General features: G+C 38.7%; 33 protein-coding genes. 20 read left to right on the top strand and 13 right to left on the bottom strand.

Translation table 11 applies throughout. The annotated features are described in order from the left end of the window. Positions 1-241: 241 nt before the first annotated feature. Together ACSHXM_RS08275 and ACSHXM_RS08270 are read right to left on the bottom strand one after the other, a co-directional pair. Positions 242-1,834: an alpha-L-fucosidase gene (locus ACSHXM_RS08275; RefSeq protein ID WP_435688280.1), complete on the bottom strand. Its 1,593-nt coding sequence runs from the start codon at positions 1,832-1,834 to the stop codon at positions 242-244. Positions 1,835-2,086: 252 nt separating this feature from the next. Next, positions 2,087-2,572, bottom strand: coding sequence for a GAF domain-containing protein (locus ACSHXM_RS08270; RefSeq protein ID WP_435688279.1), 486 nt, complete (start codon positions 2,570-2,572; stop codon positions 2,087-2,089). Positions 2,573-2,808: 236 nt separating this feature from the next. Between ACSHXM_RS08270 and ACSHXM_RS08265 the strand changes: the two genes are divergently transcribed. Both ACSHXM_RS08265 and ACSHXM_RS08260 read left to right on the top strand, forming a co-directional pair. Further along, positions 2,809-4,785: an MHYT domain-containing protein gene (locus ACSHXM_RS08265; protein ID WP_435688278.1), complete on the top strand. Its 1,977-nt coding sequence runs from the start codon at positions 2,809-2,811 to the stop codon at positions 4,783-4,785. Then, positions 4,775-6,340: a DUF3369 domain-containing protein gene (locus tag ACSHXM_RS08260; protein WP_435688277.1), complete on the top strand. Its 1,566-nt coding sequence runs from the start codon at positions 4,775-4,777 to the stop codon at positions 6,338-6,340. Before ACSHXM_RS08265 ends, ACSHXM_RS08260 begins: the two co-directional genes overlap by 11 nt. A gap of 249 nt (positions 6,341-6,589) precedes the next feature. On the opposite strand, the gene ACSHXM_RS08255 is transcribed toward ACSHXM_RS08260, so the two are convergent. The 3 genes from ACSHXM_RS08255 to ACSHXM_RS08245 all read right to left on the bottom strand — a co-directional run bounded on the left by ACSHXM_RS08255 (position 6,590) and on the right by ACSHXM_RS08245 (position 9,214). Next, a complete protein-coding gene (locus tag ACSHXM_RS08255) occupies positions 6,590-6,913 on the bottom strand; it encodes an EF-hand domain-containing protein (RefSeq protein WP_435688276.1) in 324 nt (107 codons plus the stop codon). Positions 6,914-7,026: 113 nt separating this feature from the next. After that, positions 7,027-7,695 (bottom strand): response regulator, encoded by a 669-nt coding sequence (locus ACSHXM_RS08250; RefSeq protein ID WP_435688275.1) that lies wholly within the window; start codon positions 7,693-7,695, stop codon positions 7,027-7,029. 10 nt (positions 7,696-7,705) lie between these two features. Further along, entirely contained in the window at positions 7,706-9,214 is a 1,509-nt protein-coding gene (locus ACSHXM_RS08245) for an ATP-binding protein (protein ID WP_435688274.1), read from the bottom strand. Positions 9,215-9,420: 206 nt separating this feature from the next. Here ACSHXM_RS08245 and ACSHXM_RS08240 point away from each other — a divergent pair, with 206 nt between their 5' ends. The 10 genes from ACSHXM_RS08240 to ACSHXM_RS08195 all read left to right on the top strand — a co-directional run bounded on the left by ACSHXM_RS08240 (position 9,421) and on the right by ACSHXM_RS08195 (position 20,900). Next, positions 9,421-11,091: a M10 family metallopeptidase C-terminal domain-containing protein gene (locus ACSHXM_RS08240; protein WP_435688273.1), complete on the top strand. Its 1,671-nt coding sequence runs from the start codon at positions 9,421-9,423 to the stop codon at positions 11,089-11,091. Between the two features lie 207 nt (positions 11,092-11,298). Further along, positions 11,299-12,726 carry a 30S ribosomal protein S12 methylthiotransferase RimO gene (gene rimO, locus ACSHXM_RS08235; RefSeq protein ID WP_435688272.1) on the top strand — a complete coding sequence of 476 codons (1,428 nt, stop codon included), beginning with the start codon at positions 11,299-11,301 and terminating at the stop codon, positions 12,724-12,726. 208 nt (positions 12,727-12,934) lie between these two features. Continuing rightward, positions 12,935-15,394 (top strand): alpha-L-rhamnosidase N-terminal domain-containing protein, encoded by a 2,460-nt coding sequence (locus tag ACSHXM_RS08230; protein ID WP_435688271.1) that lies wholly within the window; start codon positions 12,935-12,937, stop codon positions 15,392-15,394. 55 nt (positions 15,395-15,449) lie between these two features. Next, entirely contained in the window at positions 15,450-15,899 is a 450-nt protein-coding gene (locus tag ACSHXM_RS08225; RefSeq protein ID WP_435688270.1) for a DUF2721 domain-containing protein, read from the top strand. Between the two features lie 49 nt (positions 15,900-15,948). Continuing rightward, on the top strand, positions 15,949-16,836 hold the full coding sequence (locus ACSHXM_RS08220) for a helix-turn-helix transcriptional regulator (protein ID WP_435688269.1): 888 nt from the start codon (positions 15,949-15,951) through the stop codon (positions 16,834-16,836). Positions 16,837-16,988: 152 nt separating this feature from the next. Next, a complete protein-coding gene (locus ACSHXM_RS08215) occupies positions 16,989-17,858 on the top strand; it encodes a hypothetical protein (RefSeq protein ID WP_435688268.1) in 870 nt (289 codons plus the stop codon). Between the two features lie 264 nt (positions 17,859-18,122). Further along, positions 18,123-18,560, top strand: a complete 438-nt coding sequence (locus ACSHXM_RS08210; protein WP_435688267.1) for a hypothetical protein — start codon at positions 18,123-18,125, stop codon at positions 18,558-18,560. Positions 18,561-18,673: 113 nt separating this feature from the next. Next, positions 18,674-19,084 (top strand): GFA family protein, encoded by a 411-nt coding sequence (locus ACSHXM_RS08205; protein WP_435688266.1) that lies wholly within the window; start codon positions 18,674-18,676, stop codon positions 19,082-19,084. Between the two features lie 67 nt (positions 19,085-19,151). Next, on the top strand, positions 19,152-19,604 hold the full coding sequence (locus ACSHXM_RS08200; RefSeq protein ID WP_435688265.1) for a DUF3291 domain-containing protein: 453 nt from the start codon (positions 19,152-19,154) through the stop codon (positions 19,602-19,604). 201 nt (positions 19,605-19,805) lie between these two features. Next, positions 19,806-20,900, top strand: coding sequence for a polysaccharide lyase family 7 protein (locus tag ACSHXM_RS08195; RefSeq protein ID WP_435688264.1), 1,095 nt, complete (start codon positions 19,806-19,808; stop codon positions 20,898-20,900). A gap of 99 nt (positions 20,901-20,999) precedes the next feature. On the opposite strand, the gene ACSHXM_RS08190 is transcribed toward ACSHXM_RS08195, so the two are convergent. Genes ACSHXM_RS08190 through ACSHXM_RS08180 form a run of 3 tightly spaced genes read right to left on the bottom strand, consistent with a single transcriptional unit; the run spans position 21,000 to position 27,753 of the window. Continuing rightward, complete coding sequence (locus ACSHXM_RS08190) at positions 21,000-21,935, bottom strand: AEC family transporter (protein ID WP_435688263.1); 936 nt, start codon at positions 21,933-21,935, stop codon at positions 21,000-21,002. A gap of 17 nt (positions 21,936-21,952) precedes the next feature. Continuing rightward, positions 21,953-25,843, bottom strand: coding sequence for an autotransporter assembly complex protein TamB (gene tamB, locus ACSHXM_RS08185; RefSeq protein WP_435688262.1), 3,891 nt, complete (start codon positions 25,841-25,843; stop codon positions 21,953-21,955). Continuing rightward, positions 25,840-27,753 (bottom strand): autotransporter assembly complex protein TamA, encoded by a 1,914-nt coding sequence (locus tag ACSHXM_RS08180; protein ID WP_435688261.1) that lies wholly within the window; start codon positions 27,751-27,753, stop codon positions 25,840-25,842. Before ACSHXM_RS08180 ends, tamB begins: the two co-directional genes overlap by 4 nt. Before the next feature lie 67 nt (positions 27,754-27,820). Between ACSHXM_RS08180 and ACSHXM_RS08175 the strand changes: the two genes are divergently transcribed. Further along, complete coding sequence (locus tag ACSHXM_RS08175) at positions 27,821-28,576, top strand: SDR family NAD(P)-dependent oxidoreductase (RefSeq protein ID WP_435688282.1); 756 nt, start codon at positions 27,821-27,823, stop codon at positions 28,574-28,576. A gap of 8 nt (positions 28,577-28,584) precedes the next feature. Then, positions 28,585-29,469 (top strand): amidohydrolase family protein, encoded by an 885-nt coding sequence (locus ACSHXM_RS08170; protein ID WP_435688260.1) that lies wholly within the window; start codon positions 28,585-28,587, stop codon positions 29,467-29,469. Here ACSHXM_RS08170 and ACSHXM_RS08165 read toward each other — a convergent pair. Next, positions 29,452-30,066, bottom strand: coding sequence for an outer membrane beta-barrel protein (locus tag ACSHXM_RS08165; RefSeq protein WP_435688259.1), 615 nt, complete (start codon positions 30,064-30,066; stop codon positions 29,452-29,454). The two genes, ACSHXM_RS08170 and ACSHXM_RS08165, sit on opposite strands and share 18 nt — an antisense overlap. 229 nt (positions 30,067-30,295) lie before the next feature. Between ACSHXM_RS08165 and ACSHXM_RS08160 the strand changes: the two genes are divergently transcribed. The 3 genes from ACSHXM_RS08160 to fghA are packed head-to-tail and all read left to right on the top strand — an operon-like array spanning position 30,296 to position 32,761. After that, entirely contained in the window at positions 30,296-30,739 is a 444-nt protein-coding gene (locus ACSHXM_RS08160; protein WP_435688258.1) for a hypothetical protein, read from the top strand. Positions 30,740-30,785: 46 nt separating this feature from the next. Further along, on the top strand, positions 30,786-31,904 hold the full coding sequence (locus ACSHXM_RS08155) for an S-(hydroxymethyl)glutathione dehydrogenase/class III alcohol dehydrogenase (protein WP_435688257.1): 1,119 nt from the start codon (positions 30,786-30,788) through the stop codon (positions 31,902-31,904). Beyond that, on the top strand, positions 31,904-32,761 hold the full coding sequence (gene fghA / locus ACSHXM_RS08150; protein ID WP_435688256.1) for an S-formylglutathione hydrolase: 858 nt from the start codon (positions 31,904-31,906) through the stop codon (positions 32,759-32,761). Before ACSHXM_RS08155 ends, fghA begins: the two co-directional genes overlap by 1 nt. A gap of 108 nt (positions 32,762-32,869) precedes the next feature. Here fghA and ACSHXM_RS08145 read toward each other — a convergent pair whose 3' ends face one another. Genes ACSHXM_RS08145 through ACSHXM_RS08135 form a run of 3 tightly spaced genes read right to left on the bottom strand, consistent with a single transcriptional unit; the run spans position 32,870 to position 37,275 of the window. Next, on the bottom strand, positions 32,870-34,102 hold the full coding sequence (locus ACSHXM_RS08145) for a hypothetical protein (RefSeq protein WP_435688255.1): 1,233 nt from the start codon (positions 34,100-34,102) through the stop codon (positions 32,870-32,872). 52 nt (positions 34,103-34,154) lie between these two features. Beyond that, the gene (locus ACSHXM_RS08140; protein WP_435688281.1) at positions 34,155-34,937 is read right to left on the bottom strand and encodes an outer membrane lipoprotein-sorting protein; all 783 of its coding nucleotides are present in this window, start codon (positions 34,935-34,937) and stop codon (positions 34,155-34,157) included. A 52-nt stretch (positions 34,938-34,989) separates the two neighbouring features. Further along, positions 34,990-37,275 carry an efflux RND transporter permease subunit gene (locus tag ACSHXM_RS08135; RefSeq protein ID WP_435688254.1) on the bottom strand — a complete coding sequence of 762 codons (2,286 nt, stop codon included), beginning with the start codon at positions 37,273-37,275 and terminating at the stop codon, positions 34,990-34,992. Positions 37,276-37,610: 335 nt separating this feature from the next. Between ACSHXM_RS08135 and ACSHXM_RS08130 the strand changes: the two genes are divergently transcribed. Beyond that, a complete protein-coding gene (locus tag ACSHXM_RS08130; RefSeq protein ID WP_435688253.1) occupies positions 37,611-39,866 on the top strand; it encodes an acyl-CoA dehydrogenase in 2,256 nt (751 codons plus the stop codon). Positions 39,867-39,943: 77 nt separating this feature from the next. Here the strand turns inward: ACSHXM_RS08130 and pssA are convergent, their stop codons facing one another. Then, positions 39,944-40,738, bottom strand: coding sequence for a CDP-diacylglycerol--serine O-phosphatidyltransferase (pssA, locus tag ACSHXM_RS08125; protein ID WP_435688252.1), 795 nt, complete (start codon positions 40,736-40,738; stop codon positions 39,944-39,946). Between the two features lie 328 nt (positions 40,739-41,066). Between pssA and ACSHXM_RS08120 the strand changes: the two genes are divergently transcribed. Continuing rightward, positions 41,067-41,927 (top strand): hypothetical protein, encoded by an 861-nt coding sequence (locus ACSHXM_RS08120; RefSeq protein ID WP_435688251.1) that lies wholly within the window; start codon positions 41,067-41,069, stop codon positions 41,925-41,927. 118 nt (positions 41,928-42,045) lie between these two features. Then, positions 42,046-44,672, top strand: a 2,627-nt coding sequence (locus tag ACSHXM_RS08115) for a tetratricopeptide repeat protein (RefSeq protein WP_435688250.1), incomplete at its 3' end; no start/stop codon positions are given.

The following is a 44,672-nucleotide window of genomic DNA, read 5'->3' as shown; positions in this document are numbered from 1 at the left end:
ACATAGTATTAATCTAATAGCCTTATGTGTGTCCCTATAATTCACTTATAAAATGGTATCAACACCAGGAACATTGAATTGGTATTAAGTAGTAAAAACGATGAAAAATCACTTGTTTAAAAATAGGCAAATACTGAAGGTGAATTGGCAAGGTCATTTTATAGCGGCATGTATTCAAAACAAAAAAAGAGCGCTTGTAGCGCTCTTCTTTTATAAACAAATATCGTTTGATATTATTTAATTAGGTTGGGTCATCCTCCCCACCAATTCCCCACTCTGCTTCATTAACCAGTGATATCTTGTATGTCAAAGCAAAATCGCTAGGCACTAACGTAGGTTTTTTAATATGTAAACCATTATCATCCTGTGACCAAATGACCTTCTCATTACTTCCTAACAACGAAATACTCTTTATGTTTGCGTTAAGCACACTTAAATTCTTGCTTAAGGTTTTAACCAGAATATCCTCTTTAGGTGAGTCCATTACAATAGCAAACAATGTATCCTCGCCTTTTTTGGTAAAACGAATATCCTTGTCTGAATACACTATCTTTTGTTTTTCTATCTTATGCCCACCTCCTTTGATACGTGTGGGGCCTTCACCAAACACACGCCAAGGTCGCGTCTCATAGATACCTTCACCGTTTATCTCTAACCATTTACCTAAATCACCTAACATAGTTTTCATTTCTTGCGGTATAGAGCCATCTGGATTTGGTGGAACGTTAAGCAGCATTAATCCATTTTTAGAAACGATATCAATTAGGATATCTATGATTTCATTAGAGGACACAAATTTAGCGTTTTGGCGGAAAAACCAAGCACCGGGAGATGTGTCTGTCATCCAAAACTTATCTTTTATTTTATTTGGGCGACCACGTTCGTAATCATGAACGCCAACTTCTGCAGGGAAAGAAGTATTCTTGTAACTGATGACGACATCTTTGCCCCACTCCACGCCTTTATTGTAATAATAAGCAATAAACTTTTTACGGTATTCTTCGTCTAACTCTTCTACCCACCAATCAAACCAAACGACATCGGGCTCATAATTGTCTACCACTTCTTTAAGCTTGGCGTACCATTCATCATGAAATCGCTTAGTCGGTTTAAAGTCAGTGAGTTCGTGTTGGTCTGTATATAAGTCAGAAGTTTCTTCTGTCGCATCAAATTTATAGGCGTTAGCGTAATAAACCCATGTAAACGCATGATGAAAAGAAGTTAAAAACTTCATATCACGCTTATCTAGCGCCTTTTTAAGCTCACCTGTCACGTCAACCCCCATCATGTCTTTGACGTTCCAACGGGTCACCTCACTATCCCACATAGCAAAATTATCATGATGCATAGCAACTGGGCCCGCAAATTTAGCGCCCGATTTTGCAAATAATTCAGCCCACTCTTCAGGATCAAATCCAGTAGGCTTAAAATTAGGAATAATATCTTTGTAGCCAACTTTGTCTAGCGGACCATGTGCTTCTACATGATGCTTATATGTGCTATTTACGATTGGCTTACCGTTTTTTAAACGTTTTTCACCGGTTTTCCAATCGTAAACCTCATCCATATACACATTGAGACCATACCACCCTACCCCACGTTTCATATTTAAGTTAGCAGTAGAAACAGGCCCCCAATGTGCGTAAATACCTAACTTAGCGTCTTGAAACCAAGCAGGTTGCTCTTCTACTTTAGATAGAGATTCCCAATCCTCAGTATAAGTTTTGTTATTCGCCTGTGACGCAGAAGTCATTTTCGAAGATGTATGATTACTACAGCCAGTCATGCCCATTAATAATGAACAAATTCCTGCAGCCAGAATTGTCTTTTTCATAATTGATTGCCACTAAAGTTAAATACAGAATCTGAATTTTCTCGGTCTTTAAATATAAAAGTAGAGAGAAATAGTACGCTAGAACGGTATCAACCCACACAGACTATATCAATATATAAAACCGTAAATTTAAATACAAAAGAGTAAAGTTTGTGTAAGTTTTTTACTTTTCGTGCAAACACGCTCGCAAAAATGACTCATCAGGCCAATAACAATAAAAAGTAGAATGTGAAACGAGAGTGAAAACTTATTTTAATCGAAGAAATAGGAAGTCATGGTGGAAAGCATTCTAAGGGTTTCTACATCATCCGACTTCCAAGTCACTTTGGTATTTACGCTTTCACAACATAAAATTCCCGAAGGTTGAAAGTCTTTATGAATAACAAAATCTAACAAAGAGTGAATATTCAAAGGTTCAAAGTAACTTTCATTAAAACATTTAGTCGCAGAGTAACGGCGAGCATCAGAAGCCATGATCACTTGCTCCTCTAATATTTTTTCAAAATATTGCGGGAAATCAACTTGGGTTAAGACTTGTTGCGAAGAGTATTCATTGGAAGTTTTATCAAAACACATTAAACAGACTATTTCTGTTTTAGTGTTATTAAAATTCCAGAGACTGACACGATTAGCTCTAGGAATGGCGAGTTGTGTTTGATTACAGATTTGACGGAGTTTATTATCGGTTGAAACAGATTCATCTTGTAGAACATCAACTAGTTTTAATAATGGATCCATACACAACTCAATGACATAAAAATTTAAACGCTATGTGATATTTATATACATTAACGGTGTTTTTTACAAGCATCAAAACTATTTTGCATTAGCTCATTCCAAACTTATTGTCTTAATAATCATAAAACGCTGTCACCTCCCCCTAAAGGATAAATAAAGCTCGCTTATTGGCGCTTTTTGCCACGGTAAACTAGTCTTTATTTATAACGCAATTTGATGATTATTATAAAGAATTCATGAGTTACTCTTTCGATTGGTTGATAGTTTTTCTGTCGATTATTATTGCAATATACGTCTCGTATATTGTGGTGGGTATCTGTATACGTATTGCCGCATCCAAACACAGAACAGCTCTTTATTGGACCATAGGTGGAGCCTTGTCCATGGCTACTGGAATATGGGCAATGCATTTTGTGGGCATGCTGGCATTTACTCTCCCTGTGCCGGTTCATTACGACATAGCACTTACCGGATTATCAATACTACCAGCCATTTTTGCTTCTGCCATTGCGCTATACATGATTAGGTCTAAACGTAAAAAAACCAAATTTATTATTTCTGCAGCTTTAATGGGGCTGGGTATATCGGCCATGCATTATATTGGTATGGCGGCAATGGGCATGGGTTCTTGCATTGAATATTCTACAGGTCTAGTTTTTCTATCTATTCTCATTGCCATTGTTGCATCAAACGTGGCTCTATTCTTACTCTTTCATCAAATCGACAACAATCGACTAGACCATGGTTTTAAGTTACTCAGTGCTTTAATTATGGGTGTGGCCATTGCCGGTATGCATTATGTGGGCATGTTAGCGGCAAGTTTTCCTAAAAACTGTGTATCAACGCCAGTGTTTGGAATTAGTTTAGAAAGAGACATTTTGGTGATCATAGTCACTATGGCCAGTATATTTATATTAACAATCACTCAAATGTTAACGGTTATTGATAGAAAAATATCAGAAAAGTCATTTTTTGAAGCGGTATTTAAAGCTCAGTCGGCTGTTGGGAGAGGCATATTGGTCTTAGAAAATGAGAAAATAGTACTAATCAATGATGTATTAAGAACCTTATTTTCCATAGAAAAAAAAGATACCAAAACCATCTCGCAACTTGCTCAAACTTTCGCAAGTCATGAATTTGAACGATTTTCTCATTGGGTAAATAAATCTAAAAACCATAAATCGCCAAAGGGAAATGCTGAATTTCAACTTGGTGAGAATCAAGCTGGACGAATTTTATCTGCTACTCAGGTGAAATTTATTCATATTGATAGAGTCCGCTTATTAATTGTAATAGACGACATAACAGATAAAAAAAACGTCGAACAATCTCTTAATCAATTAAACGAATCACTAGAGCAACGTGTAGATGAAAGAACCAATGAATTAACACAAGCGAATAACCGTCTAAATGAAAGTTTCGAAGCGCTTCATGAAGCACAAAATGAGTTAGTACAAAGCCAAAAGATGGCCTCTTTAGGGAGTTTAGTGGCAGGCATTTCTCACGAAATTAATACCCCCATTGGTATTGGTGTCACATCAGCTTCAAGTATTGAAGAAGAAGTCCGTATCTTATTGCCTAAATATCATAACGGTGAAATGACCAGATCAGATTTAGAAAATTTTCTTAACCATACCAAGGAAGGCAGTGCAATTTTGACTCAAAATTTGCATCGAGCTTCAGAATTAATTTCAAGCTTTAAGCAAGTTGCAGTGGATCAAACCGGTGATATTTATAGAGAAATTAGACTTCACGATTATATTAATGAAGTAATAACAAGCATGCGGCCTAAGTTTAAGAAGACATCGATCTCCGTTAACAACGAAACTCAAGAAGATATAGTTATCAATACTAAACCTGGCGCCCTATTTCAAATAGTGAGTAACTTTATTGATAACTCACTCACTCATGGTTTTAACCAAGATAGTGTTGGCAGTATTTTAATTTCGAGTGAGTCAGATGACAACAACTTAACACTCGTAGTAGAAGACACGGGAAAAGGCATTGATGAGTCAATTAAGGCTCGAATTTTTGATCCTTTTTTCACAACCCGCAGGGGAACAGGGGGAAGTGGTTTAGGCTTAAATATTGTTTACAACTTAATCACTTCTACCTTAAGAGGCAAGGTGAAGGTGATCAGTAGCCCTGGCAATGGCGCTCGCTTCGAGGTAAAGCTTCCAATAAATGATGGAGAGTTGAACGATGACAAATAATGATGACAAACTTTTTTTTGCTCCTGAAGAAAAAATAACTCAGTCAGTAGAAAAATCTTATTGGAAAGTACTGATTGTAGATGATGAACCTAGCATTCATGATGTCACTAAGTTTGCCTTAAAAAATTTTGTGTTTGAAGGACGAGAGCTTGAATTTGTTCATGCTTACACGGGTGAAGAAGCTAAATCCATATTATTAAAATACGATGACTTTGCCCTAGCGTTCATTGACGTTGTGATGGAAACAGATCGGGCTGGATTAGATTTAATCCAATTTATTCGCTCAGACCTTAAAAACAGAATGATCCGTATAGTTCTCCGTACAGGGCAACCTGGAGAAGCTCCGGAACGAAAAGTCATGTTAGATTTTGATATTAATGATTACAAAGAAAAATCAGAGTTAACCACCCAAAAACTGTTTAGTACTATTTTAACTAGTTTACGCTCGTATCGAGATTTAGAAAGCTTAAATAATAACCGTAAAGGGCTACAAAGAGTCATAGAATCGACAGGGGAGATCTTTCGACCCACTATGCTACAAGGCTTTATTCAAGGTGTGCTAGAACAACTTTTAGCCCTATTAAATTTAGAAAAAAATAGCATTTATGCACATTGTGATGGTGTGGCTATAGAACAAAACCCTACCCAAAAACGCATGGAAGTTGTTGCAGCAACCGGATCTTTTCAACCAACAATTGGAAAATATGCCGACGAAAATCTACCTAAAGAAGTCGTAGCCATCATGCAAGAAGCGCTCATTACCAAATCTCTTATTGTACGAGACAATGAATACGTCGGATACTTTCAACCCACGCCTGAAAGAGAAGATGTTATCTATATCCGAGCCAACGATAACATGTCAGAAGATGATTCCGATTTAGTGAAGCTTTTTTTACAAAACGTATCTATTGCATACGAAAATGCCTTATTAAAAGACGAAATTGAGGGCACCCAACGAGATATGGTTTATATGTTAGGGGAAGCGATAGAAACTCGCTCAAAAGAAACAGGCAACCATGTACGAAGAGTTGCCGAATATAGTTATTTAATCGCCAAAGGTTTAGGGATGACAGAAAAAGAAGCTGAAATTCTCAAAGTGGCCTCTCCATTACACGATTTTGGAAAAATAGGCATTGCTGATTCAATTTTACATAAACCGGGGAAATTAAGTGATGAAGAATTTGATGTCATGAGATGCCATGCCAGCATGGGTCAACAATTATTAGAACGATCCAATAGAGAAATCCTCCGCGCAGCTGCTGTTGTAGCAGGTGAGCATCATGAAAAGTGGGATGGTAGTGGTTACCCCAAAAAGTTAGTGGGTGAAGAAATCCATATCTATGGCAGAATTGTTGCGGTAGCGGATGTGTTTGATGCACTAGGGAGTCGACGCTCATATAAAGAACCCTGGCCAATTGAAGATATTCTTGCGTTGCTGAAACGCGATAGTGGTTCTCATTTCGACCCAAGTATTATTGATTGGGTAATGAACAACATAGATAAAATGGCGGAAGTGACAGCCCGATATCCAGACGATTCAGTTGTTCACTCGTAATAATTAACCTGAGCTCGAGATAAGGCGCCTTGCTATCCACTAAAAATTTCGTCATTGAGAGGGCCTAAATGTAAGCGTCGAGCTAGAGTAGAAAAATATTAGGTTGATTGGGTGTCATTTTAAATGATTGTTTCATACCATCGGATTTTCTATTAACGGTCACGTCGAAACGTTTTTCACTTTTATTTGAGATAAATCTAAAACAAAAAACGCAGCCTATAGCTGCGTGTTTACATTCAAACATAGGGCTTAATTGTTCTGTTCAACACAATCTGGCTTTTTTCGGTGTGGGGGCTTATGACTTTCAAACTCTACTTGGCTAATTTCTGAATCACCATCGGTATCTATGTTTGCAAATACGGTTGTATGTTCACCATGTGGAATGGGATAAGATGAAAACTCATCAATCTCTATCGCACCATCTGAATTGGTATCAAGTGTTGAAAAACTAGGACGTTGTTTATGCTCTGGTTTTTCGCCCTTTTTATGATGTTGCCCTTCACCCCCTTGAGCAAGAACTGCAAAGGAAAATAGCAAACTGATACTAATTAATGTAAGTGTTTTAAATTTCATGAGGTATGTCCTGTTTTGTTAATTCGTGATAAAGATTAACAAGTAAACATGCAAACAATGTGCATCAATAAAGGAACAACACAAAAATAGATTTTATCGAAAATTAGCGGTAATTAATCCAACACTAAACGATACCCAGCGCCATACACAGACTGGATCCAATCCTTACCCTCACTAATATCAGCGAGTTTTTTTCTTAATTTTTTAATATGACTATCAATAGTACGGTTATTCACAATTCGATGATCTGAATAAATGTTTTCCATTAGATGTTCTCGACTAAAAATACGTTCTGGTTGATCAGCTAAACGTTTTAATAAGTGAAACTCTACCGCTGTCAAACTCACAGATTTATGTAAATAATTGGCGGCTAATCTATCTTCATCTAGTTCAAAAGCCATCACATTATTATTGGTGTTTTGTGTTCGTCTCAACACGGCTTTTACTCGAGCAACCACTTCACGAGGACTAAAAGGTTTACAAATATAATCATCTGCTCCTAACTCAAGTCCTAAAAGTCGGTCTATTTCGTCTACTTTAGCGGTCACCATTAAAATAGGTATATTAGAAAACTGACGGATTTGTTTGCATAAATCGATACCATTTTTACCTGGTAACATAATGTCTAATAAAATCGCTTTTGGTTGATTTAACTTGACCCAATCGATGACCTCATCGCCATGATGGATCATATGAGGAGTGTACTCGCTTAACTTAAAATAATCCGACAGCAAGTTTGCTAACTTCACTTCATCTTCAACAATCAATACTGTATCAGGCATTTTTCACATCCTATTGGGTAACAGGTAAAGAGATAATAATAGCTAAACCGCCTAAAGACGATTTCGAAGCGGTAAGTTCACCTTGATGGGCCGTCACAATATGGCGGCATATTGACAAGCCTAAACCAGACCCTCCGGTTTGACGATTACGAGAATCATCAACTCGATATAAATGTTCAAACAAGTGCGGTAAGTGTTGTTCCTCTACACCCACACCATCATCAGCAAAAGTTATTTGGATTAAATCTTTTTCACAAGCTTGTGTACTTCTATCTGCGCTGATCAAAGCCAAATTCACTTGTAATCTGGAACCTGACGAATACTTTACACAGTTGTTAATAATATTTTCAAATAACTGACACAATCGCGTTTTATCACAATACAGGTCTAAATTTTCAACACTCGAAGAAAAATGCATGGTGATACCAGCATCAGATAAATACCCACTGTTTTTGTCCAATTCATTTCTGATGAGTGTCACTAAATTCTGATTGCTTTTACGGTATTGCATACCGCCTATGTCTGCGCTTGTTAATAAATTAAGATCGTCGATGAGTCGTTGTAAATGTTTAGTTTCGTCATAGGCTGAACCAACATTGTCGCTATTCATTGGCCTCACTTGATCAAGCATGGCCTCTAACTCCCCTCGTAAAATAGCTAAAGGCGTGCGTAATTCATGTGAAATATTTGCTAACCAACGTTTTCGTGTCGATTCATTTTCAACCAGAGTCAGTGCAAGTTCGTTAAAGTCTCGACTGAGTTCGCCTAATTCATCCTCACGCTTTAATTGAATAGACTGCTGATAATCGCCTTGGGTCAACTTGTGCATACCCGAGGTAATTAATTTGATAGGTCGCACAATATGACTCGCAAGAGGGAAAGTGACACATACCACCAGCAACATACAAACTAGACCAATCAACCACAAATAATGTTCTTGTTGCTGGATAAAATCGACTTCGTATCCTTCTGCGAGGTCATGACGCTTAGACACCGCCAAATACCCCACTGTCTTCTCACCAACCAGTATTGGGGTGGTGGTGTATTCCAATTCCGACAGATATTTACCTGCCACCAAGGATTTATTAAAACTTAATAATGCATAGTGTGCACCATCTTCAGGTGGCGGAGGTCCTCTTTTCTCTCCTCTTGGTGGCGGTTTTCCTGGTCTGTATTCTGGCTGGTCAGGACGAAAACTTTGGTTCCTGTCGGGCAACTCCGCATCAAAACGTTTAGGAGGACGCCTTCCCTGCCTGGAATCGAAATCACTACCTTTTAATTGGTTTGAAATAAGTTGCCTAAATCGACTGTGATTACCTTCAAGGTTTTGCCAACTATTGTTGCCTTGATATTCAATAACAAGTTGTTTAACAACCGGTGATAAGGTCTCTATTTCTTTGGTGTTAACGTACTCCACCATGCCTTTACCAATGCTCCACTGCATCAGCATTATCAAAACAGTGACTAACAGTAAGCTAAACCCAAATAGTAGCAAAAAGAGTTTATTCTGTAGCTTCATAAAACGTCCAACGTACAACACCCTACATAATGATTAGGTTCAGCTTAACAAAACAATGTGCAAATAATATGCAAAGCCATAAATTATTGAAAACAATAACCTAAATACAAGCGTGAAATATTGACAAATTGCTCAAATGGCGCTTTCTTATAAAAACTGAACCATGAAGGGTCAGTTTATTACCAAACGAATAAAGGGAAAATAACATGAAAAAAATAACAATCTTTAAACCTGCCAAAACAGCTTTAGCTATCAGTGTTGCATTATTCAGCCTTTCCACATTGGCGAGTGTAAAAGACGTCACATCAAGTAATTTACAAGCGGATGTAAACAATTTAGTCAGCCCCCAAGAACTAAGTTTAGACAGATATGCGGGGTACACTTTTCGGGGCAAGGAAATTGCAGATTTACCTAGAGTCATTGATCAAATCTGGACCGGTTACCTTAACTCAGTAAATGGAGGATCGATTACCTATAATTTTCCGGACGGTAAAAAGTTAACTGGGTTATACAATAATCCACGTTACGGATTTTCAGCGGGTTACGGCCTGAGCGGTTTTTCTGATGCGCAAAAAGAAGCAGCCCGTTCTGCAATCGATTTATGGGATGACCTAATTGCGCCAAGTTTCGTTGAAAGAGGTTCAAAAGGTGCTGATATTCAGTTTTCTAATAGTTATGACCCGGGCCAAGCTTATGCATATTATCCAGAATACGACTTTACCAATGCTAAAGGTTGGAAGTTCTTTGGTGATATTTTTGTCGCCACCCCAGAAATAAACTGGACTAATGCTTGGCTAACTTTTGGTGGTTATGGAAAAACCGCATTAATTCACGAATTAGGTCACGCAATAGGACTAAGCCATCCAGGCGCATATAATGGTGCTGGTGCAACAGATTATGTTAGTCAGGCAGAGTATGCCCAAGACAGCAACCAATATACATTAATGTCCTACTGGGGGGATGAAGAAACCTCTAATCAGCCATTTGGTGGAGGCGCAGTAGACTGGACCACAGGTTTTTACAACTACCCACACACACCTATGGTGCATGATATCTTAGCTGTTCAAACTGCCTATGGCGCTGATCCCACTACGCGAACAGGAGATACAGTTTATGGTTGGAACTCCAATGCAGGTAAAGCGGTATATGACTTTAGTCAAAATATGTTCCCGATTTTAACTATCTATGACGCAGGTGGTAATGACACAATCGATATGTCTGGCGCAAATGTAAGCGTTTATATTAATCTCAATGACGGCGAATATAGCTCGGGAGCTGCTTCGGTTCCAAGTGATGATGTTATAAACAGTCGAAGACAATTGATAAGTGATGCAGGAGGAGCTGTTGGGGATGTTGCACCAGGCACTTCAAATTTTTGGCAAGGTTTAACCACAAGCAACCACGAAGGCTTTTTAGCATTTGAAACAGGTGTGAGTGGATTAGCGGTAACAAGCCATGACAATATTGCAATTGCCTATGGAACAGTGATTGAAAATGCGATTGGTTCTTCACAACGTGATTACTTAAAAGGAAATGAATTTGCCAACGTATTAACGGGCAATGAAGGTGATGATGTTCTTGAAGGACAAGGCGGTGCCGATACATACCTTGGTGGTTCAGGAAATGACACTTTTGTATTTAACCTAGCTGAATCTGGAGATGTTATCTCAGATTTTTCTACTGGCGAAGATATTATTGACCTAACAGCAATTGGCGCTTCTTTTACCTATATCGCTAATTCAGCGTTTACTAGCACTGCAGGTGAATTAAGTTATGTAGACGGGAAGTTAAAAGGCGATGTTGACGGAGATGGGGTGGCTGATTTAAGCATTGACTTAAACGGCGCAGTTTTAGCTGAAACAGACTTAGCTCTATAACTTAGCTCTATACATTAGCTTTATACCGACAAGATTGGTTTAAAACATTGAAAGCCCCAACATAGATTGGGGCTTTTTTATTGCGCATAGGTATTACTACACACCAGCTAAAAACACTATGAATTTATTGTCTATTAAATTCACTATAGCGGTGACTTACTGTATAATCCGCCACCCTAAATCATCAAAGATCCACCAAGGCGCACCATGACAGTTAAAAACTTTGATCCTTCTCAAACCACCACCTTAGAAACACCAGTGAAGGTATTAGAAGAAGGAGCAAACCTAAAAAAAACCAATGGCACTCGTATTGGTTTTATTAGTCTGGGGTGTCCTAAAAACTTGGTTGATTCTGAGCGTATTTTAACGCAACTTCGTACCGAAGGTTATGATGTGGTGCCCACCTATAACGATGCTGATTTAGTGATAGTCAATACCTGTGGGTTTATTGATTCGGCAGTGCAAGAGTCACTGGATACCATAGGTGAAGCTTTAGCCGAAAATGGCAAAGTGATCGTCACAGGTTGTTTAGGCATAAAAGAAGACGAGATCCGTGAAGTACATCCTAATGTTTTAGCTATTACCGGCCCTCATGCCTACGAAGAAGTGGTAAATCAAGTACACGAACATTTGCCTCAACCACAACATGACCCTTACCTTAATTTAGTGCCAGACATTGGAGTTAAGTTAACACCTCGTCATTATGCCTATTTAAAAATATCAGAAGGTTGTAACCACAGATGCACATTCTGCATTATCCCTTCAATGCGTGGAGATTTAGTTAGTCGTCCTATTGGTAGTATCTTAGACGAAGCTAAACGTTTAAAAAATGCAGGTGTTAAAGAGTTATTGGTGATATCTCAAGACACCAGTGCGTATGGCGTTGATGTAAAAAACAAAACTGATTTTTGGGATGGCATGCCTGTCAAAACAGACATGAAAGCCTTATGTGAAAAACTCGGCGAAATGGGCATTTGGGTTCGATTGCATTATGTTTATCCTTACCCGTCAGTAGATAAAATAATGCCGCTCATGCGCGATGGAAAAATATTACCTTATCTAGACATACCGTTTCAGCATGCAAGTCCGCGGATATTAAAACTCATGAAACGCCCCGCAGCTGCAGAGCGCACTATGGAACGTATTAAAGCGTGGCGAGAAATCTGCCCCACCTTAGTTATCCGTTCAACATTTATTGTGGGGTTTCCTGGTGAAACAGAAGAAGACTTCCAAATGTTATTAGACTTCTTAGAAGAAGCCCAGCTTGACCGAGTAGGCTGCTTCAAATACTCGGACGTTGAAGGCGCTAAAGCCAATGCCCTGCCCGACCCTATTAGTGAAGACGTTAAACAACAACGATTCGAACGTTTTATGCAGGTGCAGTCCCAAATTAGTGCAGCAAAACTAAAAGCAAAAATAGGAATGGAATACCAAGTCATTATTGACGAAGTAACACCTGAAGGCGCAGTCGGTCGCTGTTACGCAGATGCCCCAGAAATAGACGGTAACGTACATTTAACCGACGAATTTGAGGTAAAGCCAGGAGACTTAATCTGGGCGCAAATTATTCATACTGACGAACATGACCTATGGGCCGTCAAAGTTGAAGACGAAGAAGAAGTTGTAGGTGAATGAAAAAGTGATAGTGAAAAAAATTAGTTATTTTAATTATTTTCAATAACCTGAACAAAACTAAAACTTAGAAATTCAATGGCCAAAGAAGGTGTTCTTCTTTGGCTTTTTTATGCTCAATTTGAAATTCATGACTAGACAAGCTTTTACCTTGTATGACAACCTAAGAAACTAAAACAATATAAAAAAATAATAAGTCATAGGATAAGTAATGAATCTACATCTTGTCATTAAGCTCTTTATCACATTATTAGCCCTCAATATTTTTGCCAATGCTTTCGCCTCTATACAACCTAATGATGTTGCTCTTAATCAAAAATACTCGCCGGAATCAACCGTTAAGGTCAACCATCAAGGTAAAGAGTTTACAAAATTAAAATTTACCTGGAAGGCACAATGGATAACGCACCCAACCGAATCCACCTTAGATGCTCGTAAATTTTTATTTAGACGGACTTTTGATTTAAGCAAACAACCTGAAAATTTTATTATTCACTTAAGTGCCGATAACCGCTATCGACTGTACGTGAATGGCCAATATTTAGTATCTGGGCCGTCCATTGCAGACATCAACCATTATCGTTATGAGACACTAGATATTGCACAATACTTAAGCTTGGGCGCAAACAGCGTTGCTGTAGAAGTGGTTAATTTTGGTGAATACCGTAAAGCCTCAACCATGACCTTTCAAACCGCGTTTATTTTACAAGGTGATAAAAATAATCTTGTCGACATAAACACTGGAGCAGATTCTGGTTGGAAAGTTACCAATGATACTGGATTTAGCGTCATCCCATTTATGAGCGCTGATTTGCGTGGATATTATGCTGCAGGACCCGGCGAGTCATTAAACTCTTCGCTCCACCCGTGGGGCTGGAGAGAAACGGGCTTTGATGATTCGAGCTGGTTAACACCTAAACTGGGCACCGTCGAATTTGCAGTTGGTCAGGGTTTTTTATATGGCAGTACTTGGTATTTAACTCCACGCACTATTCCGTTTATGGAAGAAACCAAACAACGTTTTGTTAAAATAGCACGTAGTGAAAATATAGAAATCAGCGAAGACTTTATAAAAGGTACTGGCACACTCACAATTCCAGCGAATAAAACCGTTAGTATATTAATTGATCAAACACAGCATTCAATTGGACATCCTGTTTTACATTATTCAAAAGGTAGCGGCAGCCAAATTAAAATGACCTACTCAGAGGCATTGTTTGATAAAAATTGGAAAAAAGGTCATCGTAATGAATACCAAGGTAAAAAGATCTTAGGCTACTTTGATAAAGTCACCGCCGACGGTGGTAACAACAGGCAATTCAAACCTTTAGGGCAAAAGACTTATCGTTTTATTCAATTAGACATTACGACTCAAAACCAACCATTGGTTATCGATGATTATTACGGTGTATACACTGCCTACCCGTTTCAAGAAAATGCACAATTCGAAACCGACAACCCTGTATTGTCAGAAATTTGGGACGCGGCGTGGTTGAGTTTACGTAACTCATCTGTTGAAGGGTTTATCGACCCATATTATGAGCAATTACAATACATAGGCGATACACGAATAGAAGCATTAGCCGCCCTAAGTGTGAGTGGTGACGATAGATTAATGCGTAAAGCCATTGAGATGTTTGATAATTCTCGACTACCTAATGGATTAACCGCCAGCCGTTACCCCTCTTATATTGTGCAAATTATTCCGACCTATTCATTACTTTGGATCAACATGATCCATGACTTCACGCAATACAAACATGACGATGACTTTGTTCGCGATTATGTTCCAGGAATGAGAAGTGTATTAAATTGGTGGATAGACAAAGTCGATACCAGTAATAACAGTATTGTCATGCCCAAAGATATGCGTTGGTGGAACTTTACTGACTGGACACCTGAGTATCAAAATGGCATCCCATTTGGCGCTGACGACGGCTATTCAACATCAGTGGCTTTACAATTTGTAAAAACATTACAGTACGCCAGCGAAATGTTTAGTGACTTAGGTTATCACCAAGAAGCGAAACAATATGCGGCACTGGAAAAGCAGATTATAAAAAGTGTGATGAAACACACCTATGTTAAAAGCAAAGGCCTTTTTGCAGAAACACCAAATAAACAAAAGTTTTCACAGCACACTAACATTATGGCCATTTTAACCGACGCCATACCCCAAAATGCTCAAAAACAATTAATGGAAAAGATCTTAAGTGACAAAAGTTTAATTCAGACAACCATTTACTATAAATTCTATTTATTCAATGCCTTACATAAAGTAGGATTAGGCGACAGATATACGCAGCTCCTGGAGAATTGGACTAACCAGCTAGATATGGGATTAACCACCTTTGCAGAAAAAGACATTGAACCCCGTAGCGATTGCCACGCATGGAGTGCTTCTCCTAACTATCACTTCTTAAAAATAGTGGCGGGTATTTATCCAGCAGCAAAACATTTTGACAAAATAACCGTCGCCCCGCATTTTGGTGAGTTAACCACCATCAATGCAAAAATGCCTCATCCTAAAGGAGAAGTATCGGTTAAACTAACCAGGCGCGACAATAGTGTGTCGGGTGAAGTAATATTGCCCAAAGGCACATCGGGCACCTTTAATTGGCAAGGCAAAACAATAGCATTAACAGCAGGCAAACAAGTCATTAATCAATAATGGCTTGAATGACTGCTAATACACATCATATTTAGAAAACGAGGGAATTAACAAGGTGAGTTCATCGGTTACCGATTTAGCACAAATTATACAAATAGTTGTAGCACCCATTTTTATGTTGACCGGTATTGCCGGCTTTTTGAATGTTATGTCTGGCAGATTAGGCAGAATTGTAGATAGAGCAAGGATTATGGAGCGTAAAGTACAGTCCATAAAAAGTCCTGAATATCTCGAAACATCAGAAAAAGAATTAAAAAACCTGTGGCGCAGAATTACCCTAATTAACCGCTCTATAGGTTTATGTACTGCATGTGCGCTATTTGTGTGTTCTGTTGTGGTGCTATTATTCGTAGGTGATTTATTAGTCTTTGATTTCAGTCAAATCATCATCACCTTATTTATCATTGCGCTATTTCTATTAATCTTTGCCTTGTTAACTTTTTTAAAAGAAGTACAACTCGCCACTAAAACCTTACAAATGGGTAAAGAAATAGTTGAAGATTAATCTTTTCAACAACTAACCTCTGCCCGTTTAGATTCAAAAAGGAGATACAATGAGCCACCTCTATTTTATCTTGTATGCACTCTCCTTATTAAGTGGTGTGGCGTTAATTTCGGTCATATATCCACTTTATAAAGGCACTAGAGGGTTCACCGAAACCTTAGCTATTTACCTTATCATTTCTTTCTTTGTGTTATTCGGTAGTGTCTCATTGTATGTTTCCACCAACATTGTTAGTGGTGCTGATGTGGTGCAAGTATTTATTAGTGGTGCTCTATGTATTATTGGGTTACTGAGCTATTTACAACCGAGGCAGACCTATCTAAGTTTAGGTTTAGAATTTACTCAGTCTCTTCATTTTAAGCTTTTGTTGGCTGCACTATCTGGACCAACGGCCTGTATTGCTTTGTGGCAATTTCCCGCGGAATATTTTGTTTATATTCTCACTTTTCCCATCAGTATTTTTACGATATGTGTCGTTTACTGTCAAAAACTACGCTGGCAACATACGTCCAAAAAATTAACATTGCACAGAATGTTATCTATATTAATTCCCATTATTGCCATCATTATGGCATTAATTGAAGGCGCTTTTTTTGGACAAACCATTGTAGAACGAGGTGGCACATTAAGTCTGCCGCTCATCTATATCGCAATCAATTTACTATTGTGGATGTGGCGAGATGACTTCTTTGGATTAACATTACAACAAAAAATCGATCCCGAAAAATCAACACCAACCATCAGCGGCACTAAACTAGATAGCCTTACCGCCAAAGAACAAGAAATAGTCAAAGCTGTAAAAGCGGGATACAGCAATAAAGAAATAGCGGCACAACTTAATATCTCCCCTAGCACGGTTAAAAACCATCTTTACAATATATTCAAAAAATTAGAAGTCACCAACCGGATCGCTCTATTAGCCACCCTATCCTCTTAATACTCGGTCAAACTTAATTTAAATGGGGATATAGGTACAATTTCCTACTTCAATAGGCCTGATTTCCCATACATAGATTGCTCTTCTTTCACTACTGTCTATTGGTCAACCCATTTTGTTATACCTGATTTTAAAAAGAAGAGAGAACGAAGATGAAACAGCCCCTCACCACACTTGGTAAATTACTAGGTTTAAGTTTTTGGCATGCCTTTAGTTTTATTTTAGCGGCAATGGTTATTCAATTGTTGATCCCACCACCACTTGGTGCCGAAGAAAATGCATCCATGGCCATAGTCATGGCCGTTAGCCTAATCGAAACTCTGGTATTGTTTTGGTTAGCCACGATGTTCAATATATCCTTCATCAAAAAATCCTTAATCCTGATAGTCATTTTTCATGGAACAAAATCTTTCATGATGTTGATAGAAGCCCTATTTTTCTTAAACATTTGGACGGATGTGCCACTGATGTCTTTATCAGACATTCTATTCGTAGAAATCCATAACCTTTTAATGGCTTGTTTGTATTGCCCTTTAGTGGCCAAGTTGGCTAACTCAACGACGACACTTAATCTAAATAAAATCCGGGCAATACCTCTTGGCTGTCTAATTAAAAACCTAGGGTTGGTTAGCGTACTTTACGCAGTTTGTTATTTAACAGCCGGGGCCTTCATTTTGATCCCATTAGCTGGTGAAAGCTTTGCAGGGACCTACAGTGGTTTATCATTACCTTGGTGGATGCCAATATTCCAAATAGGCAGAGGTTTATTGTGGGGATTAATAATACTACCCATTATTGTGTATTTTACAGGCTCGTTAAATCATCAAAAATTGATATGTGGTATAGCACTAGCAACATTGGGATCGGCACAACTCTTGTTCCCAAATCCACAAATGGCTGAAACACTTCGTTACGCTCACCTTATAGAAATCGCTATATCTATGTTTATATTTGGTTGGATAAGTGTATGGATTTTCACCCGAAAACAACTGGCAGAAAAAGAGTTACTCCCTGCAAACTAAGGCTAATAATTTGTGTTTGTACATACAGCTAAGTTTGTTTGTACAAACACACAAGTCAGCAATTTTCCAATAACAGCAGAGCTGGGACATTTAGGGATATTTCTGCAACTAGCTTTTGCTTCACTAGCAGAAAACGGTTATAAAAGAACAAGGTAGAGACAGTATAAAAATATAACCTGAATAATAAACGACATAATGTCATTTTTAAACGCGACGTTTTAACGTCTAATAAGTTGTTAGGCACTTAAAAGGAATTTAAAAAATATGAGATTTTTAATAGTAATATTTTCAATAGGACTCTTCGCAGGCAGCTCCACTACATCAGGTCTAAAAACATCCGATACGATGCAAATTATACGTAGTGCAGCTGATTCAGCTCCAGACGGAGTTCAGGGCATTTACTCTCTTACTATTCAAGCTACCGGTTCGCAAAAAGGCGATAGGCGAATATTTCTTAACACAGAGTTAGACTACAGAGACCAAAGAAACATCACTATCGCTTTATCAGATAAAACCATCAGAGAATTAATTTCAGAAACACAACAGTCACCAATGGATTTTTTTAAAGGTAAAACTATTCAGGTTATTGGTGAAGCCCAAAGGACAAAAATTTATTTCGTTACTATGGGAAGGCGAACGAGCAAATATTACTACCAAACACATATTAAGGTAACCGATGCTTCACAAATTACGGTTTTATAAGCTCGTGCTTAACAAACGTTTGTATGCGAGAGGAATTGAACCTAGATAGTTTAACAAGAGTTACTATCAATTTGGGGGTAACCTCACAGCTATCAAATTAATAAGGAAACATAATGCAGACCGGTGAATGTTTTTGTGGTGAAGTTAAATACCAAATCAATGGCCCACTAATTGACCCACTATCCTGCCATTGTTCTCGATGTAGAAAGGCATTTAGCTCTCAATCTTCTAACTACGCTAGAATAGCAGCAGAAGATTTTCAGTGGATAAGTGGTGAAGGTAAATTGACGTCCTACGTGAGTAAACAGGGTTTTGGTTTACTATTTTGTGGCACTTGCGGCTCGACACTTTGCGGCACATTTGATGGAGTTATTCATGGGATAACACTTGGTTGTCTAAACGGTGAACCTGAACTAGATGAAATACATCACATTTTTGTTGACTCGAAAGCCTCATGGGAAGTGATGCCAGCTAACGTCACTACGTTTTCCACGGGCCGCCAACCAGCTGACAGACGAGAATGATGAAACAGCGAACATGGATCCATAAATGCTGTTTATGATTAAACTTTAGAGCACACAAAGGAATATTATGCATCTTGCACAATTGAACATTGCCAAAGCAAAGTACTCGTTAGAGTCAGTTGAAATGAAAGAGTTTGTCGATAATTTAGAGCCCGTTAACCAAATAGCTGAATCAAGCTCAGGCTTTATTTGGCGTCTCAAAGACGAAGGCGGTGATGCGACTCAAATTCAAGTGTTTTCAGACCCAGACATAATCGTCAATATGTCCGTATGGGAGTCTGTGGATGCCCTCAAAAATTTTATGTTCAGGACTCACCATAGAGATTTTCTTCGTCGCAAAAAAGAATGGTTTCACAATATTCCACAAGATAGTTACGTCTTGTGGTGGATCCCCATTGGCTATACACCAACACTGCAAGAAGCAGTAGAAAAACTAGATTTTCTTCGGACTAATGGAGACACCCCAAAAGCATTCACTTTCAAAAGTAACTTTAGTGCTGAAGAGTTTGAGAAAAGTTAGTACTGCAATTAAACCTTATCCCCAATTAGATAACTTATAGAAAACTCCTAAGTTTACCTCTTTAGAGTTTCTCCTAGTCTATCGCTACCTTGGCATAATTTGATAAGATGTCATCTGCGTAATAATAATAAGTCAATAATGCATATGACAAGACGCAATTTAAATACTTACGTTTGTACCTACAAAGAATAATGAGATTTTATGAAAACTATTTCTAAGTACCTTACACAGAAAAAAGTAGTGTTAACACTTGGGTTAACACTAAGTGTTATTGGAAGCGCAGTTGCAGAAGTTCCTGCCGACAAGTTTGATTTAAGCGAATGGAACATTACCCTGCCAACTGATAAAAATAAGGATGGCAAACCGGACTCTGTGACTGTTAAAAACATTCAAGATTTTGAACACCCTGATTTTTTCTATCTAGACGAAGAAGGGAGAATGGTGTTTTCATCACCCAATAAGGCGACCACGACTAAAAACACCTCTAATACTCGTAGTGAGTTGCGTCATATGTTACGTGGTAAATCTACACGCTATAAGACCCAATCACCCAAAAATAATTTTACAGTTGCTAGTAACCCTATCGCCAAAAAGTTTAAACGAGTTGGTGGCAAGATGGAGGCGACACTTAAAGTAGACCATGTTGCGCTTAGAGCCAAATATCCAGAAAAGGCCCCTGCTTTTTCAGTTGTTGTTGGTCAAATCCATGCCACCAAGTGGGATAAACCTATTAAAGGGTTTGGTTGGGGTAATGAACCACTTAAAATTTATTTTAAGAAACATCCTGGTCACGAAAAAGGCTCTGTATTTTGGACGTATGAACGAAACCTGCCAAAAGATGATCCAAACCGTCAAGACATTGCTTATCCTGTTTGGGGCAATACTTGGTTAGATCCTAAAGATCCAGGTGACCAAGGCGTATCGTTAGGCGAAGAGTTCAGCTATGTTGTGAATGTTCATGAAGATGTAATGTACCTCACATTTAAAGCCGATGGCCATGATACTGTCGAATACAAAATTAACTTAGCCAATGCAGTCAATGCGTACGGCCAAATGGACAAATTTGATCACCCATATGGGTACACGCTAGATTTCAATTATTTTAAGGCTGGTGCATATAACCAATGTAGTACCAAAGACGATCCTGGTTTTTGGTATCCAGCTTGTCCTGGCACAGGTGACTGGCAAGAAGACAAGGCCAATGGGGATTACACAAGTGTGACTTTTTCACGTCTTGTTGTCACTGAAAGTGAACCGCCTCGACCAGGCCATGGTGAACCGTCGGTCGCCAACTAATATCTATAGTTTCCAAATTAGTTAATTCAAATAGAACGGGCTCTGATGGCCCGTTTATTTTTGAGGGTTAGGTATTTTCACATATTGGGAAAGTTTGAATTATACCCACTCAAAGTATCGTAACAAAAACAGCCCAATGGTTGAGGTGAACATAGACAACACAGTACTGCCAGCAATAATAGCTGCGGTTAGGTGATAATCGCCTCCAATACTTCTGACCATAGGATAAGCTGCCGCTGCAGTGGGAGCTGCCATCATCATAAATAACACTCCTAATTCTGCCCCCTGTAAACCACAGGAATAACCAACGCTAACAGCCACTAAGGGTAAAAAAACTAGTTTCACGGCTATGGTCAAATACAACAAACCAGATGCTTTAAACTCATGCCAACGAATCGAAGCACCTACACATAACAATGCCAATGGTAAAGTCATTCTGGCCAAGTAGTTACCTGTTTCCATAATCAAACTGGGCACTTGAATCGGCACAGCCGCTACGACCAAAGCTAACAAAATAGCAATCGCTAAAGGGTTAGACAAAACGTTCCACACCACAGTGCGTATAGAAGGATTTTTCGCTTGGTGGTAGTACAAAGTTAAAATTGAAAATATGTTTATCGGCAGTACTAAAACGGCTAAATACATAGACGCCACAGCCAACGCCTGTTCACCAAATGCGCTAACGGATAGTGCCAAACCGACTATGGCTAAATTCCCCCGAAATGCCCCTTGTACGAAGGCTCCTCGTGATTGCTGAGTAGAGAGTACAAACGCACCAAAATGTAATGCGATAAATGTCAAGGTCGCTACACTTATCGCAACAGTTAACAACAACACCGGCATTTGACTAGCTAGCTGAATCGTTGATACGTTGACAAATAACAAACACGGTAATGTTAGATTAAACACCAACTTAGAGCCTGTTTGGGCAAATTCATCAGTGATCCAACCTATACGTTTTAATCCAACACCAAGCAGAATAATTAAGCTTATAGGTAAGGTAACATTAAGCGCATAAGCCAAAGACTCAAACATAATGAACGCTGTCTACACTAGTTTTTGTTAGGCTGTTCAGCATTTTTCTCACTCTCAAATATCTTCCTGTTTTGGCTACCTTCAATGCTAAATTGATAATACAAATCTACGGCATTGGTTAAACTACTTACGGCTTCTAAATACAATTTAGGCAACAATTCATAACGAATAGCCACTTCAGAAACGGAGTCAAACACCCCTACTCCATATCTAAGCTGTAATCCTGGAGCAATAGTGCCTGTTAACGATAACTGCGTTTCGTCACCTTGGCCTGACGTATCAAAAGCCACATCTTCAAATCCCAATTTATTACCAACCTTGCTCACTAAATTTTCACTTTGGCCTAAACCAATAGAAACAAGGGCATTTGTGATTACCGTGTCTTGACTGTCATCACTAGACTCCCCTATACCACGACCAGTCAGCATGTAAGACAAACTTTGTTGTTGTTCCATTTCTGGCTCTGAAAATATTTTAACCTTAGGCCTTTCAGCTTCACCTTGCACCCGCAATCCCGCGATCACTCCGTCTTCGGTCAGTAAAGGATCGCGAATCGCCTCAATGTTTAAGTAAGGACGATCTAATGTGCCACTAAAAGAAATATCCCCTTCACGAATCACTAAATTTTGTCCATTGCCACGATACCGACCATTGGCCAAACTCAATTCGCCGTGTGCAAACATACCTTTAAGATTGTTTTCAACTCTGAGTTCACCGCGTAAATCACTAGTTAAACCATAAGCATCCAGCTTAACTTCATCACTTTTTTCAGGATCAACTTTGACCAGAATATTCATCTCAAGTTTTTGTCGAGCACTACTTTCAGCTTGTTCTTGTTCCACGAATATCACGTCATCGGAAGGTGAAATTGAACCGGGCGGCAATTCACGAATTTTCACCCGCGCATAAGGCACCACTAACTCGCCTTTTAAGTCGATACCTTCGGGAGCAAAAGACAGCTTAATGTTAGGACTGATTCTGGCCTTAACCATATCCTGATGGTTTACCTCTAAATCATCCCCCTTAAAGACTATATTTCCAACCAAGTCTGGCAACCAACTCACTTGGCCGGTCATTTCACCAACCCCTTTGCCAAATTTATAACTACCGTCAAACTCAGCTTGCTGACCATTTAACACAATTTTTTGATTCACTTCGCTTAAGCTAACTGGCAAAGATTCACCTTTAACTTCGGCATTTTCTAAGCCTAACTCACCATAAATTAGGGGTTTAGACAGGGTACCTGCAATTTTAGTATCGCCTTTCACTATACCTTGTAGGGTTTCCAGTTCGGGGACTAAAGCTTTAAACGAGGCTAAATTCACACCAGACAAGAACAACTTTCCGTCGATAGCCTGAGTTAAGTCTTGTTTTAACATGGCGCTGTCGCCTTTGAACTGCACACCCACCTGGCCAATTTCTGTCCCGACTAAGTCAACATCAGCAGTTAATTCAGATTCCGTGACTTGCGCTTTTAAGGCAAAGTTTTGCAGATTGAGTGTGACACTTTGCTCTTGCGTGATCGTCCAGTCGGACGGACTTAAAGAAAGCTCTAGTGATGCTAACGGACCTTTTTCTTGACTCCATTGACCTTTACTATCAAAGCTTAAAGCACTCTTCGTTTGAATTTTGGGTCCTTCCAATTCAAGTTTTTGCAATATGTTGGCCCAATCAAGATTAGCTAAACTGATATCCCAATTAGCTTGCTGCTGGGCAAAGTTAGCTTGATTAATACAAAGTTGCCCCTGATTTTCCTGCCAACAGTGGGATGAAACATTGTAGTTTTGCTTGCCCCAATCAGCTTGGATATCAAATGGTTGCTCTAGAGTTAGATTTGAATACCGAGTGTTAACTGTGCCTTTTAACCACTGACCATGCCATGCGCTTGCGGACAGTTTTCCGGCGATAAGTAACTCCACATCTAATTTGTCTCCCTTAGTAACAAGCGACACTTGATGGTCTTTGGCATCACCGGTTATTTGCAAGTTGGCCTTATCCACTTGATTACCAGCCACCACTATATCGGCCACTGATAAATCTAACGCAAGAGGTTTAGTGTCATCCCAAACAAGACTACCATCACCGCCAATTTGATTGATCTGAACATCGCTCACCGCTAGCTGACTTGCATTCAAATTATATGTCAGTTGTGGTTGCTCTACCGAACCTAATATTTGACCATTTACACTTACGGCCCCTTTAACATCAGGAACAGATTGGCTGATCTTGGGTGCATCTAAATTAAAATCAAAAGCCAGTTTATTTTGCTGATCCAATGTGCCACTAAACGCCATTTTATTAGCCCCATTAGCTAATAAAAACTGCTCAACAGATACACCATTTGTTTGATGGTAATCCATTTTTCCTTTAGCGGTTAACGGATAGTCCATCCAAGCACCATTAATGTCTAACTTAGACACAGCGGCTTGCCATACACCTTGATGATTATTGGCACTCAGATTCAAATCACCATTTAGTTGGGCGGGTACATTAGCCAAATACTGTTCAATATTAATAGAATCGAGTTGAGTTTTACCTTGCCAGTCTAGGCTATCTGTCAGCAATAATTGCCCTTGGCTAGTCACACTGCCGCCTAAGGTATTAACCAACAATTGTTTAATATCCACCTGCTTTTGGGAGTTAAATAAATCGGCGCTACCTGATAGTTGCAAGTTAACATCTGGTATATCTTGTCCAGTTGCTTGAGTCGATATTGCTAACTGTAAGTTTGCTAAGTTACCCTGCAATGAAATATCACCCACGGCAGATTCCAATGTAGGATCAGTCAGAGGCCATTTAACCGATTGCCAATGGGTGTGAAGCAAAAGTGGTAATTTTGCATCTGAAAGTTGCGCCTCTAATTTTGTAGTGAACTCAAAAGGCCCAGACAAACGAATATCAGAATTTAATTTATCCAGATTACCACCCGACGTTATGCTAATTTTCGCTAATTCATCGGTTTGAATTTCACCTTCAGCATGCAGATTAAATTGATGTTGTAGGTTGCCCGCTAAACCAATTTTGGCGTTGGCTTCTAGCTGACCTTTGTTATGTTTGACTAATAGCTGCTGGAGGTCAATTTGTTGCTGGTCGCCAGATACTTGCAACGCAATCGTTTCAAATTGATAGGCAGCTTGCCCTGCTAACTGCAGGGTAAAATTGGGTAACTCAAATTGTTTCACCACAAAGTGCAAAGGCAACTCAATGGGCAAAGATGTAATGGGGTTATATTGAATGCTCGAAAAATCAAAAGGCTGGCGGTTTTTGTCGTCATGCGTAGACGCTTGATTATTAACCTGTTGCGCTTTTTTTGCAGAGTGAGTTTCTACATTTAAGCCATCAATGCTTAATCGCTCAAGTTGCAATACTTGATAAAAATCTAATTTACCCACCAATGACTGCCATGACAAATCTAGCTGGTCTTTTACTTCAACGCTTAACTTGCCAAACTTTATATTTTTAACGTAAATAGGCAGTGGCATGATCACTCGGCCAATAGGTTCTGCATCTGATTCTACAGGTGTTTCACTGGGTGTTACTTTTGCTGCAATACTTTGAGCACTGATGTTGTCGATGCAAAGCTCACCACTAATCAAACAGCCAAACGCTAAATCCAACTTGAATTCTTTTATCTTGGCTTGCGTGCCCGTTTGTTGCCAATTTAGCGAACGGATATGTAAGTCAGAAAATATCCCGCCACTGGCGTAATCAATACTTAACTCATCTAAACTCGAATCTGCAATGGATAACGCAAGACGTGTTCCCCATGGCGATAAAAGCAATAACAAGATGAATATAATTAGACTAATAAAACTTAAGCCAAATATTTTAAACCAAGAACGCTCTTTAGCGGGCATGTTTTGCTCAGCGCTGTCGTTAACATTAGGTGTATTTTGTGTGGTGCTCATAATGCTGGCCCCATAGAAAAGTGAATTCGCCAATTAGATTCAGTATCACTATTGCCTCTAGCCACATACACACGAATCGGCCCAACAGGCGATAACCAAACAGCCCCTACTCCAACACCTGTAGCAAGGTCTTTAGCTAAATCATCCGACGCATTGCCCACATCAACAAAGGCCGCTGCGCGCCAGCTTTCAATTACTGGATAAGAATACTCGAAACTAGCTGCGGCTAAATACTGCCCCCCCGTTAAGCGCGGTTTGTTATTTTCACCTATCGCGGGGTTACCTTGTTCATCTAACTCAAAAGGAGATAAAGTTTCATAACCAAAACCTCGGACACTCTGGTCTCCACCAGCGAAGTAACGCAAACTAGATGGCACCTGTTCAAAACTGCTGGTTGAAATAGCCCCCAGTTGAAAGCGCATTAAAAATCTATGCTGGTCGACACTTCTCAACCATTTTGATAATGCCGTGACCCTAACTAAGTTTATATCTGACAACAGAGAATCGGAGGCCACCTCTGTGGTAACCGATTGACGATCTCCCCAATGCACGTCTAACCCACCTTGAGTCCGTAAACGACTTAAGGTAAAGCCTGGCATGACTAAACGAGTGGTTTGTTCTGGCTCAAAGCCTTGGATAAAAGTTTCTTGTTCGAGCTTAACAAAAGCGGAACGATGCCAATCTGAGTCTTCGAATACCCAATGTCGAGTTGCGGCAATGGATAGTTTATTACTTTCGGTATCGTTTTTGTTTTCTGCTTGATAGCTCAGTCGAAAGCTGGCGTAGTTTTGCACTGGATCTTCTAACGGAATACGGTAGTCAAACGACGCATATTGCTCAGGTGCAGAGACAAAAAATTCGCCACCGACGGAATGACCATGGCTATTCACCCAAGGTCGACGCCATTTTGCGGTAAATCTACCACCGTTATCATCTGAAGATATGCCCACCCCCACATCAAAATTATCTCTTGGTTTATGGGTTAAAATCACCTGAATTGGCACGTGATAATCATGAGCTTGATCAACTAGTGGTCGCACAATCACGTGTCTAAAATATTGAGTTTGTTTAAGTAACTGATTCAATAAACCCAGTTGGCCAGACTGGTACAAGTCGCCTGCTTTGAACGGCACTAATTTTTCGGTTAATGACTTTGCTCTTATGTCTTTTCCAAACTGTATTTCACCAAATTTATAACGCTTACCACTTTTGGCGTGTAAGGTAACATCCGCAGCATAAGCACTTTGAAACACCTTGATACTGGCTTCTTCATATTCAAAGTCAAAATAACCTCGGGCTAAAGCCAAACTTTGCAGCTTACTTTTACTCGAATCGTAATTTGGGTGCACTAGCGGCTGATTTTGCTTTAACGGTAACGAAGCCAACAAAGCTTGCATGGCCTCGTCTTTTGCAGCTTCACCATCTAACGTTATGGTCAACGCTCGAATATGGGTTACCTGGCCTAGCTCAACCGTCATTAACCAGTCGTCTTCTAACTTTTCATCTTTAGGCGCAGTTACCTTAGCTTGTAGGTGATAATAACCAAATACCTGAGCCGCCTTGCGAGCTTTTTCTACCACTAAGTTTTGGTAATCTTGAATGTCTGCCCTGTCGCTAGGTTTAGTTACATAACCGACCATCACCTTCATGTTTTCTAACACATCACTATTGTCTACGCCTTCTATATCTATATCTGCTGCAGCCAAAGTCAAAGACCATAAACAGATACATATTGAAGCAAAACCTTTGAAGAACATACCTTTCAAATCATATTGATTCGGTTTAATGAAGGCATATGCGGGGGAAGTAGTGGCTACTAACAAATGAGTTCTCTCTTCTAAAACTAGGGATAAATGTCCACGGTCCGCTAAACATGTTTTAGCGATTTTTTTGAGCGCGAAATAATACAATATTTACCCCTTGGTCAATAGAGCCAGATGCATTATTCTTATAACAAATAGACGAAAAAAGTATTGTATCGTGACTCAAGAAAACAAACCTGTATGTATCGTCACAGGAGGAAGTTTTGGTATAGGCCAAGCTGTGTGTGAGAAGTTTTTAAGACAGAACTATCAAGTGATAAACTTAGATATTAAACATAACCCTGAACAATCAGACTCTATTAGCTGGAAAACATGCGATATGAGTCAACCCTCACAAGTCATTAAAACGATTCAAGACGTGATAGAACGTTATGGTAGAGTCGACACCTTAGTATCGAATGCGGGTATACATTTTTCAGCAACCATTGAAGACACCTCAGAACAAGACTTTGATCGAGTTTTTAATTTAAACGTAAAAGGTGCCATTGCAGCAACTCAAGCCGTAATACCTCAAATGAAAAATCAAAAATCTGGCGTTATTTTATACATGGCTTCTGAACAAGCTTTGGTTGCTAAACATAATTCATTTGTTTACAACTTATCTAAATCTGCATTGGCTTCTATGGCTAAAACCACTGCCTTAGATTATGCAAAGTTCGGCATTAGAGCGAATGCCATATGCCCTGGCACAGTTGAAACACCTTTGTATCATCAAGCTATTAATAATTATGTCGAAAAATCAGGCGCTGATGCTAAACAGGTACACGCAGAAGAAGCGGCTTTGCAACCTCTTGGCCGACTTGGTAAAGCGGAAGAAGTGGCTGCATTAACCTACTTTTTGGCCAGTGACCAAGCCGAATTTATCACCGGAAGTTTACAGGTAATCGATGGCGGTTATACCGCACAATAACGAATAATATGCCGCTAAAACCAATGGAAATAATTGATCCTCACTTACATTTATTTGACTTAGATAAAGGCGAATACGCTTGGCTACAACCTCAAAACCCACCTTTTTGGCCAGACAAATCAGTTATCGCTAGAAATTTTTCTGAACAGGATTTAGCCCTTAATCAGAGCATTGAATTAGCGGGATTTGTGCATATTGAAGCTGGATTTAATAATCAAACTCCTTGTAGAGAAATTGACTGGTTGGAGGCAAACTGTTCCCTACCTTTCAAAACGGTAGCGTTTGCCGATTTAACCTCGACTCACTTTGTTGAAGATATACAGGAATTAACTAAACGAACCAGTGTGACTGGTATTCGGCATATTTTGGACGAACAGGCTGAAAAAATTCTGTCGGCACAATCAATTTCCAAACGCTTTGCTTTGCTGGCTGAAAAAGAGCTAAATTTTGATTGTCAAATGCCTGTGGTGAATACACATGCTGTCAATTTATTAATAAAGCACGCTAAACAATATCCTAATTTAAAGATAATCATTAACCATGCAGGTTGGCCCCCAGGTATTAATAATCAAGAACAATATAAACCTTGGTTAAAGAATATGGTTAATTTGGCAGAATGCCCAAATATAGCGATTAAGTTATCAGCTTGGGAAATGTTGGACCGCCAATGGAAAGCGAGTTGGTTAAAACAAGTTCTGATTGATTGTATTCAAACCTTTGGTGATTCTAGGGTGATGTTTGCCAGTAACTTTCCACTTTGTTTGTTGACTAAAAGTTATGCTGACCTTTGGCAAAACTACATGGAACTTGTCGACGCGATAAGCGCCGACTACTGGCAAAATATTACGTTTAGTAATGCAGCAAATTGGTACAAATTAGAAGTTGTATCTTAACCCTACTGTAAAGGAGGTATGTTTTAAATTATCGCCGCCTTTTAGATATTCTATTTCACTTCTAAGCATAGTGCGCGCGCCAATAAAATAGTCGAAACCAATACCAAATACAGCAGCAACACCACTATTGTCATAGTCACAAATAGTTGAAATGCTATTATTTTCTGCGGTTATTAAATTGGCTGTCCCCGTATCACAAGAACGTTCACCGGCAAATAAGGTTTGTCCTCGCACATCGGTTTTTAATACACCTAAACGATAAAATAACTCGCCTATATTGCCAGACGCTTTACCCAATATTGATACAAATAATGCATCAGCTTGTAACTTATCATCACCATTTTCAAACTGAGCAGGACTAGGAGTTGTCCCAATAAACAAACTTTCGTTCATCAATTGTTGATACCCTGTTTCAATGTACCACTGAGGATGAATTTGATAACCGATCCCGAGTTTATATCCCATACCATCGGTTTCTTGCTGAGCGTATTCTAACTCCGAAAACCCCAGCGAGAATACTGTGTAGGTTTTCTCTGCAGCACTGACTTGAAAGCCCATCAAACTGGCGGCAACTAACAAACCCAATTTTTTTATCATTATCTTGTTATCCATGTCATTTTAAAACTCGCCCTAACAATGCAAAAGGCATAATAGATTGCTCTACTATACAAATTAATTTGCAATTTAATAGTGCCTTTTCTATGCCTAAGTATAAACCAAAACATTTTTTAATAATGGTAATTAGATTAATTACTTGTCAGCAATTGCCATAGGCTTAAACGATCTTTAGTATTGAGCCAAATAATGAATAGTGAAAGGTCTGCACTTGTTAATTCAGCGATTTATTTTAGCCTTTGTTACATCAGTATTGATCTGTGCGTGTGCTAATTCACCTCCCCCTCCAATAATGACAAACGAAAGATTTGAATCTAGGATTAACCCCCAAGGCGAAACTGAGTTTGTTTATGGACTGTCTTGGCGAAAAACATCAAGAGAATCTTTAATTGCCGGTAGAGATGAAGAGTTATTCTCTACAAATTCTAAAAAGCAAAGTAAAGGAAAAGGCAAAAAAAACAGCCCACAACGCAATAATCAGCCTTCAATGTTTAACATACAAGCTAACAATAAAACAAAACTAGAATTGGAAGATAAAGCCGCTGCCAGTTTGAATAAAAGAATAACAAAAGAAAAACTCTGCGCTAATGGTTACGAAATAAATAAGGTAATTTGGAAGTCAGATAACCTGCGTTTGTTAGGCGCTTGCAATTAATGACCCATTACCCCTAATTTAGATTTATATACAAGGAATAAAAATTGTGAACTCAATTAAAACTAGAGCAGCTGTCGCTTGGGCAGCCGGCGAACCACTTAAAATTGAAGAAGTGGATTTAGCCCCACCACAAAAAGGTGAGGTATTAGTTCGTATCGTTGCAACAGGTGTGTGTCATACGGATGCATATACGTTATCAGGTGATGACCCAGAAGGTTTGTTTCCGGCTATTTTAGGTCATGAAGGAGCTGGCATAGTTGAAGCAGTAGGCGAAGGCGTTAGCTTAGTCGAAGTTGGCGATCACGTTATCCCTCTATACACGCCTGAATGTGGAAAATGTAAATTTTGCTTGTCGGGAAAAACTAACCTTTGCCAAGCCATTCGAAGCACCCAGGGGCAAGGTGTCATGCCTGACGGAACCAGTCGTTTCTCAATAAATGGTCAGCCAATTTATCATTATATGGGCACCTCCACGTTTGCTGAACATACCGTTGTACCAGAAATTGCATTAGCTAAAATACCTAAAGACGCACCATTAGAAAAAGTGTGTTTGTTAGGGTGTGGTGTAACAACTGGCATGGGAGCGGTGACCAATGCCGCTAAAGTACTACCTGGCGATACAGTGGCAGTATTTGGTTTAGGAGGTATTGGTTTATCTGTATTGATCGGCGCTAAGATGGCCAAAGCTGGACGAATTATTGCAATTGATATAAACGAAGACAAATTTGCTACAGCCAAAGAATTAGGCGCGACTGATGTCATTAACCCTAAGAATTTCGATAAACCGATTCAAGAGGTTATTGTTGATATGACCGAAGGCGGCGTTGATTATTCTTTTGAATGTATTGGCAACGTGAACGTCATGCGTTCTGCTCTAGAGTGTTGTCATAAAGGTTGGGGGGAATCGGTTATTATTGGCGTAGCAGGTTCTGGTCAAGAAATATCAACTCGTCCATTTCAACTAGTAACTGGACGAGTATGGCGTGGCACGGCATTTGGTGGTGTAAAAGGTCGTAGTCAATTGCCAGATTATGTTCAACGATATATGGATGGCGAATTTGAGCTTGATACGTTTATTACTCACACCATGCCATTAGAAGACATTAACTCGGCTTTTGATTTAATGCATGAAGGTAAATCGATTCGCACTGTGGTGCACTTTTAATGCCTGCTTCCACAGAGCTTGCAGAACTAAGTGCTAACAAATGTTTTGGAGGCTGGCAAAAAAAGTATAGTCATAAATCAGAAGTATTAGATTGCGAAATGCAATTCAGTGTTTTTATTCCACCAACCTTGTCTCCGGACACAAAACTTCCAGCGTTATATTGGCTAAGTGGATTAACCTGTACTGACGAAAACTTTGCCACCAAAGCAGGTGCTCAACGCGTAGCCGCTGAGCTAGGTATCATGTTGATCATGCCTGATACCAGTCCTAGAGGTGAAAAAGTGCCCGATGCCGCTGACGCAGCCTATGATTTGGGTTTGGGTGCTAGTTTTTATGTCAATGCGACTGAAGAGCCATGGAAACATCATTATCAAATGTATGACTACATTGTGGATGAATTACCTTCTTTGATAAGCAAAGAATTCAGAGTCAAAGAAAAGGCTGCTATTGCGGGCCATTCCATGGGAGGCCATGGAGCGCTCATGATTGCACTATCAAACATTAAGCGTTTTTGTTCTGTATCGGCCTTTGCTCCGATTGTTAATCCTTCAGACTGCCAATGGGGACAGAAAGCTTTTAGTCACTATTTAGGTGAGAATAAAAACAATTGGGCAGACTACGATAGTTGTGCCTTAATGCGTCAACAAGGCAAATTTTTGCACATCCCAATGTTAGTTGATCAAGGTTTAGATGATAATTTTTATCATGCTCAAAAGCTCACTAAACCGCTGGAAGATGTAGCCAACGAAATTGGATATAAAGCTGAATTTAGATATCACTCTGGATATGATCATAGCTACTTTTTTATCAGTAGCTTGATTGAGGAACACCTAAGGTTTCACGCTAAGTATTTATAGCCAAAATCTGTTTAGGCTTTAAAATAAACAAAAAAGGAGATGTCTATGACATCTCCTTTAAATTATTTAATAAGAGTTAAACCTAGATTAGGCTTGCACTCAGCCAGCTTAATAATAGTACTCTAAACTAAATTGAATATAATCATCTCTTCTTAATAAGTGCGTGGCTTCTGTTGGTTCGTCACTTGAGAAGAACCAAGCATCTAATCGCCATTTCCAATTATCATTCAAACGACTTGAAGCCTCGACAAATCCAGACCTAACATTTGAATAATCAAGATCTTGTACAAAGCCCATCAAAATTTCAGTACCGTCAATATCATTAAAAACCAAACGAGAACCTATCATAAGGTCATTTTGAGCCACACTCGTCGCTAATTCTTTACGGTCATCATATTGATATTCCATCAATAAATTAATGTCATAAACACTATCAAATAGACCAACATAAGAATATTCAAACCCAGCCACAGCAGCAAAGTAATCTTGTTGTTCATAAGATACTGGGATGCCGTCAATGATAAAGATACGATCCTGCTCAAAAAGGTTTCTTTGTATACCTTCAAACTTAACTATCCAGCCGCCTAATAATGCTAAAACATCAATACCTGTTTGTTGCATTTGAGGATAGAGAGGTCGAACACTTAGCTCGCCATTATTATCAGGTAAAACCACAAACGTAGGCTCTCTAGAGGTTCCATCGAAATAGGACAAACCCACTTCCCAATCACCAATTGAACGTTGCCACCTAGCCGCCCAATCTACATTTGTTTCTTCATCATCGGATTCAAAAATCGGATTGTCAGTATCAACGGGTAAAGGTGCTCTAAACCGTCCATCTACACCGGAGAAAGTTCTTTCTCTGAAATAAGGTAAAACGAACAACGTGGTATTTCCCCAATCTTTAAATAAGGAAACAGATACCATGGGTTGACCTAATTTATCTTCACCATCAACAGCCTCTATAGCATCGGTTTGGTTTATCACATCAACTAGATGTAACGATTCTGCTTGTCCCCAGAACACTTTGCCAATACCTGCTTGTACTTCCCATTCGTTGCCACTGTGAGTCCATTTAAATTCTCTGATGTCACCGTGTGTACGTTCACTATCTTGTTGATCGACTCGGAAATACCCTTTAAATAGAAAACTATCTGCCCCCTCATTAAAAGAGGAATATATTTCAGGTGAAAAATAAGCAGAGATATTGCTTCTTTTTTGTTCGGGATATAATGAATCTTGTAAAAAATATCGTTGCTCAACACCCGCATTTCCACTGTATTGAAACTCTGCAAGTGCCAGACTAGGAACAAGCGCGATAAGTGATAGTAGTTTTTTCAATTTTTTTCCTTGTAGGCCAATAATGTGTCAAATGGTTAATACTCAATAATTTCTATCTTCTGTTTTTCAAACTACCTTGGTTAAAATCGCTTTCTTTTAAACCCGTTTTGAATGCTAATTCATGAGTAATTAGGTCGGTACTTTTTCCGTTTTGGTCGTTAAACATTTCTACTCGCATAGGCCGCCAATATTTATCTAAATATAATTCATATTCCTGATAGATTAGCTCCTTCAGAAAACTCTTTTTACGATCATAAAATTCTATTTTAAGAGCTCTATAGTGTTTTTTATCTACCCAAACAACTTGCTTGGTGTAACCTGAATTCTTGTCCGTTGGCACTTGTTCTAGTACAAAACAATTTTGCTCTTCAAATTTTTCGTCTCTCAGGTATTTAAATTTAAATTTTTCAATCTCAAATGAGTTCATATCTTCAAAAGAAAATTCACTTCCCATAAAAGGACCTGATTTATTTTTTGAACGAATACGTTTTACTTTACTTAACTTAGGTAAATACATCCATTGGTCATCAGGCTTTGTGGCATGGGAATAGCTTAAAAACACGGTGCCTTTAACATCGAGAGGTTGATCAAATATAGTTATCGCTTTATCACCATCGTCTTGCATTTCTAAAGATTTCATGCGCATTTTTCGTTCAACTTCGGAACCTTTGGCATTTCTCAAAACCATGCTCATTTCGGCCACACTATCTCCCCAGCCTAAATCTCTCTTTTTGCGCTCCTTAGCGATTTCCAATCCTTTTTCTGCTGGAGACTGAGCATGCGCGAAACCAAACGTAAGGGCAAAAATTAATGCCGAGAATGAAACACTAAACATCCACTTAGGCACTACCAAACCAATTAAATTTGTTTGTTTCATTTGATTATTCCTACTTATTTTTTTTATCAAAAATCATTAAAAAAGGTGGCAAAAACAAGAAGTCGACTGCCAGAGCCACTAAAATAATGATGCCAGTTAACATGCCCATTTCTGAGTTTAAAGCAAATGGTGACAGCATCAGTATAGAAAATCCAGTCGCCAAGACTAATGTAGTGATCCATAAAGCTCGACCCACACTTGCAAAGGCATAACGTACACTTTGCTCTGCATTTTTTCCTTCTGTGCGCGCGTAACGATACTTACTTAAAAAATGCACCGTATCATCCACAATGATGCCTAATGTCATACTTAAAACGATAGATAAACCTAAATTAACTTGTCCGGAATAAATTCCCCAAATCCCGAATCCGATACAAGCAGGTAATAAATTCGGTAATAAACTAATTAACCCCATTTTAAAGGACTTTAATGCAAATATTAATAATCCAGAAATGAGTAATAAAGCGATAACAGTCCCTTCCAACATACTGGCCATATTCATTTCACTAATATGTGCAAACATTAACCCTGGGCTAGCTGCTGTTAATGTTAATCCTGATGTGTTGTTTGTAAACCATGTTTGGGATCTTGTTTCTAGCGCAGTGAGCTCTTTACTCCCTAGATTTTTCACCAGAACCATAACCCGTGTGGCTGATTTATTCATATCGAGTTGGTTATTCACATCTAAACCATAAGGTAAGGACATTTCATACAAAAGCATAAATTGAGCGGCCATTTCTCGGTCATTTGGCAGTGCATAAAATTGGTTGTTGTCTTCATGCATATTTTTATTCAGACGTTTATACGTATCAGTAATTGTAGATACATGGTCAACTTCAGGTTGCTGTTGAAGCCATGTGGAGAACTGTTCAACATATTGCAGCGTTTCAGGTCGATTCACCCCAGAATCTTCATTCGTATAAATAGCAAAATCGATGCTTGTCATGCCACTGATATGCTTTTCTTGAAATTCGGTAGCTTGTCTAAATGGAGTGCTTTCATCAAAGTAGTCTGTTGGAATATCATCTAAATTGTTCTTGAATGAAAAACCAATAGCTAAACAAGTGACAATAATTGTAAAAGGTAAAATTTGCTTATGACGAGCAATAACCCATTCGCCAAATCTTTCAATAGCCCCTAATTCATCAGTTTTCTCTTGTTGAACGACTTTTATAGGCAACAGCATTATCATAGCGGGCAATAATGTTAGTGAAAATATACAGGCGAATATAACGCCAACTGCGGTCATATTGCCTAAGTCAGCCAAAATAGGCACGGCTGCAAAGTTTAAAGTTAAGAAGCCAACTCCAGTTGTCACACTGGTAATTAAAATAGGCATCCAATTTAGTTTAAGGCTATATTCTAGGGCCTCTTTTTTATCTTTTCCTTGGCGCATTGCATACAGCATAGATGAAATAACATGCACACAATCAGCAACTGCTAACGTCATCACCATTGTGGGTACATTTACCGTTGCAGTACTTAGAAATAAACCAAACCACCCTGCCATACCCATGGTCGCAGCGATACTTGATACGATAATGATTAGCGTAGTAATAGTGCCAGTAAAAGTACGCAGTAAAATCCATAGGATAATAACGATTGCAAGAAACATAAGTGGAACAATGCTTTGAAAGTCGTTTTTTGCAAAAGAAGAAAAGGAATAATTCATAAACACCATGCCGGTATGGTGGAATTCATGATCTGGGTACTTCGTTTTAAACTCTGAAGTCATCGATGTGACAAATTCAGCAATACTGGTGACCTCTGGTGTTTGATCACCTTCAGGTAAGTTAACCGCGATATTGATGACCGCAACGTGACCTTTAGCAGAAACCAACCTGTTGACTAAATTAGGCTCACTTAAAGCCACTTTCCTAATTCGTTCCAACTCTTTAGCGTCAAGTAAACTGATGTCTTCCACTAAATCTTCAACGATTAGATCATCGTATTCAGCCCAAGTATGTTGGAAGTTACTTAAAGAATCTATCCGACTAGAAAAAGGCGTTTGTTCAGCAGCTTCAGTGAGAGACTTTATTAGAGATAAAGTTTTAACTGAAAATACATTATCTGACTTTGGCGCAATGATGATACTCACACCATCGTTTTTGCTGAAGATATCTTGCATTTTCTCGAACGCAACTAATTGAGGGTTGTTGTCCTCAAAAAAGACTTTGTAGTCACCTCTAAAATACAAGTTTTTGGCGCCAAAGGTAGCTGATAAGACGACGAGTAAACCTATAAATAAAACAGTTTTAGGACTTCTAACAGCGTAACTCAACCAATGTTCACTCACTACACGCTCCATATATTTTGAGATATTAAGGAATCAATTACCCCTTGATATTAGGTTTAAGTTTATACCCAATTACTGGTAAATAATATCCACTTCACCTATAAGTATTGAGTCAGTAATGATTAATTTAGCCTCTTATAGCGTATTTCACCAATATGATTAAATAGCTAAACAAAATAATCGAATCTAAGTTATCTCACTGATATCTATAATTAATTAACCGGTAAATTGTAGCAATACTCAACATAAAATTAACAAAAATGGCAAAGAACTTTGATCTCTGGGCAAAAATAAGTATTATACAATCAACTGGTCAGATGAGCGGATGAGAGAAAATGAGCATTAGAACGAGCCTTAAAAAAGTATTACCACCCATTTCTATTACAGAACAAGAAGCCTTAGAAGCTGGAGACGTATGGTTAGAATCGTCTATTTATCGTGGCAAACCAGACATGAACGCACTAAGAGAGATCCCCAAAGCTAGCTTTAGTCCTGAAGAACAAGCTTTCATAGATGGCCCTCTTACAGAGTTATTGGGTATGATTGATGATTTCGAATTACACAACGGCATACATGTACCAAAAGAAATCCTAGACTTTTTGAGTGTTAACAAGTTTTTTGCGTTGATTATTCCCAAGAAATTTGGCGGACTCGAATTTTCTGCCTATGCAAACTCTACTATAGTTGCCACCATTGCCATTAAAAGTAGCGCAACGGCAGTCACTGTGATGGTACCTAACTCATTAGGTCCGGGTGAACTTCTTATGCATTACGGCACCCCTGAACAACAGCAACAATGGTTACCTAACCTATCAATTGGTAAAGATATTCCTTGTTTCGCATTAACTAGCCCAGAGGCGGGCTCTGATGCTGGTGCCATTCCTGATGCAGGAATTGTGACCAAGGGAACCTGGGAAGGTAAAGAAGTTGTTGGTTTGTCAGTGTCTTGGGACAAACGATATATCACTCTAGCCCCAATAGCGACTGTGCTAGGCTTGGCATTTAAAGTATTTGATCCGGATAACTTATTAGGAGATAAACTCGAATTAGGCATCACCTGTGCGTTAATTCCTAAATCACACCCAGGTGTAGAATTAGGTAATCGCCATGATCCTATGGGCTCTCGTTTTTACAATGGTACTACTCGCGGTAATGAAGTGTTTATTCCAATGGACTTCATCATTGGTGGCCAGAAAAATATTGGCCGTGGTTGGCAAATGTTGGTTAGCTGCCTGGGTGCTGGCAGGGGCATCTCTTTACCGGCAATGGGTACAGCGTCAGCCCAATCTTCACTTCGATCAACAGCTGAATATTCGTTTGTACGTGAACAATTTGGCGTGCCAATTGGCCGTTTTGAAGGTATTCAAGAAAAACTCGCTGATATGGCTGGTAAGACTTTTGTAACAGAAGCGATGCGTGTATTGACCACTGAAGGCCTTGGGCTCGATCTAAAACCGTCAGTTGTAACGGCTATGGCCAAGTATCATATGACCGAATTAGGTCGTGAAGTAAATAGTATGGCCATGGATATACAAGCAGGTAAAGCAATTCAGAGAGGTCCTCAAAATACTTTAGCCAATGGTTATATGTCTCAACCTATCGGTATTACGGTGGAGGGCGCAAATATACTAACCCGTAGTTTGATGATATTTGGTCAAGGCACTATGCGTTGTCACCCCTATTTAAAAGAGATGGTAGACCTAATTCACAGCCAAGATAAATCAGCAGACGCCGATTTTAACAAGGTATTAGGAAAAACAATCGCATTCAGTGTAAAAAATGCCTTTCGCAGTATTTTTAAAAGTTACTTACCCTTTACCCGTGGTGCTAAATCTAGCTTACCTGAAGTACGCAAATATGAAAAACGCATGAATGCATTGTCAGCTAAGTTAGCTCCTTTAGCAGATTTATCACTATTAGTTTTAGGTGGTGATTTGAAAAAAGCAGAAATGTTATCAGCTAGATTAGGTGATGTAATGAGTTACTTGTATGCATCTATGGCTGTTGTGCGTTTTTATGAACAAAAAGTATCGAATAGAAACGAAGCCAAACCATTCTTTGAGTACGCCATTCAATGGTGTTTACAACAAGGTGAACAAGCTTTAGTTGACTTTATAGACAACTTCCCAAGTACACCTGCTCGTGGACTGATGCGTTTTCAAACAAACACTTACACTCGTTCTGTAAAATCTATTTCAGATGAATTAAAGCAAGAGTTGTCTACTGCGACTATGCAACCTAGTTCAATTATGGCTGAATTAACCCACTTAGTTAAACCTGTTAAAGGTGACGGTAATGACATTAATAACCAAGCTTTCTTGGCCAAACATAAAGTCATGCCTCAACTTAAGAAGATCCAAAAGGCATTACGTAACACACCTGTAGTCCCTTACATTTCTTTTGAACATGCGGTTGGTAAGTTACAAGAAGCTGGGGTAATTACTAATGAAGATGTAGCTTTAGTGATTGATTACAATGATAAACGTAAACTCGCAGTGCGGGTTGATGAATTTACCTTCGATTTGGAACTATTAGACGCTAACCAAGAGTTGGTTTCAGCAAAAGATGCTCCTAAGGTAAATGCCGCCTAATGTAAGTTTAATTTTAGATATTAAAAAAGGCCGGTATGGATAATCCATATCGGCCTTTTGTTTTGTCAATTTGTTAATTAGCTATTATTTTTATCTTGTTCAGATTCACTTTTGTTAAAGTCAGCGTCATTCTCATCTGCGTCACCAACCACGTGTTCTAACTTAACCTTTTCTACCGTTCTGAATGTATTGATTGGACCGGCCAGCGCATAAAGAGCAAACACAATAAACAACACCAACGCTGGCTCAGTAGCCACCACGACAAACACAAGCATAATCAACAACAATGCGACAAAAGGCACTTTACCGCTGAGGTTTATTTCTTTAAAAGAATTATATTTAAAATTGCTGACCATTAACAAACCGGCAATACCTGTAATCAGGGCAACAATAATCCCATAATCATTCCCATCAACGTCATATTCGACTCCAACCCATATCAAGCCGGCGACCAAAGCAGCAGCGGCAGGGCTTGCTAACCCTTGAAAGTATCGATTATCAGCTATGCCTACCTGGGTATTGAATCTAGCTAATCTTAACGCAGCACCTGCAACATAGATAAATGCAGCAAGCCATCCAATCTTGCCAAGTCCAGACAAGCCCCAATTATAAGCCACTAATGCAGGAGCAACCCCAAACGAGACCATGTCAGCCATGGAATCATATTCAGCGCCAAATTCACTTTGTGTATTAGTCATTCGCGCAACTCGGCCATCTAACCCATCAAAGATCATAGCCACAAAAATGGCCACAGCGGCTGCTTCAAAACGACCATTCATAGAAGAAACCACGGCAAAAAAACCAGAAAATAAACCGGCCGTAGTCAAAAGGTTGGGTAAAAGGTAAATGCCTCTGTGTTTTTGTTCGGTCATGTAGATGGTTACTCTGATAAAAACTAAGTTATTTTACTTAGTTTATCTTGTTTCATTTCAATTAACATAGAAATGATTTCTCAAATCAGCGGAAGTACATCATTTACGTAATTTTTTAAGTGATTCTTCCTAACTAAATCCACTTGGAAAATTAATTGCCCCAAATTAGTTACACTTACCAGTTACAGTGTCCGTTTTTTTTACAATTATAATAAAAACACCTCACACAAAAACCGCAACATACTGTAATACATCGATTTTTTATTTGTGGCTCAATAATTGCTTTACCTGCTCACAGAAAAGCTTAATTATTGTAGTAGGAAGCAAAATGAACAAAGCCACTAAATTATTATCTATATTAATTACATCTGCATTTGTATCGCAAGTTAACGCAGCTGTGACAGTTATTGATTTTGACAAACCTAGTATTGAACATGGAACTATTGTTGATAATGAATATGCGTCGCAAGGAGTAACAATTAGTAGTCTTAATTATAATAGTCCTAACAGTGGTGGTAATGCTTGGGATCAGAATAAAAACGACAATATTGTGGACATGCAGGTTGCTTTTGATACTACATCCACAGGTAATTCGGATCTCGATTTACAATACACTGCTCCAGGATATGCGAATGGTTACACAGCCTTAGAAATAGATGGTAAGACCTATGGCAATCAAAATAACCCAGGAAATGTGCTGATATTACAAAATGCTCAGCAACTAGAAGGGTGTGACAGTGGCATAAAATGTACTACACCTAACGATGAAGCAGGCACAAATGCCGCGGGTTATTTTGAGTTTCATTTCGATTCACTCGTTGACATCATTAGTTTAGATACCTTTGACGTTGAAGATAATGGTGAATTTATTATTCAATTTTTCGCAAATGGTTCACTTGTCGAATCGAGAGTAGAATCAACAAAGAACGTAGGGGATAATGTTCCTTTAGCAAACCCAATTCCAGATTATACTGTTCAAGCAGGTGAAAACACTTTGCTTACTATGGGAGACGGAGAGTTTGTCAGACAAATGCTGAACGTTGTTGGTATCGATATGATGAGAGTTCAATTACCAGGCTCTGGTGCCATCGATAATTTGGCCTTTAGAACAAAAGACGTTCCAGCTCCTGCTACCTTGAGCTTATTGGCATTGTCTCTATTATTTGTTGCAAGGCGCGCAAAAAAATAAAAAGATTAAACTAATTACCAACTGAAAGCGGCTTCGGCCGCTTTTTTGTTATTTAAAAGAAAGACCTAGGTTGATATGATGTAAGTCAACTTGTGTTTACCGTGATAATTATCTCTAGATGCTCAGCTCTAAAAACAACTTATTATTTGTAATTCTTAGCCTCATCGCTTTTAATCTAGCCGCCCAGTCAAGTTCTCATTATGAAAAAGCACTCAAATCATATGAAGAGAGTAATTTTGACGAATCTTATATTCACCTTAAAAATGCTTTGCAAGATAACCCATCGGATCTAGCCGCTAAAATATTGATGGGTGAAGTGTTATTAAGTAATGGCTATTTTAATGAGGCGCTAGTTGAATTAGAAGAAGCGTTACTCCAGGGCGCAGATCCAAATTTAGTCATTAAAAATTATGGTAAATCTCTAGTTTTAAATAAAAAGTTCAACGACATTTTATTGTTAAGTTTAGAAGGATTAAATAAAAAAAACCAATTCGAAGTACATGTATTAAAAGCAACCGCTTACGCTAGTTTAGATGACCAGTTCAATGCTGAGAAAAGTTATCTACTTGCCCAGTCTTTAGAGCCTAACGATATTAGAACGATTAACAGTTTAATTATTTTATATCTCAAGCAAAATAACCTAGTAAAGAGTAAAGAATTTTTAGACTTATCATTCAAACTAAATGACAAACATGCAGGAACATGGAGATTAAAAGGCTTAATTGAAAAGCAGCAAAATCAAACTGCTCAAGCAATGATTTCTTTCGAAAAGGCCTATAACCTAAATCAACAAGACCCCTTTGTTTTAAGGGCATACGCAGATGCTCTATGGCAAGCTAAAAGAGTGGAAGAAGCCGAAGTAGTCCTCAATAAAATACTTAAACAAACACCTGATGACCCCTACGTTAAACTCCTACTAAGCCAAGTCTTAACAATTTCAGACAAGTCTAAAGAAGCGCAAGCCCTTTTAAATAACCTTTCTGAAGAGTTGACTGTGCTTGAAAGTACCAACTCCACATCGAACTTAGCGTTACGATTCGCTAGCGGCATGACAGCATACTTAAGTAATAACTATGAACAAGCGTTAGCCGATATTACTTTTTATGTAAATAACTCTGAACAAAACATCAATACCTTAAGCGTACTTGTTGATATCAATTTAAAACTTAAGAAACAACGTGATGCATTAAAACTACTTGAATCTAATGAAAGCCTAGTCATTCAAAATTTAGATATAGCTTTGGTGTTGTGTGACCTATACCTCAATTCTAATCGAGCTTTTAAATGTGAATCCTTAAGCAATACGTTAAAAGAAACTTATCCTAACAAGGCAAAGGTTGACTTTATCAGGGCCAAAACACTTGTTGCTAGAGATAAACCTGCTCAAGCCATTGAAGTATTAAAATCCATATCCGATCCAATATTTCAAAACCAACGGCAACTTGCTATCGCTCACTTGTTGTTTCAAATGAAAAATTTTGCAGAATCTCATGCTATTGCTAAATCTTTACTAATTGACTTACCTGATGATATTGATGTACTCGACCTAAACGTTGCGTTATTAATAAAGCAACAAGATTCGCAACAAGCTCAAACTTTGGTTGATAAAATATTATCCATTAACCCTGAACATGTCGCAGCTTTATACAATCACGCAAATATACTTGGAGCGCAGGGCCATTACGAGCAAGCTTTAAACATTATGCAAAAGTTAGAAAAGGCCAACTCTTTACAGGCGGGCTCGTACATACTTTATGCCAACCTTTTAGCTTCTAATAATAACGTTGCAGCTGCAATTGAAAAACTAAAATTTGCTTCCAAGTTAGATGATTCATCAGTGCCCATTTCTGAAAAGTTAATTGAACTATACATTCAAGCAGAAGATTACAAAAAAGCCCTTTGGGAAATTGAATTATACTCCAGAAAAACCTTTTCCGACGAGAAGTATACCTTCACTAAAGCTGAATTAATGTACCAATTAGGTCAAGTGGAGGAGTCTAAGAACGTATTAAGTAGTCAATATGACAAATGGGAAAATAGCAGTGATAAACTTATTGAGCTGAGCCGAATTCAATTAAAATTGAAAGATAATACTGGCGGAGAAAAAACGCTACTGCAAGTACTTAAGTTACATAAAAACGCCCACTTACCAGCATTATTAGCGTTAACTAACTTATACGCCAACGCTAATAAGACTGATTTAGCGAATAAATATTTAACCATAGCCAACAAACTTTATCCCAAAAAACCTTCGGTATTAGTTGCATTAGGAAAATTAGAGATTCAACTTGGGAAATATAACGAAGCCAGTGTCCGACTTTGGAACGTGTTAAACATTGACCAAGATTATGTGCCGGCATATGGCCAATTATATCAATTAAGTAATAAAGGGGTTGGTACCGAAAGGTTTATCAAACGTCTAAATGCTAGCCTTGAAAAATCGCCTGACAACCACCTTTTTAGAAATTTATTAGCTGACACCTATCTACAGAATGGATTCAATGAAGAAGCGTTTTCACAATATAAGATTCTCTCAGAAGTGGAAAATTACGCTAATTTAGCGCCTGTATTAAATAATCTAGCTTTTCTAACAATTGATGCTGACTTAGGTAAAGCATTAAGTTTGGTTGAACGAGGTTTAGGTTTAGCGGCAAATTCTGTAAGTCTAATTGACACTAAAGGGTGGATTTTAGCGCTACAAGGAAATTACTCAGAAGCGCTTGAGCTACTTAGACAAGCCTATTC

The sequence above is a fragment of the Paraglaciecola sp. genome (assembly GCF_051252315.1).
Classification (GTDB): Bacteria; Pseudomonadota; Gammaproteobacteria; order Enterobacterales; family Alteromonadaceae; genus Paraglaciecola.
The sequence above is the reverse complement of the archived record's forward strand: the minus strand, read 5'-3'. Positions and strand labels throughout refer to the sequence as shown.

Excerpts from the sequence above, each read along its gene's own strand:
- fghA (WP_435688256.1), top strand. The coding sequence starts at position 31,904 with ATGCCTGCTTCCACAGAGCTTGCAGAACTAAGTGCTAACAAATGTTTT.
- ACSHXM_RS08210 (WP_435688267.1), top strand. The coding sequence starts at position 18,123 with ATGAGATTTTTAATAGTAATATTTTCAATAGGACTCTTCGCAGGCAGC.
- rimO (WP_435688272.1), top strand. The coding sequence starts at position 11,299 with ATGACAGTTAAAAACTTTGATCCTTCTCAAACCACCACCTTAGAAACA.
- ACSHXM_RS08270 (WP_435688279.1), bottom strand. The coding sequence starts at position 2,572 with ATGGATCCATTATTAAAACTAGTTGATGTTCTACAAGATGAATCTGTT.
- ACSHXM_RS08215 (WP_435688268.1), top strand. The coding sequence starts at position 16,989 with ATGAAACAGCCCCTCACCACACTTGGTAAATTACTAGGTTTAAGTTTT.
- ACSHXM_RS08165 (WP_435688259.1), bottom strand. The coding sequence starts at position 30,066 with ATGATAAAAAAATTGGGTTTGTTAGTTGCCGCCAGTTTGATGGGCTTT.
- ACSHXM_RS08220 (WP_435688269.1), top strand. The coding sequence starts at position 15,949 with ATGAGCCACCTCTATTTTATCTTGTATGCACTCTCCTTATTAAGTGGT.
- ACSHXM_RS08200 (WP_435688265.1), top strand. The coding sequence starts at position 19,152 with ATGCATCTTGCACAATTGAACATTGCCAAAGCAAAGTACTCGTTAGAG.
- ACSHXM_RS08195 (WP_435688264.1), top strand. The coding sequence starts at position 19,806 with ATGAAAACTATTTCTAAGTACCTTACACAGAAAAAAGTAGTGTTAACA.
- ACSHXM_RS08230 (WP_435688271.1), top strand. The coding sequence starts at position 12,935 with ATGAATCTACATCTTGTCATTAAGCTCTTTATCACATTATTAGCCCTC.
- pssA (WP_435688252.1), bottom strand. The coding sequence starts at position 40,738 with ATGACCGAACAAAAACACAGAGGCATTTACCTTTTACCCAACCTTTTG.
- ACSHXM_RS08275 (WP_435688280.1), bottom strand. The coding sequence starts at position 1,834 with ATGAAAAAGACAATTCTGGCTGCAGGAATTTGTTCATTATTAATGGGC.
- ACSHXM_RS08245 (WP_435688274.1), bottom strand. The coding sequence starts at position 9,214 with ATGAAGCTACAGAATAAACTCTTTTTGCTACTATTTGGGTTTAGCTTA.
- ACSHXM_RS08240 (WP_435688273.1), top strand. The coding sequence starts at position 9,421 with ATGAAAAAAATAACAATCTTTAAACCTGCCAAAACAGCTTTAGCTATC.
- ACSHXM_RS08130 (WP_435688253.1), top strand. The coding sequence starts at position 37,611 with ATGAGCATTAGAACGAGCCTTAAAAAAGTATTACCACCCATTTCTATT.
- ACSHXM_RS08260 (WP_435688277.1), top strand. The coding sequence starts at position 4,775 with ATGACAAATAATGATGACAAACTTTTTTTTGCTCCTGAAGAAAAAATA.
- tamB (WP_435688262.1), bottom strand. The coding sequence starts at position 25,843 with ATGAGCACCACACAAAATACACCTAATGTTAACGACAGCGCTGAGCAA.
- ACSHXM_RS08255 (WP_435688276.1), bottom strand. The coding sequence starts at position 6,913 with ATGAAATTTAAAACACTTACATTAATTAGTATCAGTTTGCTATTTTCC.
- ACSHXM_RS08250 (WP_435688275.1), bottom strand. The coding sequence starts at position 7,695 with ATGCCTGATACAGTATTGATTGTTGAAGATGAAGTGAAGTTAGCAAAC.
- ACSHXM_RS08265 (WP_435688278.1), top strand. The coding sequence starts at position 2,809 with ATGAGTTACTCTTTCGATTGGTTGATAGTTTTTCTGTCGATTATTATT.
- ACSHXM_RS08140 (WP_435688281.1), bottom strand. The coding sequence starts at position 34,937 with ATGTTTAGTGTTTCATTCTCGGCATTAATTTTTGCCCTTACGTTTGGT.
- ACSHXM_RS08170 (WP_435688260.1), top strand. The coding sequence starts at position 28,585 with ATGCCGCTAAAACCAATGGAAATAATTGATCCTCACTTACATTTATTT.
- ACSHXM_RS08120 (WP_435688251.1), top strand. The coding sequence starts at position 41,067 with ATGAACAAAGCCACTAAATTATTATCTATATTAATTACATCTGCATTT.
- ACSHXM_RS08190 (WP_435688263.1), bottom strand. The coding sequence starts at position 21,935 with ATGTTTGAGTCTTTGGCTTATGCGCTTAATGTTACCTTACCTATAAGC.
- ACSHXM_RS08205 (WP_435688266.1), top strand. The coding sequence starts at position 18,674 with ATGCAGACCGGTGAATGTTTTTGTGGTGAAGTTAAATACCAAATCAAT.